This is a genomic window from Bradyrhizobium sp. URHD0069 (assembly GCF_000701345.1).
Taxonomy (GTDB): Bacteria; Pseudomonadota; Alphaproteobacteria; order Rhizobiales; family Xanthobacteraceae; genus Bradyrhizobium.
The window spans coordinates 1-57,352 of record NZ_JNIJ01000035.1 but is presented as its reverse complement, the minus strand read 5'-3'; the positions used below and the strand labels follow the sequence as shown (position 1 = coordinate 57,352).

General features: G+C 61.2%; 53 protein-coding genes and 3 pseudogenes (1 of these 56 cut by a window edge). 35 read left to right on the top strand and 21 right to left on the bottom strand.

Features of this window, described 5'->3' with window-relative positions; translation table 11 throughout:
- A protein-coding gene (locus N554_RS0121190; RefSeq protein ID WP_210165382.1) for a hypothetical protein crosses the window boundary here: on the bottom strand, positions 1-214 show its 5' portion. Its footprint begins 182 nt before the window's first position; only the first 214 of its 396 coding nucleotides appear in the window; its start codon is at positions 212-214; the stop codon falls past the left edge of the window.
- Here N554_RS0121190 and N554_RS0121185 point away from each other — a divergent pair.
- Positions 186-890 (top strand): hypothetical protein, encoded by a 705-nt coding sequence (locus N554_RS0121185; RefSeq protein WP_029585304.1) that lies wholly within the window; start codon positions 186-188, stop codon positions 888-890. The two genes, N554_RS0121190 and N554_RS0121185, sit on opposite strands and share 29 nt — an antisense overlap.
- Positions 891-934: 44 nt before the next feature.
- Positions 935-2,971, top strand: a complete 2,037-nt coding sequence (locus N554_RS0121180; RefSeq protein ID WP_029585303.1) for a DNA polymerase — start codon at positions 935-937, stop codon at positions 2,969-2,971.
- Between the two features lie 93 nt (positions 2,972-3,064).
- On the opposite strand, the pseudogene N554_RS0121175 reads toward N554_RS0121180, so the two are convergent.
- Positions 3,065-3,634, bottom strand: a pseudogene (locus tag N554_RS0121175) (magnesium chelatase domain-containing protein); the annotation flags it as partial.
- Positions 3,635-3,671: 37 nt separating this feature from the next.
- Here N554_RS0121175 and N554_RS0121170 point away from each other — a divergent pair.
- The 3 genes from N554_RS0121170 (at position 3,672) to N554_RS0121160 (ending at position 6,602) form a co-directional block, all read left to right on the top strand.
- Positions 3,672-5,285 carry a recombinase family protein gene (locus N554_RS0121170; RefSeq protein WP_051677613.1) on the top strand — a complete coding sequence of 538 codons (1,614 nt, stop codon included), beginning with the start codon at positions 3,672-3,674 and terminating at the stop codon, positions 5,283-5,285.
- A gap of 70 nt (positions 5,286-5,355) precedes the next feature.
- Positions 5,356-5,688: an HdeA/HdeB family chaperone gene (locus tag N554_RS0121165; RefSeq protein WP_029585300.1), complete on the top strand. Its 333-nt coding sequence runs from the start codon at positions 5,356-5,358 to the stop codon at positions 5,686-5,688.
- Between the two features lie 11 nt (positions 5,689-5,699).
- The gene (locus tag N554_RS0121160; protein WP_029585299.1) at positions 5,700-6,602 is read left to right on the top strand and encodes a ParB/RepB/Spo0J family partition protein; all 903 of its coding nucleotides are present in this window, start codon (positions 5,700-5,702) and stop codon (positions 6,600-6,602) included.
- A gap of 864 nt (positions 6,603-7,466) precedes the next feature.
- Here the strand turns inward: N554_RS0121160 and N554_RS0121155 are convergent.
- The 3 genes from N554_RS0121155 to N554_RS0121140 all read right to left on the bottom strand — a co-directional run bounded on the left by N554_RS0121155 (position 7,467) and on the right by N554_RS0121140 (position 9,076).
- On the bottom strand, positions 7,467-7,871 hold the full coding sequence (locus N554_RS0121155; RefSeq protein WP_029585298.1) for a response regulator: 405 nt from the start codon (positions 7,869-7,871) through the stop codon (positions 7,467-7,469).
- On the bottom strand, positions 7,868-8,260 hold the full coding sequence (locus tag N554_RS0121150; RefSeq protein WP_051677612.1) for a response regulator: 393 nt from the start codon (positions 8,258-8,260) through the stop codon (positions 7,868-7,870). Before N554_RS0121150 ends, N554_RS0121155 begins: the two co-directional genes overlap by 4 nt.
- A gap of 273 nt (positions 8,261-8,533) precedes the next feature.
- Complete coding sequence (locus N554_RS0121140; protein ID WP_029585296.1) at positions 8,534-9,076, bottom strand: recombinase family protein; 543 nt, start codon at positions 9,074-9,076, stop codon at positions 8,534-8,536.
- Between the two features lie 208 nt (positions 9,077-9,284).
- Between N554_RS0121140 and N554_RS0121135 the strand changes: the two genes are divergently transcribed.
- Both N554_RS0121135 and N554_RS0121130 read left to right on the top strand, forming a co-directional pair.
- Entirely contained in the window at positions 9,285-10,466 is a 1,182-nt protein-coding gene (locus N554_RS0121135) for a DNA-methyltransferase (protein WP_371259510.1), read from the top strand.
- Between the two features lie 4 nt (positions 10,467-10,470).
- Entirely contained in the window at positions 10,471-11,238 is a 768-nt protein-coding gene (locus N554_RS0121130) for a hypothetical protein (protein WP_029585294.1), read from the top strand.
- A gap of 135 nt (positions 11,239-11,373) precedes the next feature.
- Here the strand turns inward: N554_RS0121130 and N554_RS40170 are convergent.
- The 5 genes and pseudogenes from N554_RS40170 to rsmI form a co-directional block, all read right to left on the bottom strand.
- A pseudogene (locus N554_RS40170) lies at positions 11,374-11,478 on the bottom strand (ATP-binding protein); the annotation flags it as partial.
- 55 nt (positions 11,479-11,533) lie between these two features.
- On the bottom strand, positions 11,534-12,304 hold the full coding sequence (locus N554_RS37445) for a phosphatase PAP2 family protein (RefSeq protein WP_197033658.1): 771 nt from the start codon (positions 12,302-12,304) through the stop codon (positions 11,534-11,536).
- A gap of 382 nt (positions 12,305-12,686) precedes the next feature.
- The gene (gshB, locus tag N554_RS0121115) at positions 12,687-13,628 is read right to left on the bottom strand and encodes a glutathione synthase (RefSeq protein ID WP_029585292.1); all 942 of its coding nucleotides are present in this window, start codon (positions 13,626-13,628) and stop codon (positions 12,687-12,689) included.
- 36 nt (positions 13,629-13,664) lie between these two features.
- The gene (locus N554_RS0121110; RefSeq protein ID WP_029585291.1) at positions 13,665-14,078 is read right to left on the bottom strand and encodes a YraN family protein; all 414 of its coding nucleotides are present in this window, start codon (positions 14,076-14,078) and stop codon (positions 13,665-13,667) included.
- Positions 14,065-15,048, bottom strand: a complete 984-nt coding sequence (gene rsmI, locus N554_RS0121105) for a 16S rRNA (cytidine(1402)-2'-O)-methyltransferase (protein ID WP_051677609.1) — start codon at positions 15,046-15,048, stop codon at positions 14,065-14,067. Before rsmI ends, N554_RS0121110 begins: the two co-directional genes overlap by 14 nt.
- A 226-nt stretch (positions 15,049-15,274) precedes the next feature.
- On the opposite strand from rsmI, the gene N554_RS0121095 reads away from it, so the two are divergent.
- On the top strand, positions 15,275-16,525 hold the full coding sequence (locus N554_RS0121095) for a penicillin-binding protein activator (protein WP_029585289.1): 1,251 nt from the start codon (positions 15,275-15,277) through the stop codon (positions 16,523-16,525).
- 58 nt (positions 16,526-16,583) lie between these two features.
- Here N554_RS0121095 and hemW read toward each other — a convergent pair whose 3' ends face one another.
- The 3 genes from hemW to rph all read right to left on the bottom strand — a co-directional run bounded on the left by hemW (position 16,584) and on the right by rph (position 19,248).
- Positions 16,584-17,774, bottom strand: a complete 1,191-nt coding sequence (gene hemW, locus N554_RS0121090; RefSeq protein WP_051677608.1) for a radical SAM family heme chaperone HemW — start codon at positions 17,772-17,774, stop codon at positions 16,584-16,586.
- 87 nt (positions 17,775-17,861) lie between these two features.
- Entirely contained in the window at positions 17,862-18,497 is a 636-nt protein-coding gene (rdgB, locus tag N554_RS0121085; protein ID WP_029585287.1) for an RdgB/HAM1 family non-canonical purine NTP pyrophosphatase, read from the bottom strand.
- A gap of 37 nt (positions 18,498-18,534) precedes the next feature.
- On the bottom strand, positions 18,535-19,248 hold the full coding sequence (gene rph, locus N554_RS0121080; RefSeq protein WP_029585286.1) for a ribonuclease PH: 714 nt from the start codon (positions 19,246-19,248) through the stop codon (positions 18,535-18,537).
- 160 nt (positions 19,249-19,408) lie between these two features.
- Between rph and hrcA the strand changes: the two genes are divergently transcribed.
- Together hrcA and grpE are read left to right on the top strand one after the other, a co-directional pair.
- Entirely contained in the window at positions 19,409-20,497 is a 1,089-nt protein-coding gene (gene hrcA / locus N554_RS0121075; RefSeq protein ID WP_029585285.1) for a heat-inducible transcriptional repressor HrcA, read from the top strand.
- Positions 20,498-20,604: 107 nt separating this feature from the next.
- Positions 20,605-21,225, top strand: a complete 621-nt coding sequence (grpE, locus tag N554_RS0121070; RefSeq protein WP_029585284.1) for a nucleotide exchange factor GrpE — start codon at positions 20,605-20,607, stop codon at positions 21,223-21,225.
- A gap of 77 nt (positions 21,226-21,302) precedes the next feature.
- Here the strand turns inward: grpE and N554_RS0121065 are convergent, their stop codons facing one another.
- Positions 21,303-22,253: a hypothetical protein gene (locus N554_RS0121065; RefSeq protein ID WP_029585283.1), complete on the bottom strand. Its 951-nt coding sequence runs from the start codon at positions 22,251-22,253 to the stop codon at positions 21,303-21,305.
- Between the two features lie 451 nt (positions 22,254-22,704).
- Between N554_RS0121065 and dnaK the strand changes: the two genes are divergently transcribed.
- The 9 genes from dnaK (at position 22,705) to N554_RS0121020 (ending at position 30,479) form a co-directional block, all read left to right on the top strand.
- Positions 22,705-24,606 (top strand): molecular chaperone DnaK, encoded by a 1,902-nt coding sequence (gene dnaK, locus N554_RS0121060; protein WP_029585282.1) that lies wholly within the window; start codon positions 22,705-22,707, stop codon positions 24,604-24,606.
- A 141-nt stretch (positions 24,607-24,747) separates the two neighbouring features.
- A complete protein-coding gene (gene dnaJ, locus N554_RS0121055) occupies positions 24,748-25,878 on the top strand; it encodes a molecular chaperone DnaJ (RefSeq protein WP_029585281.1) in 1,131 nt (376 codons plus the stop codon).
- 101 nt (positions 25,879-25,979) lie between these two features.
- Entirely contained in the window at positions 25,980-26,582 is a 603-nt protein-coding gene (locus N554_RS0121050) for a class I SAM-dependent methyltransferase (RefSeq protein WP_029585280.1), read from the top strand.
- A 61-nt stretch (positions 26,583-26,643) separates the two neighbouring features.
- Positions 26,644-27,222 (top strand): NADPH-dependent FMN reductase, encoded by a 579-nt coding sequence (locus tag N554_RS0121045; protein WP_029585279.1) that lies wholly within the window; start codon positions 26,644-26,646, stop codon positions 27,220-27,222.
- Positions 27,223-27,228: 6 nt separating this feature from the next.
- Positions 27,229-27,939, top strand: coding sequence for an orotidine-5'-phosphate decarboxylase (gene pyrF / locus N554_RS0121040; protein WP_029585278.1), 711 nt, complete (start codon positions 27,229-27,231; stop codon positions 27,937-27,939).
- A 17-nt stretch (positions 27,940-27,956) separates the two neighbouring features.
- Positions 27,957-28,259, top strand: coding sequence for a DUF1330 domain-containing protein (locus tag N554_RS0121035; RefSeq protein ID WP_029585277.1), 303 nt, complete (start codon positions 27,957-27,959; stop codon positions 28,257-28,259).
- Positions 28,260-28,376: 117 nt separating this feature from the next.
- Positions 28,377-29,192, top strand: coding sequence for a 4-hydroxy-tetrahydrodipicolinate reductase (dapB, locus tag N554_RS0121030; protein WP_029585276.1), 816 nt, complete (start codon positions 28,377-28,379; stop codon positions 29,190-29,192).
- A gap of 136 nt (positions 29,193-29,328) precedes the next feature.
- A complete protein-coding gene (locus N554_RS0121025; RefSeq protein ID WP_029585275.1) occupies positions 29,329-29,952 on the top strand; it encodes a 2,3-bisphosphoglycerate-dependent phosphoglycerate mutase in 624 nt (207 codons plus the stop codon).
- Positions 29,949-30,479 carry a GNAT family N-acetyltransferase gene (locus tag N554_RS0121020; RefSeq protein WP_051677607.1) on the top strand — a complete coding sequence of 177 codons (531 nt, stop codon included), beginning with the start codon at positions 29,949-29,951 and terminating at the stop codon, positions 30,477-30,479. Before N554_RS0121025 ends, N554_RS0121020 begins: the two co-directional genes overlap by 4 nt.
- Positions 30,480-30,607: 128 nt before the next feature.
- On the opposite strand, the gene N554_RS0121015 is transcribed toward N554_RS0121020, so the two are convergent.
- Entirely contained in the window at positions 30,608-31,504 is an 897-nt protein-coding gene (locus N554_RS0121015; RefSeq protein ID WP_029585273.1) for a methylated-DNA--[protein]-cysteine S-methyltransferase, read from the bottom strand.
- Positions 31,505-31,561: 57 nt separating this feature from the next.
- A complete protein-coding gene (locus N554_RS0121010; protein WP_029585272.1) occupies positions 31,562-32,080 on the bottom strand; it encodes a DUF2244 domain-containing protein in 519 nt (172 codons plus the stop codon).
- A 22-nt stretch (positions 32,081-32,102) separates the two neighbouring features.
- On the opposite strand from N554_RS0121010, the gene nth reads away from it, so the two are divergent.
- A complete protein-coding gene (nth, locus tag N554_RS0121005; protein WP_029585271.1) occupies positions 32,103-32,912 on the top strand; it encodes an endonuclease III in 810 nt (269 codons plus the stop codon).
- Between the two features lie 54 nt (positions 32,913-32,966).
- Here the strand turns inward: nth and N554_RS0121000 are convergent, their stop codons facing one another.
- Together N554_RS0121000 and N554_RS0120995 are read right to left on the bottom strand one after the other, a co-directional pair.
- A complete protein-coding gene (locus N554_RS0121000; protein WP_029585270.1) occupies positions 32,967-33,719 on the bottom strand; it encodes a sulfate transporter family protein in 753 nt (250 codons plus the stop codon).
- A 128-nt stretch (positions 33,720-33,847) separates the two neighbouring features.
- A complete protein-coding gene (locus tag N554_RS0120995) occupies positions 33,848-36,247 on the bottom strand; it encodes a heavy metal translocating P-type ATPase (protein WP_029585269.1) in 2,400 nt (799 codons plus the stop codon).
- Positions 36,248-36,302: 55 nt separating this feature from the next.
- Between N554_RS0120995 and N554_RS0120990 the strand changes: the two genes are divergently transcribed.
- Positions 36,303-36,578: a metal-sensitive transcriptional regulator gene (locus tag N554_RS0120990; RefSeq protein WP_029585268.1), complete on the top strand. Its 276-nt coding sequence runs from the start codon at positions 36,303-36,305 to the stop codon at positions 36,576-36,578.
- On the opposite strand, the gene N554_RS0120985 is transcribed toward N554_RS0120990, so the two are convergent.
- Positions 36,556-36,807, bottom strand: a complete 252-nt coding sequence (locus N554_RS0120985) for a hypothetical protein (protein WP_156042019.1) — start codon at positions 36,805-36,807, stop codon at positions 36,556-36,558. The two genes, N554_RS0120990 and N554_RS0120985, sit on opposite strands and share 23 nt — an antisense overlap.
- Positions 36,808-37,167: 360 nt before the next feature.
- Here N554_RS0120985 and N554_RS0120975 point away from each other — a divergent pair, with 360 nt between their 5' ends.
- The 14 genes and pseudogenes from N554_RS0120975 to N554_RS0120905 all read left to right on the top strand — a co-directional run bounded on the left by N554_RS0120975 (position 37,168) and on the right by N554_RS0120905 (position 56,077).
- Entirely contained in the window at positions 37,168-38,829 is a 1,662-nt protein-coding gene (locus tag N554_RS0120975; protein WP_029585266.1) for an HlyD family efflux transporter periplasmic adaptor subunit, read from the top strand.
- An 11-nt stretch (positions 38,830-38,840) separates the two neighbouring features.
- Entirely contained in the window at positions 38,841-41,969 is a 3,129-nt protein-coding gene (locus N554_RS0120970) for an efflux RND transporter permease subunit (RefSeq protein WP_051677619.1), read from the top strand.
- A gap of 30 nt (positions 41,970-41,999) precedes the next feature.
- Positions 42,000-42,365 (top strand): hypothetical protein, encoded by a 366-nt coding sequence (locus N554_RS0120965; RefSeq protein ID WP_029585264.1) that lies wholly within the window; start codon positions 42,000-42,002, stop codon positions 42,363-42,365.
- 43 nt (positions 42,366-42,408) lie between these two features.
- The gene (locus tag N554_RS0120960; RefSeq protein ID WP_029585263.1) at positions 42,409-42,813 is read left to right on the top strand and encodes a CopM family metallochaperone; all 405 of its coding nucleotides are present in this window, start codon (positions 42,409-42,411) and stop codon (positions 42,811-42,813) included.
- A 117-nt stretch (positions 42,814-42,930) separates the two neighbouring features.
- Positions 42,931-43,002 (top strand): annotated as a pseudogene (locus tag N554_RS42155) (transcriptional regulator); the annotation flags it as partial.
- A gap of 608 nt (positions 43,003-43,610) precedes the next feature.
- On the top strand, positions 43,611-44,018 hold the full coding sequence (locus N554_RS0120950; protein WP_029585261.1) for a FixH family protein: 408 nt from the start codon (positions 43,611-43,613) through the stop codon (positions 44,016-44,018).
- Positions 44,015-45,430, top strand: a complete 1,416-nt coding sequence (locus N554_RS0120945; RefSeq protein WP_029585260.1) for an efflux RND transporter periplasmic adaptor subunit — start codon at positions 44,015-44,017, stop codon at positions 45,428-45,430. Before N554_RS0120950 ends, N554_RS0120945 begins: the two co-directional genes overlap by 4 nt.
- Positions 45,427-48,621, top strand: a complete 3,195-nt coding sequence (locus N554_RS0120940) for an efflux RND transporter permease subunit (protein ID WP_029585259.1) — start codon at positions 45,427-45,429, stop codon at positions 48,619-48,621. The genes N554_RS0120945 and N554_RS0120940 overlap by 4 nt, the downstream gene beginning before the upstream one ends.
- A gap of 145 nt (positions 48,622-48,766) precedes the next feature.
- Complete coding sequence (locus N554_RS0120935) at positions 48,767-49,324, top strand: sigma-70 family RNA polymerase sigma factor (protein WP_029585258.1); 558 nt, start codon at positions 48,767-48,769, stop codon at positions 49,322-49,324.
- Positions 49,321-49,962, top strand: coding sequence for a DUF1109 domain-containing protein (locus N554_RS0120930; RefSeq protein ID WP_029585257.1), 642 nt, complete (start codon positions 49,321-49,323; stop codon positions 49,960-49,962). Before N554_RS0120935 ends, N554_RS0120930 begins: the two co-directional genes overlap by 4 nt.
- Positions 49,963-50,432: 470 nt before the next feature.
- Positions 50,433-50,708: a hypothetical protein gene (locus tag N554_RS40160; protein ID WP_156042018.1), complete on the top strand. Its 276-nt coding sequence runs from the start codon at positions 50,433-50,435 to the stop codon at positions 50,706-50,708.
- A gap of 510 nt (positions 50,709-51,218) precedes the next feature.
- Positions 51,219-51,650: a cytochrome c family protein gene (locus N554_RS0120920; protein ID WP_245283663.1), complete on the top strand. Its 432-nt coding sequence runs from the start codon at positions 51,219-51,221 to the stop codon at positions 51,648-51,650.
- 65 nt (positions 51,651-51,715) lie between these two features.
- A complete protein-coding gene (locus N554_RS0120915; protein WP_029585255.1) occupies positions 51,716-53,785 on the top strand; it encodes a heavy metal translocating P-type ATPase in 2,070 nt (689 codons plus the stop codon).
- Between the two features lie 894 nt (positions 53,786-54,679).
- Positions 54,680-56,077, top strand: a complete 1,398-nt coding sequence (locus N554_RS0120905) for a cytochrome B6 (RefSeq protein ID WP_081851344.1) — start codon at positions 54,680-54,682, stop codon at positions 56,075-56,077.
- A gap of 64 nt (positions 56,078-56,141) precedes the next feature.
- Here N554_RS0120905 and N554_RS38550 read toward each other — a convergent pair whose 3' ends face one another.
- Positions 56,142-56,330, bottom strand: a complete 189-nt coding sequence (locus tag N554_RS38550; protein ID WP_256378749.1) for a DUF1214 domain-containing protein — start codon at positions 56,328-56,330, stop codon at positions 56,142-56,144.
- Positions 56,331-56,435: 105 nt separating this feature from the next.
- Positions 56,436-56,786 (bottom strand): hypothetical protein, encoded by a 351-nt coding sequence (locus N554_RS41075; protein ID WP_197033656.1) that lies wholly within the window; start codon positions 56,784-56,786, stop codon positions 56,436-56,438.
- Positions 56,787-57,352 lie beyond the last annotated feature (566 nt).

Sequence of the window (57,352 nt, the reverse complement as noted above, 5' to 3'; positions counted from 1 at the left end):
TGAGCAGCGATTGAGCGGCTTGAGCTGCCCCCTTTTCCCTGATCATTTTGCGTAGGTCGCTGAAGATATGTCCTGTCTTCTCTTCAGCGTCAGTCAGGCGCTTTTCCACTAGTGCAGCAAAATCATCTTCAGCAGACATATTCCACCCCGTCATCCCCAAGTGATCAAACATAGCGCATTCGGAAATGGAAGAAACAGCAGAAAATGACGTCATAGCGGACACGCCGGCAGAAGCTCCTCCGAAGGTCGAGGGAGAGGAGGAAGAGTTCGAGTTATTCCTGGTCGGAAAGCACTCCGTAGCCATGAGCGAGGAGCCGTATCAGCCACCGGGCGAATTTTCGATCATACGAGAAAGAATTGATCTTCCGCGGGACAAGAACAGGAAAGATCCGAGCGATGGCCCAATGCGGTTTCTGCTGGTCGGTTTCGACACTGAATATCAATCACTCAAGCCGCTTTACACGAATGCAGAGGTAACGAAAAAGAAAACAGCACGTTACGAGGTGCTTTCATATCAGTTCTTCGCAAAGATGGATGATTTTACAACGAGCGGCATCGTTATTCCCGAACCGAGGCGCAGGATCAGCTTCGTAGATTTTATATCATACGTCATCGCCAAGGTGACTTCAGCAGGAGCACAGATACCGCCTACGATCGTCCTCGTTGGGCATTTTAACAAGGCAGATTTTCCAGCGTTCGATGACCGAGATCAGGCTTTTAAGAAGTTGGTGATCATTAGAAACTCCCTGATCACTCTTTCTTATCCGATAAAAATCCGCATCGGGTTCAGCGATGATGCCAATGATTTCGCGGAGGTAAATGTTCACGTTCGCGACACGATCCTCCTGGCGCCAGGGGGTCAGAGGACCCTTTCCGCCATCGGGCGCTAATTGATCGACCGAAATTAAAGCTTCATGAAGACCCAAAAGAAGAGTTGAAGCTCAAGCGAAACATGAAGGTAGTCCGTGACAACGCATGGGATTTATTCCGAGCCTACGCATTGATCGATGCGGAAGTCAGCGCCTTATATTTCGAGCGGCTCACACAACTGTTTCGCGGCACGACCGGCAGCGGATTGATCCCATCCGCACTCTCTAACATCGGCGTCAAACTGTTACAGACGGAATGGATGGATCGCGATCCTCCTGGCGATCGGCTGAAGTTCATCGGAAAAGAGCGCGTAAAAGAGCAGGTCTGGAATGACGCTACGGGCAACTTCAACACGCTTACGGAGGAGCCATACATCGAAGAGGCAAGTTGGCATATAGACTTTGCAACGGAGTGTTATCACGGCGGGCGGAGTGAACAACTGTGGTTCGGGCCGAGCGAACAAGATCACTGGTCGGACTTTGATCTGGCGAGTGCCTATCCAACCGCCATGGCAATGCTCACCGTTCCAGAGTGGACGAACATCCGGCCAACACGCGATGAAAACAAGCTACGGCTTGGGTCTTTTGGGTTTGCATGTGTAGACTTCAAATTTCCGAACGAGGTTCGCTATCCGAGCCTTCCGGTGCGAACCGGTCACGGAATTCTGTTTCCGCAACAAGGCCGTAGTTATTGCTGCTCTCCAGAGATTGAGGTCGCCCTCAACTTGGGGGCAGAGATTATCATCAAGTACGCCCTCACGATCCCCACCGGCGACGAGAAGATATTCTTTCCCTTCATTCAGCAGTCGATAGAGCGCCGAGCTAAAGCAGCACCCGGATTGGAGCAGGCGTTCTGGAAAGAAGTGACTAATTCTTGCTATGGCAAGACGGCACAGGGCCTGCGCAACAAGAGGGTCTTCAATCTCAAGACAAAGAAGACGCGCGCAATCCCCGAGAGCCCAATAACGAACCCATTTTACGCCGCGTACATTACATCGGCTGTTCGGGCGGTAGTCGGAGAAATCATCAACTTGGTGCCCCAAGGCAGGTCTATATTCAGCGTCACCACCGATGGATTTCTGACCAACACTAGTGACGATGAAATGGAAGATGCGATCAAAGGACCACTTGCTCAACTGTTCAGCAATACACGCTCACGGCTCACGGGCGATCCCCAGCTCTTGACGAAGAAGCATTCGGTCAAACGATTGCTCGGTTGGCGAGTACGTGGCCAGGCCACTATCGAGCCAGACACCGAGGCGGGCGATAAGGGGGTCGTATTAGCGAAGGCTGGCATCAAGACACCCACCTACACAACGACCGACGCCGAGCAAAACGATTACATCGTCGATCAATTCTTGCAGCGTATTGCGGGTCGAAAATTTCCGACGGAAACGCCGACGTCCTGGCGGGAAATAAGTTTGTTCAATGCTGACCTCGTGATGAAGCGTGGAGAGAAGGCAATCAGCATGGAATACGACTTCAAGCGTCGGCCAGCACAAGCATGGGACGTCCAACTTGAATATACAGGGAAGGCTTACACCCATTTGGCTTTCAGCACGGCACCCTGGAGGACTGCAGAGGAATTCAAATTGGCACGCCAGATGTGGGAAGACTATTCTCGGGTGAAGATCAAATTTAAGGCGAGCGACTCTACCGGGGGGTTCAGGCTTGTGAAGCGCCAGCGCCATTGCCTAAAGACTACAAAGGACTTCCGCAGGTTCGCGGCCTTCCACGACATGAAGATCGCGGTAAAGGGCAAAGGTCGCTCATATCTGCGATCTGACCTATCACGGCTTCGTCTGGATCTCTGCACCGCATATCAGCAAGGTGCCGCAGGGCTCGAAGGTTGCCGAGAGCAATATACGGCCCAGCAGTTTGCCGACATCCTCAACCAGTGCGGCTTCGAGGAGGAGGTCACGCGCCCCCATGTAGAATACGGCGTGCGTCGCGAATTCACGGCCCATACTACGCCGCCGACCACAAAGGTCCTTCGGGCGCTGCGGCGGCTGTCGAAGGCGATTCCTTCGCTCCGCCCTCAGGAAATACTGGCATCGCTGGATGGTCTCCCCTTACTTCTGACGGCGCTGGAACCTCAGTAAATCTGGGCCCCTATATCCCATACGGAACATTTACTGAGGCTTGAAGCGGTGATTTATTGGACATCAGATGAAGATCAGGGGTCCAATTTCATTTGGACTATTTATCAGCAGATGATGTCCGCCGGCGGCGGCAATCTCGAGCGCGCGCTTGGCGCTTTCCTGGCCCTTGATGTCGCGGAGGTCGAGCAGCGTCGCACCGGGTTCGCGGACCTTCGGTTGTGGCCGCGACAGCACCTGCGTGCCCTTGAAATGATTGGCGATCTGGATCAGCGAATTCGCCGCCACGATCTGGACATCCGGGCTCGCCCAGGCCGCTTCCGCGCCGCACGCGGCAGGACAGATCAGGCCTTCGTCGCGCGAATTGGCGCCGATCGCCGCCGGCAATACGCCCGCCACCGGCGCGATCGATCCATCAAGGCCGAGTTCGCCGAGCACGGTGAAGCCATTGAGCGCATCCGGAGGAATGGCGCCGATCGCCGCCATCAGGCCGAGCGCGATCGGCAGATCGTAGTGGCTGCCTTCTTTCGGCAAATCGGCGGGGGCGAGGTTGACGGTGATTCGCCGCGCCGGCAGCGCCAGGCCAGAGGCGATCAGCGCCGAGCGAACCCGCTCGCGGGCCTCGGAAACCGCTTTGTCGGGCAATCCGACGATGGCCATCGTAGGACTTGAATGACAAATCCTATCTTGGTATTCCCGCCTCGTGAACGCCTCCGAGACCCGCCCGAAAGCCTATAGCTACCTCCGCTTCTCATCGCCTGAGCAGATGAAGGGCGACAGCTTGCGGCGCCAGTGGGAGGCCAGCAAGGCTTACGCCTCTAGGCATGGCCTCGACCTCGACCAAAACCTCACGTTCCACGACATGGGCGTGTCGGGCTTCAAGGGAGCCAACGTGCAGCGTGGCGCGCTGGGCCTGTTTCGGCGGGGCGTCGAAGACGGCTTGATTGTGCCCGGATCGTATCTGCTGGTCGAGGACTTCGACAGGTTGTCCCGCATGGACCCTTGGGAAGCCATGGGGGTATTCAGCGAAATCATCAATAGCGGCGTCACTGTCGTCACGCTCAAGGACGAGCGCGTGTGGACACGGGAGGGGCTGAAGAGCAATCCGTTCCAGATCATGGAGAGCCTGCTGGCTATGTGGAATGGCCATCAGGAGAGCGTCAAGAAGTCCATGAGGCTCGCCGCTGTCCACGAGGGGAAACGCCAGAGACTGTTAGTCGGAGGGCAGCTTGAGAAGCCCTACAAGCGCGGCCCCGCTTGGTTGCGGTGGAACGAGGCGACTAAGGCATTCGAGCTTATCGAGGAAAGGGCCGCAGTTGTTCGGCGCATCTTCGATTTGGCGGACCAAGGCAGGCAACCCGATACAATCGCTCGCGCGCTCAATGCTGAGGATATGCCTACGTGGAGCACCAGCAAACGCACGGCAGAGTTCTGGAGGGGGTCTTATGTCCGCAAGGTTCTCATCAATCCAGCCGCCGCTGGAACGCTTGTGATGCACCGTACCGGCGAGGATGAGAAGACGAGGGCACGACGGGACAAGGTGGAAGCCAGCATCAAGGCATACTACCCCGCAGCGGTCAGCGAAGAACTGTTTGAGCGGCTTGCAGAGCGGAGGAAGAGCATTGCGCCGCGCGGTCGTTATTCTGGAACCAAGACGGCCTCCATCATTGCAGGGCTTGGGAAGTGCGTGAAGTGCGGCTCAACGGTCCTGCGGGTCTCGAAGGGGGAGTACGTGTATCTTGTCTGCACGCGGGCGAGCGCGAAGGGCGATTGTGAATACAAGGCGGTTCCGTATAGCGAGGTTGAGACCGCTATGATTGAGAACTGGCGCGTCTTGGTCGAGGAAGCTCCACGAGGGGCCGACACGGACGAGATAGACACGGATATCATCAACGCGGAGGAGGCTCTGAGCACGCTCAGGGACACATACAACCTCTTCGCAGATGAGTTCGCTGAAACCCGTAGTTTCTCAAGCCGCACGAGGATGCGCGAGGCAGCGAGGGAGTTGGAGAGTGAGGAACAGGCGCTCAAGGACCTTAAGGCGAGGCGTGATCGGCTGAGTGCCCCCTACGTCCTGAAGCGCATTGAAGCCCTTGGGACCGCCCTACAGGCCCAACCTCTCGACGTACACAAAGCCAATCTTGCGTTGCGGGCTGTTGTGGACCGCATCGTCTTTGACGTTGAGAGGAGCCGCATCACGTTCCATTGGCGTGACAGCGAGCAAAGGACGTACCTGATGATCAACACCGGCAAGCATTCCCGCGTGTTTGATAGCTCGCATCTGAGCGCGCGCACATACACACACACTGCTGACTAAAGGAACCTACCATGATGATAGCAGCGCAGGGGCTTTGGAGCCTCTGTCCCTCGGATCGGCGTCCCGCCCCATGAGACTGTTGGTAAGCACGACCTTGGCTGCCTTAATGGTCGCCAGCAATCATGATGCTCAGGCACAGGCACTGCTTGGACTACCGGAAGTGAAGTGCGTGACCTTCATCGAGTTGATCGACGCCAACGATCCGTTCGCGGGCACTGTCCAGGCTTGGATGCTGGGATACGCCAGTGGCCTCAACGCAATGTGGAAGGACCTGAAGGGCACTGATCGCTTGAGCCGCGCTCAAACGGCAGCCACGCGCTACGCCGTAACCTTCTGCCGGAGCAATCCAGACAAGACCGTGTTGAGTGCGATGAACGAATACTTCTTCTCCCTGCCGCAGTAGGTCCTTCAAGAATGGCAACATCCAAACTGCGCGCCTCCAAGCCGAGCGACTTCATCCAAGCACTCAAGGAAGCCGAGAAGGTCTACGCCACCGCCGAGAAACCTTCAGAGCCGGGGCAGCGCGTCCGGCTGAAGGTGTCTGAAATCATGACGGACACAAGCATCTTCCAGCCGCGCGAGTTCTCCTACGGCTGGCGCGATGTAGATAAAGGACACGTCGCCAAGCTCGCAAAGGCGATTAGCATCAGCGGGGAGCTTGATCCTATTTCGGTGGTCAAGCTGTGGCGCGGTCAGTGGTATGTAGTGGATGGCCACCACCGCCTCGCGGCCTATAAGGACCAGAAGTGGAAGGAGCCGATTGAGTGCGTTTGGTTGTCCGGTGAGAGCCTTCAGGCCGTTACCGCTGACGCATTGCAGGTCAACAATAAGGTTCTTCTTACGCTCGACAACACGACGCGCCAGAACGCCGCATGGCGCTATACGCTGTTGGGTGGCCTTTCCCAGAAGCAAGTGGCAGTGGCCTGCAACGTGAGCAAGCGGCAGGTGGGTAACATGCGCGCTGTGCTGAAAGCCTTCAAGGAGCCGGGACCTGTCCGAGACCGGCTACGAGCGCGCTTCCCCGGAGGGCCGACAGATGCTGACTGGTTGACTGCACTTCTCACGTTCAACGGTGCCACTGAGCAGACGATTGACCTTGAGAAGAAGGCCCAACGGCTCGCAAGGTCGTTGTCCTCGCGAATGACAAACACGCTCACGAAGGACCTCAAAATCGCGGCGAGAGCGTTGGCGATCTACTCCCCAGAACTCGTGGATCATATTCGCAACAGCCCCCGCGACGCCCTGACGAGCTTAAGCAGGGACGTTCAGAGCGAGGCGCCAGACGAGGAGACTTGGAACCCTATCGAAGGGCTTTAAGTACCCATGCACCAAGGATATGCAGGCTGCATAGGTCGGCGATACTGCTTCCATCAATCTGCTGGTTGTTCAATGGGTTAGCGAAAGCCCGCCAGCACCCTGATTGTGGCGATTTGGCCGCAAAATCACCCCCGCTGAAGGGTTTGGGAGACACTTTCCTCATAGGTATCATGGGCTTAGATACCAGTTGACTATTGATAGAAACTCACCGACCGCTTGCGAGCGTGAGGTTAGAACTGTGATTACTAAGCCCCTGCAAGGGCTTAGGAGCGCTCTGGAGCGCCTGTTGAGACTGACGGGAGGCCCGGAGCACCCGCCCGCTGGGGCCATCAGCACACGCATTAAAGCGCTTTAAAGCCCCCCTCTGTGGTCGCGTGCCGCCAAGGGTCTTAGAGCGCCATAGAGCGGCCCAGGAGGACCCAGCCGGGACGTTTCGCCACCGCTTCCGGTCGAACAACAACATCGGATTTAGACCGACATTCTGAAACCGATTTCGTGATGAAGTTCTGAGTTCGCGCGCGAGGGCAGGACCCACTAACGTCCCTTGGCCCCTCATGCGCCTTGGAGCAGCGGAAGGCCGCGAGCCGGACACAAGAGGAGCGGAGAGGAGCGCTAAGAGAGACGCGAGAGGGAAATTCGCTCGTAGCGCTGGGGACATTGCCGCTTCGTAAGCCGATGCTTCAGGTGCCTAGCACCACAGCGAACAGCCCAACAAGTGAGATGACGAAGCCCGTATTGGAACCGAGAAGAACGGACAGGATTAGGGACAGCGTTGCGACCTGCACCAGCATCTTGCGACCCCCTCAGCTTTCAAGAGCGCGATAGACGGAGGCGTGGCCAATCTTGTGCGCCTCTCGGCGCGGATCAGGACTTACCGCGGTCCCTCTCGCGAGCTGCCAAAGACTGCTTGATCCTCGCTAAGACCACCTGGTGTTCGTAAGGCTTCTTGAGGGCAGTACCTTCATCGCAAAGCTCGCCTGCGCTGCGCGTCGCCTTCTCGATTGTTCCTGCGAGGACAACCTCCACGTCTGGATAGTTGGTTCTGATCCAACTTGCCAAAGCGAAACCGTTATCCGGCCCGGGTGGGTCCACATCAGCAAGTACAATGTGTATTGCAATGCTCGCGTCGATCAACAAACGCTTGGCCTCGGCAACGTCGGCAGCTTCGACTACCTTATATCCGCACTCTCTCAGATACTCAGCGAGGGGCTGACGGATCAGAATATCAGCATCTACTATGAGCACGGTTTCCTGAGCGCGTGAAGTCATGAGCTTGGCGTCAAGGTCTGGAGGATCAACAATACCACGGCATCAAACGAATACGGCTTGGGGAGGAACCGGCCCAGTCCTGCAGCCGCCGAAGCGGAGTGTGTACCCGAGGTTATAAAGATCGGAACGTCAGGTCGTCGCGCCTTCGTCCAGCGAGCTAACTCTAAACCATCAATCGCTCCGGGCATGTTTACGTCAGTAAAGACCAGATCAACCCTTCCGGTGCTGTTCAGGTAGTCCATTGCCTCGTTAGCATTGGTGGCTTCTACAACCTGCAATCCTGCCGCTCTCAATTCGTCAGCAATAGCGCTTCGGATCGAATACTCGTCTTCGATCACAAGTACGCAAAGTTGAGAGCGCGCCTCTTTATCAGCTTCAGGTAAGCTCATCGTTGATCTCCCTGGCAGCCAAAACGCGCCATTTACCCAGGGGTTCCAAGCGGATGCCGGTGAGTTCACCCAGAACGCTGGGAGGGCATGGGCAACGGTGAGGCCATCCGCCCGAGCGCCGGGCCATTTGGCTCGCGTGAGCAAATGCCTTCAGGTGCCAAGCACCACAGCGAACAGGCCGACTAATGAGATGACGAAGCCCGTATTGGAGCCGAGAAGAACGGAGAGGATGAGGGACAGCGTAACGACTTGCACCAGCATCTTGCGAACTCCTCAGCCTTCAAGAGCGCGATAGACGGAAGCGCGGCCGATCTTGAGAGCCTTAGCGATTGCAGAGGGCCCCATGCCTTCGGCCTTCATCGCCTTGACCTTTTCGGGGTCAATGGAGGCTTTGCGGCCCCGGTACACCCCTCGCGCCTTTGCGTCGGCTATCCCTTCAAGCTGGCGTTCCTTTCTCAGGTTAGTCTCGAACTCCGCGAACACCCCGAGCATGTCGAGGAAGCACTTGCCCGCCGCTGTGCTGGTATCAATCGGTTGCTCAGTTGCCTTGAGGCTTGCGCCCTTGGCCTTCACGGCCCTGACGATATCCTGAAGGTCGCCAATGCTCCGAGCGAGGCGGTCGATGCGCGTCACCATGAGCACGTCACCGCTGCGGAGGAAGTCTAGGACGGTGCGAAGCTCCTCACGTCCTGCGGTCGTAGTGCCGCTGCGTTTCTCTGAGCGGATCAGGTCGCAGCGCGCCGCGCGCAAGGCGCTCTCCTGCACTTCAAGGTTCTGGTCGGTCGTGCTCACTCGGGCATAGCCGATAACGGTCATCTCACAGGCTCCTGTCTCGCTAGGTTCTAGACCATGAGACAATACTGTCTCACAAATCTAAAGTCAACCCTATTGAGGCAGTATTTTTGTCTCACCGCCCTGTCTCGCGGAGGTACACCCTATCGAGGCAGCAGGACCGAGACGCTTCATAGTCACTGAGCAGGCTGACCAATCCAAACTGTGCAGGACACAATGTCCCTCTTGAAGAATGTTAGGAATTGGCCCTCATAATGATTCGAGATTCACTGATTTGGCCAGCGCCCTGCATCGGTCTGGCCCCAAGGAATGTGCAATGGCTCCCAGCACCGGCTCGCGGAAAGCACTTCGCGACGCCCCTTCGCGCCCTCTCGCCCGGAAGACCGTAAGTCCTGCCCATAGCCTGAAGCGCCCAAGCGGTGCGCAGCGTATCGCGGCGGTTCCTTTCATCCCGTCCACGGACAACACGTCAGAGAGCTTGGCGGCGCTTCAGAAGGCGAACGAGTACTATCGGGCAACCGTGTGGCCGTCCCCTTTCAACGCCACCAGCCACAAGTTGCACTTAGGCGATGCACGGGACCTTTCGTGGATAGAGGACCAAGCCGTGGCGTTGGTCGTTACGTCGCCGCCCTACTGGACCTTGAAGAAGTACGAGGACCGGGAAGAGCAGTTAGGCCACGTTACCGAGTACGAAGAGTTCCTTGGTGAGCTCGACAAGGTTTGGCGTCAATGCGAACGAGTTCTCGTTGAGGGCGGTCGGATTTGTTGCGTGGTAGGGGACGTGTGCATTCCCCGCAAACGCGATGGGCGGCATAGGGTCATGCCCCTTCACGCTGACATTCAGTCGAGAGCGCGGTCGATAGGGTTGGACTGCTTGACGCCCATACTGTGGCACAAAGTCACCAACGGGGTGACGGAAGCGGAGGGCAACGGCGCTGGGTTCTATGGAAAACCTTACCAGCCGGGCGCTGTGATCAAGAACGATGTCGAGTACGTTCTGTTTCTTCGGAAGCCGGGCGCATACCGCTCAGTCTCTCCGCTCAAGAAAGCCCTCTCGATGCATACGCGAGAAGAAATGCGTCAATGGTACAAATCTATGTGGACTGACATTCGCGGCGCTTCGACCCGCACCGGACACCCTGCTCCTTACCCCCTCTCGCTCGCTGACCGCCTCATCCGCATGTTTTCGTTCGCAGGAGATACCGTGCTCGATCCCTTCGCAGGCACCGGGACCACCGGACTTGCGGCCATGGCGGCTGGACGTAACTCGATATGCAACGAGATTGAGCCGAAGTACTTCGATATGGCTCAGAAGCTCATGAAGGCTGCTCAAAAGTCGCCGTCAGCGTTTGGAGCGCCCGATATCTCGTTGGAGATTGACGCCAAGCAACCTGCCCGTAAGTCAAAGAGATAGCACATTGCCAATCGAAGCCGCGCTTGCCGCCTATCTCGACGTTGATGGGTATCACCCAAGGTCGTCAAAGCACAGTGACTTTCAATCCCTGATCATTATCAGGGATCTTGTCATGCAGTGTCCAAGTCTCGGAGCCAAAGCCGCCCGTGGAGAGGTAGTGACCAAGCTAAGGCACCATCAGCAGGTTGGCCACGCCGATTGGGTCATTGATATCGCCATTGGAACTTGCGCGGGAGCACCCGTCCCGCCCGAGCAGGGAGCACCAATAAGGTTTGATACTCCCGTCATGATTCAGATCGCGATTGAGTTGAAGGGCATCTTCACCGAGCACGGCAAGGCGCGGCGGAACCGCTTACGCGACTTTCAGGCGTTCCACGGCTACGCTCATCAGTACGACAACAGAACAGTCGCAGCGGCATTCCTCGTGGTAAACGCGGCGCAATACTTCTATTCGCCTTTGCGGAGAGAGGACGACCTGACCGAACACGCGCCATCCGTGGCAGCGGCGAGAGCCTTGGCTGAGCGGTCGGTCGCACTCTTCCGCGCAATTCACCTACGCAACTCTCTTAATGACCCACCGGGCCTTGAGGCGCTTGGGGTGACGGTCGTTGAGCACGATAACATCGTTGTTCATCCGAACCCTGGCATCCTTCCGGTCCAGCGGCAGGCTACGCGCATCTCGCCGGTCCCTCCGAGCCTCGCGTTAGGCGACCCCTTGCATTACGAAACGATGATCCAGCGGATTTGTATGCAGTACTCTCAGCGCTTTTGACCGCTCGGGTCCGTATCCAGCCACGGCACTCGCCCACGAGAGAGGCCCCGGAGGCGGAGAGAAAAAGGCCCTGCAAGTCCGGTTTTACGATGCAGCCTCAGCCAAGCTGTGGGGCTGAGAGTTTTGGCATTGACACCCAACGAGGGCGAAAGCCGGCAGGCCGGGCGCGACCTGCACCTGCACGTCGACCGCGCGGGCTTCGATCCCCTCAAAGGCTACCGTCGAAACCCGCTGTACCATGCTGCCCCTCTGGCGCAATCAAAGGTAGCGGAAAGCACAGATGAGGGCAAAAACATTAAGGGAACGAGATTGGGTGGGTCCGAGGTCCGGCGGATCGTCCCGCCGATGCAGCGGATCTGATCCGCTGCCTGCTGTACCCGGTGATGAAATGGACGATGGCGACCGCGATGCGCCGGGTAGCCGGGAATGTTCCCGACAGTTCGGCGAGCGCGATAAAGAACAGACCGTAGAAATAGGCCGGATAGCGCGGCTCGAGAGCGAGGATCGGCGCCGCTATCAGCCTTCTGACGGGTTCACGGTTGACCACAAGCGAAGTGGCGATGCCGATCAGCGCGCCGACAAGGATGTCGCTGGGATAGTGGATACCGAGATAGACCCGCCCCAGCGTCGCGAACGCGGCAAAGACGCCGAAGGCCAAGCCTCCCCACCGCGATATCAGCCAGAAACTGGCGGCGATCGTAAACAGATAGGTTGCGTTGTCGCTCGGGAAACTGCTCCAGTTCTCGAGGTCCGCGTGCCATTCGAAGCTCGGCGCGTTGGCGCCGATGCTGTACATCGGCCGAGTGCGAAACGGCAGCAGCATGGAAATGACGCGATTGACGACCAGCGCCACCGCCACCGCTGGGATCATGGTGAGGAGCGTTTCCCGCCGCCGCGGCATCTCGTCGTCGGCCCAATACCATAACCCGCCAACGATCCCCATGAAGAGCGAGCCCCTGATGACCTCCAGGTGAACAACGATGCGATCGAAGGTGGGATTCCAGCCGCAAAAATCGTTCAAGGCGCGGAAGATCGACACGTCTAGTCCGGCCAGGAAATCTGTCACGGCTGAATGGTCCCGCTCTCGCTGCGCCGAGCATGGCGGTAGGGTGACAAGTCGTGGTGGTTTGCGGCTGCAATTTGGCGGTTGCGGGCTGAAACCGGCGCCTGAGCGAAATTGATCAGAAGGAGCCCGAGAGCGAAAATTGAGCGTCCGAGGGCTGACCAGCCGGCCGTACCCGGCAGGCACCAGAGACATTCACCGTTTCAGAGCGTCATCGCCATTGGCGCGGGGAGATAGCGCAAGCGTCTGGGAAAACGGATCGAGCGAATTATCGGCGCATGTCCGGCAGGCTTCGGTCTTGGAATGATCTATGAACGTCCATAGCGAGACGACAAAAACCAGATCTCACATCGCCGCATGAACATTAGGGGGACGGATGGGGGATTTAACCCCGCTTCTTCTCGATCACGTCCCAGATTTTCGCGGCGACATCGGGCCCGCCGAGCCGCGCGATGGCGCGAATGCCGGTCGGCGAGGTCACGTTGATCTCGGTGAGATTGCCGTCGATGACGTCGATGCCGACGAACAACAGTCCGCGCTCGCGGAGCGCCGGGCCTAGCGTCGCGCAGATTTCCTTCTCGCGCGGGCTGAGATCGGTGGCCTGCGCGGCGCCGCCGCGAACCATGTTGGAGCGCAAATCATCCGCCGCCGGCACGCGGTTGACGGCGCCGGCGAATTCGCCATCCACCAAGATAATGCGCTTGTCGCCGTGTTTGACCTCGGGAAGGAAGCGCTGGATCACCCAAGGTTCGCGGAACGTCACGGAGAACATGTCGAACAGCGAACCGAAGTTCATGTCCTGCGGCATGATGCGAAACACCGCGGCGCCGCCATGGCCGTGCAGCGGTTTCATCACTACGGCGCCGTGCTCGTCGCGGAACGCGTTGATCTCGTCAAGATCCCTGGAAATCAGTGTCGGCGGCATCAATTTCGGAAAATCCATCACGAAGATCTTTTCCGGCGCGTTGCGCACGCTCGCGGGATCGTTCACCACCAGCGTCTTCGGTTGCAGCCGCTCGAGCAAATGCGTCGAGGTGATGTAGGCGAGATCGAACGGCGGGTCCTGCCGCAGCAGGATGACGTCGAACGCCGCAAGCGGTTGGCGCCGCGGCTCACCCAGCGTGAAGTGATCGCCGGGCTCGTCGCGCACGGTGAGGACCTGAACCGGGGCGACCAACTCATCGCCGCGGAGGGAAAGTTTGTCTGGCGTGTAATAGGAGATTCCGTGACCGCGCTTTTGCGCTTCCAGCAGCAGCGCGAAGGTTGAATCGCCGTTGACGTTGATGCGCGCGATGGGGTCCATCTGGACGGCGACATTCAATTTCATCTGTGGGTCCGGAGTTGCTTTCTGTGGGGATGGCGTTCAGGTGCTGGCGTCGAATGCCGCTAACAGATGGCGCGGCAAACGCCGCGGCGCAATCAGCATCGCGTCAAAACGCAGCTCGAATTCGGCATGTTCGGGATGCGCCATCAGCCAGGCTTGCGCTGCAGCGATTATACGCTGCTGCTGGCGCGGCGTCACCGCATAGGCGGCCTCATCGATACTGGCGCGAGCCTTGACCTCGATGAACGCCAGCAGATTGCGCCGCCGTGCCACGATGTCGATCTCGCCATAGGGCGTACGAAACCGTTTTGCGAGGATGCGATAACCCTTCGCCATCAGATAAGCCGCAGCGCGGTTCTCGGCGGACAGGCCGGTTCGAAACGCCGCGACGCGCGCGGGCGAAGCGAGTTTGGCAAGTTTATCAGGCGGTAAGACACCGTCAGTCTTCGCCATGTTCACCTTTCGCGCCGACCTGCCTGTTGGCTTCCTTATTAGTTTCCCTGGCGAGTTCAAGTGCGCGGGCATAGATCTCGCGGCGCGGGCGGCCGGACAGTTCGACCGCTTGCGCCACCGCATCCTTCACGCTGTCGCGCTGGAGCGCGCTCCGCAGCAGATTGTCCAGTTCGTCCGCCGCCATGATCTGCGCGCCCGCTGGCGGCGGGCCGATCACCAGCACGAACTCGCCGCGCGTCTCCAGAGCGTCGGCGGCTTGCGCCAGTTCGGCAACCGGTGCGCGCCTGATGTCTTCATGCATTTTCGTCATCTCGCGGCAGATGGCGGCATCGCGCGCGCCCATGATGTCGGCGAGATCGGCAAGCGTATCCTGCACACGGTTTCCGGATTCGAACATCACAAGCGTCGCCTCGATCCGCGCCAGCTCGGCAAGCCGCGTTCGGCGCGCGGTCGCTTTGGGAGGCAGAAACCCTTCGAAGAAAAACCGATCGGTCGGCAGCGCCGCCACGGAGAGCGCAGTCAATACCGAGGAAGGTCCCGGCAATGCCATTACTTGATGGCCCGCCGCACAGACCTCGCGCACCAGCTTGAAGCCGGGATCGGATATCAGGGGCGTACCGGCATCCGAGACCAGCGCGATCGAAGCGCCCTGCGCCAGCCGTTCCAGGATCTTCGGCCGCGCCAGGGCGGCGTTGTGTTCGTGATAGGGCTTGAGCTGCGCTGATATGGCGTAGCGCTCGGTCAGCCGGCGGGTGATGCGGGTATCCTCGCAGGCGATGATGTCGACGCCCGCCAGCGTTTCCAGGGCGCGCAGGGTGATATCGCCGAGATTGCCGATCGGGGTCGCCACCAGATGCAGCCCTGGAACCGCCCTCGGCGCGGTCAGGACATGGCCGCCCACGGAAAATGTGCGCCCCGTTGGGCTCGTCAGGCCTTCAGATGTGTTTATCGAAGCAGCTTTTGCGCGCATAATGCCAATCTAGAGGGAACACGACGCTGGCGCCACGACCGTGCGTGCCTTGCATATGCCGAGCCGCACAGCGGCGAGGGCCCTGCAAACCGGCGCCGACGCCACAGCGCCATAATCCTTTTGTTTTGGTTAACTATTCGCCGACAATATGCCTGATTCCCCCCTCCTGATCATTTGGAGGTTGAAGTCCTGGCCCGGTCTCGGGCCAGTCAAGAGAAGAGATGTGATGGTGGGCCCGCGAAATCCCAAGGAGCTGTCCAACACTCCGCCCAAAAGTCCGCCCGAGCCTCGGCCGTCGTCTCGGCCGTCGGGGGCTACACGGCGGACGGCGGTCGGCCTGATTCTTGGTGCGCCCCTGCTTGGGGCTTGCTCCGGGGTGCAGCAGAGCCTCAGTTCCTTTTCCAGTCCGTTCAGCTCGCAGCCGTCGGGGCCGCCGCAGCAGCCGCTGGTGGCGGGTACGGGGCAGGTCAAGGTGGGATTGATCCTGCCGCTGTCGGCCGCAGGCAATGCCGGCGTGGCAGCGCAATCGATGAAGAACGCCGCCGAGATGGCGCTGGCGGAATTCCAGAATCCCAATATCCAGCTTTTGATCAAGGACGATGCCGGCAACCCGCAGGGGGCGCAGCAGGGCACTCAACAGGCGCTCGACGAAGGTGCGGAGATTATTCTGGGTCCGCTGTTCGCGCTGTCGGTCCCGGCGGCGGCCCAGCTGACGCGCACGCGCGGCGTGTCCGTGATCGCGTTCTCGACCGATTCAAGCGTGGCGGGCCGGGGCGTCTATCTCCTGAGCTTCCTGCCCGAGTCCGACGTCAACCGGATCATCGAATACGCCGCCAGCACCGGGAAACGATCTTTCGCGGCGCTTTTGCCCGAAAATGCCTACGGCAATGTGGTGGAGGCCGCGTTCAAGCAGGCGGTCGGCCGCAGGGGCGGACGCGTCGTCGCGTTTGAAAAATACGGTGCCGATCGGGCGACCGCGGCGCGGACGGTGGCGCAGGCGCTCGGCCAGGCCGATGCGCTGTTCATCGCCGACGATGGCGACTCGGTGGTGGCGGTGGCCGACGCGATGACCGCAGCGGGGGCCAATTTGAAAAATATCCAGCTGCTCGGCACCGGCCTGTGGGACAATCCGCGGGTGTTCGCAAGCCCCGCGTTGCAGGGCGGGCTCTATGCCGCCCCGGATCCATCCGGCTTCCGCGGTTTCTCCGGCCGCTACCGCGCCAAATTCGGCGGCGATCCGGTGCGCACCGCGACTTTGGCCTATGACGCGGTGGCGCTTGTCGCGGCGCTGGCGAGAACGCAGGGCCCGCAACGTTTTTCGCCCGAGGTGCTGACCAATCCCTCCGGCTTTGCCGGTATCGAAGGCCTGTTCCGCTTCCGCGCCGACGGCAGCAACGAGCGCGGCCTTGCGGTCATGCGGGTAGGGACTGGCGGCGGCGTGCCGGTCGCTGGTTCGCCGAAGAGTTTTGGCGCGTGATCTTCCTACGTGGTCCCGCCTTCATCGGCGCGACTCAGTAGTGCCTTACGCGAGTGCCTTACGCGGCTAAATCGGCCACCACGGCGTCAAGCACCGGAAATCCGGCCTGGGTGACACGCAGCCGACCGCAGGCGTCGACCGATATGGCACCTTCTTCGCGCAGCAGCGCGATGCGGCGGGGGTCGAGCGCGCGACCCGCCAACGCTGCATAGCGCTGCGGATCGATGCCCTCCGCGAGCCGCAACCCCATCAGCAAGAATTCATCGGCGCGCTCTTCGCTGTTCAGACGATCGTCGGTGATGACTCCATGGCCGGTCGCCTCGACGCGCATCAGCCACGCCTCGGGTCGCTTTTCGGTGGCGACCGCATGCCTGACGCCATCGATATCCAGACGGCCATGCGCGCCGGGACCGATTCCGGCATATTCCTCGCCGCGCCAATAAACCAGATTATGCTTGCACTCCGCACCCGCCCGCGCGTGATTGGAAATCTCGTAAGCCGGCAATCCATATCGGGCACAGACATCCTGCGTGACGTCATAGAGCGCACGCGCGGTCGCCTCATCGGGCGTCTTCAGCTTGCCCGCGGCGTGCAGGCCGAAGAACGGCGTCTCCGGTTCGATCGTCAGTTGATACAGCGACAGATGCTCGGCCGCTTCTGAGATCGCGAGTTTCAGTTCGTCGGCCCACATCTCCGGCGTCTGATCGGGACGGGCGTAAATCAGATCGAACGAATATCGGTCGAAGGCGGTACGCGCGATCGCGACCGCATCCAGCGCTTCGCGCGCGGTATGCAGCCGTCCCAGCGCTTTCAACGATGCGTCGTCCAGCGCCTGCACGCCAAGCGAAACCCGGTTGACGCCGGCGGCGCGATAGCCCTTGAACCGCGTCGCCTCGACGCTGCTGGGGTTGGCTTCCAGCGTGACTTCCACGTCGGGCGCGACGCGCCAGTGTTTTCCGATCGCATCCAGGATCGCGCCGACGGTTTGCGGCTTCATCAGCGAAGGCGTGCCGCCGCCGAGAAAAATCGACGATACCTCGCGCTCCGGGGTGCGCGCGGCGGTGGTTTCGATCTCGCGGGCGAACGCGCGGGCGAATCGCTCTTCGTCGATTGGGGCGTGCCGGACATGGCTGTTGAAATCGCAATACGGGCATTTCGACAGGCAAAACGGCCAGTGCACGTAAACCCCAAAGGCCTCTTTTCCCCCTCCCGCTTGCGGGGGAGGACCAAGGCTGGGGCCTTTTTGCAAACTGGTCAAAGCGCCACCTCTTGTCGCGCTCCAGCGCGCGACGGCCTCCCCCGCAAGCGGGAGAGGTGAAGAAACAAAAGTGCTGCATCAGCGCTGGTCAAGGCAAGCCTCCGCCAGCTTGACGAAGGCGCGGGCGCGATGCGACAGCCCGAGCCCCAGCGGCGGCAGGCCGTGCTTCTCGATGCTGGTCATTTCGCCGAAAGTGCGGGTGTATCCGTCCGGCATGAACACCGGATCGTAGCCAAAGCCTTCACTTCCGCGCGGCGGCCATACCAGGGCTCCGTCGGCCCGCGCCTCGACTTCCTCGAGATGATCGTCGGGCCAGGCGACGCATAATGCGGAAACGAAATACGCCTTTCGCTGCGAAGGCGCCGTTGCGCCGCGTTCCTGAAGCAGGCGTTCGATGCGCGTCATCGCGGCGGTAAAATCCTTATTGGGGCCGGCCCATCGCGCAGACAGTATCCCGGGCGCACCGTCGAGCGCTTCGACCACCAGCCCGGAATCGTCAGCGAATGCCGGGAGTTGCGATTCCTTGGCAGCGGCGACGGCTTTGATGCGCGCGTTGGCACGAAAGCTGTCGCCGGTCTCGTCAGGCTCGCCAAGGCCAAGTTCGCCGGCCGATATAGCCTCGACGCCGTGCGGCGCCAGCAGTTCCCGCATCTCGGAGAGCTTGCCAGGATTGTGGGTCGCGACCACGAGCTTGCCTGTGATTCGGCGGTGCATGTTTCCTAGTCTACGCCAGCGAGAGCGTGATCCCCAGTCATGCCACAGCCATTTTCTGCAAATCGACCAGCTGCGCTACGCCTTTGCGCGCCAGCGCCATCAGCGCCAGGAATTCGTCCTGCGAGAACGGGGTCTTTTCGGCCGTGCCTTGCACTTCGATGATGCGGCCATCGCCGGTCATGACAAAATTGGCGTCGGTGTCGGCCTCGGAATCCTCGGCGTAGTCGAGGTCGAGCACCGGCGTGCCGTTATAGATGCCGCAGGAGATCGCAGCCACATTGTCGCGCAGCACATTGCCTTTCAGCATGTTGCGGGTCTTCATCCAGCCGATGCAGTCGGCGAGCGCGACCCATGCGCCGGTGATCGAGGCGGTGCGGGTGCCGCCATCGGCCTGCAGCACATCGCAGTCCACGGTAATCTGGCGCTCGCCCAGTGCTTCGAGGTCGACGGTCGCACGCAACGAGCGACCGATCAGGCGCTGGATTTCGACCGTGCGGCCATTTTGTTTGCCGGCGGACGCCTCGCGCCGGGTGCGCTCCAGGGTGGCCCGGGGCAGCATGCCATATTCGGCCGTAACCCAGCCCCGGCCCTGGCCCTTGAGCCAGGGAGGCAGCCGCTCTTCCAACGTCGCCGTGACCAGCACATGGGTGTCGCCGAATTTCACCATGCAGGAACCCTCGGCATATTTGACGATGCCGCGTTCCAGTGACACGGCGCGCAGCTCATCCGGCGCACGGCGGCTTGGCCGCATGGGAATCCTCCAAAAATTCAGGAAAGGTGTGGCTAGCGGTGCTTGTAGGAGGGGCGGCGGGCAGCGGCAAGGCCTTTGGCCACGCATTGAGCGATCAATGCCGCTTGTAAGCAGCCCGCGAGATGGCCAAACTAAGGGGGTGTTATCAAGGGAGTACGTTGTGGCCCATCACGATCCAATTGGTCTGATCGCGCCGAATGCCGGGCTTGCCCAGCTCAACGAGCGCTCGCGGGACATATTTCGTCAAATCGTGGAGAGTTACCTGGCAACCGGCGAACCCGTCGGTTCGCGCAACATTTCGCGCCTGATTGCGGTGCCGCTGTCGCCGGCGTCGGTGCGCAACGTGATGTCGGATCTCGAACAGCTTGGCCTGATCTACGCGCCGCATACCTCGGCCGGCCGGCTGCCGACCGAATTGGGCTTACGTTTCTTTGTCGATGCCTTGATGCAGCTCGGCGACCTCACCGAATCTGAGCGGCAGTCGATCCAGAACCAGCTTACCTCCGTGGGCAAGGCGCAGTCGGTCGAAGCCGCCCTTGGCGAAGCGTTGACCCGGTTGTCCGGCCTGACCCGGGCGGCGGCGGTGGTATTGACGCCAAAATCCAATTCGCGGCTGAAGCATATCGAATTCGTGCGGCTGGAGCCGGAGCGGGCACTGGTGGTGCTGGTCAGCGAAGACGGCCAGGTCGAGAACCGCGTGCTGGCGCTGCCGCCCGGGGTTCCCTCATCGGCGCTCACGGAAGCCACCAATTTCCTCAATGCGCGGATCAGGGGACGCACGCTGGCGGAAGCGCGCCTCGAGCTCGAAACCGCCATGACGCAGAACCGCGCCGAACTCGACCAGCTGACGCAGAAGGTGATCGCCGCCGGGATAGCGAGCTGGTCCGGCGGCGAAAGTGACGACCGGCAGCTGATCGTGCGCGGCCACGCCAACCTCCTGGAAGATCTGCACGCGCTTGAAGATCTCGAGCGCGTGCGATTGCTGTTCGACGATCTCGAAGCCAAGCGCGGCGTCATCGATCTGTTGGGGCGCGCGGAACGCGCCGAAGGCGTGCGCATTTTTATCGGATCGGAAAACAAGCTGTTTTCGCTGTCCGGTTCTTCCACGATCATCGCGCCCTACAGCGATGGCGCCGGCCATATCGTCGGCGTTCTCGGGGTGATCGGCCCGACGCGGCTCAACTACGCCCGGGTGATTCCGACGGTGGATTATGCAGCCCGCATCGTCAGCCAGATGCTGGGCGGATGACCCGGCCCATAGCGGCCCGTTTGCGCTTGATTTTCTGCCCTTAAAGCACGATATCCCGCGTCAGCAACTCCCCATTCATCCCAGCTATTGTTTCGAGAAGGCAGCCTATGACTGATCCCGAGCGGCAGAAGGACGATCCGGCGAACCCGGCGCAAGGACCCGAGCCCGTGGTTTCCAAGCCCTACGTCATGCCCGACGATCCGGAACAAGGATCGGCGGAAGCGCTCGCCAAGGAAGCCGCGGAATCGCGCGACAAGATGCTGCGGACGCTGGCGGAAATGGAAAACCTGCGCAAGCGCACCTCGCGCGAGGTTGCCGATGCCCGCGTCTATGCCATCTCGGGTTTCGCGCGTGACATTCTGGAGATCGCCGACAATCTGCAGCGTGCGCTCGACGCGGTTCCGGCCGAGGCCAAGGCGTCCGCCGACCCCGGCTTCAAGGCGCTGATCGATGGCGTCGAATTGACCGAGCGATCGCTTCTCAACACGCTGGAGAAAAACGGCGTCAAGAAATTCGATCCGTTGGGCGAGAAATTCGATCCGAATTTTCAACAGGCGATGTACGAGGTTCCCGATCCATCGGTACCGGCGGGAACGGTGGTCCAGGTCGTGCAGGCCGGCTACATGATCGGCGAGCGCGTGTTGCGGCCGGCTCTGGTCGCGGTCGCCAAAGGCGGCGCAAAGACCGCAGCGCCGGCGAACAACAACGAGCCGGACAACGCGGCCTGAGCCACCGGATTCGCCGGTTCAACGGATTTGCAGATTTGGGACTTGCAGATTTAGGATTTGCAGATTTGCCAATTCGGTCAGCCGCGCGGCTGAATTCCGTCGCGCACCGCGCGGAAGCGCGGGAATGCTTTCGTCCATTGGTCGCGCGGGGCGCTTCCGATGATGCGCAATGAGGTCGAGCCGCCGAATCTCAGCCATTGCACCACGGTGACGGTGGTGTTGTCCTTGCCGCTGGTCGCATCGATGCGCGTTTCGTAGCCGGGCATGCCGTCGATGCGAAGCGGCTCGGACATCGTGATCCGCGCGTCGCGCACGCCGGGGATGGTCGTTGCGGCCTGCTGGGCGAACCGGCCGCGATCTTCCGGCTGTGTGGGCGTAGCTCCGACGATACCGATCACCATGAAGGGCGCTGCTTCAAAGCCGGTCGTCTCATCGCCGTCGGCGAGAACAATGGCGGCGCCGGGCGCCAGCGTGCGGATATTCTTGAAGTCGCTGAGTGCGCTGATCTTGAACGGCATCAGCCCAAGCTGCTCCTCGACCGGAACCTCCTTGCGAATCGCCGCAGAAGCAAACATCTGCCGCACGGCATCGTCGGTATAGATTTTGCTGGCATTCTCGGGGACCTGCACGGCGACATAGCCGGAGAACGTGCCGCCCGGCAGAATCATCGAATAGCGACGCACGTTGGTGATGCCATCCCTGGCGTTTTCAGAGGTGTAGTAGGCAACGCCGGCGGTGGTCTCGATGCTTTCAGGCTTGATTCCACCCACCCCAGCAGGATTGGCCTTGAAGGCATTCATGACTTCGCCATAAGCCTCGGCCGGAAGCTCCGTCACCAATACTTTGACGCTTTGGTCCTCGGTTTCAAATCCGACGAATGATTTTGCGCGGGAGAGGCCCACAAGTGGCGTCATCCCGACCCGAACGCCGGGCGGAAAAACCGGCTCCGCAGCGAAGGCAGGATGGAAGGCAAGGCACATAGCGGTGACGAAGAGGGCAACCGCGGACAACAGTCGAATGGGCTTCATAAAAAATCTACTGGGTTTGCATTGAGGCTGTTCAATGGTCGGCCGGTGCGGCGCTGTTTCGCAGGGCCACGTTCTCATGTCGCGCTTTTAGCGGCTTTGCTGCTCCAGCAACAGGCCAGGTCGCGATTCCGTTCCCGTAATCTTCTCATCGGGGGCCCTGCGCCGACCCCCCAGTCCCGAATCTGAACCCCCCACACCCGGTTTTCGCGGGTTATCCGACAAGGGGGATTTGCGGGTCTCGCCCAGATCGGCCATGGCGCTCAATGCGGATATTATCTTTCAAGGGCCAAGGTTTTCGAGGGCTAAGGTTGCGCCCCGGTCCTTGCAGCCCTGTGCCCTCCTCCTATATGAGGCTCATCGTCGCAATCGCGAGTATTTGATCGTTTGGGGGTTTGGATTGGTGCGCCGTCAGGGCCCAGCCAACCTGCCGCAAAAAGAAGGGTATGAGGCCATGGCAAAGGTCATTGGGATCGATCTCGGCACCACGAATTCGTGCGTCGCCGTAATGGATGGCAAGACGGCGAAAGTCATCGAAAACGCCGAGGGCATGCGGACAACTCCATCAATCGTCGCCTTCAGCGATGACGGCGAGCGCCTTGTCGGCCAGCCCGCCAAGCGCCAGGCGGTAACCAATCCCGAGCGGACTTTCTTTGCGGTCAAGCGCCTCGTCGGCCGCCGCTATGACGATCCGATGGTCGAGAAGGACAAGAAGCTCGTCCCCTACAAGATCGTCAAGGCATCCAACGGCGATGCCTGGGTCGAAGCCGACGGCAAGACCTACTCGCCCTCGCAGATTTCCGCCTTCATTCTGCAGAAGATGAAAGAGACCGCGGAAGCCCATCTCGGCCAGAAGGTCGAGCAGGCCGTCATCACCGTTCCCGCCTATTTCAACGACGCGCAACGTCAGGCCACCAAGGATGCCGGCAAGATCGCCGGCCTTGAAGTGCTGCGCATCATCAACGAGCCCACGGCGGCCGCGCTCGCTTACGGTCTGGACAAGACGAAGACCGGCACCATCGCAGTGTACGACCTTGGCGGCGGCACGTTCGACATATCGATCCTCGAAATCGGCGACGGCGTTTTCGAGGTGAAGTCGACCAACGGCGACACCTTCCTCGGCGGTGAAGACTTCGATATGCGGCTGGTCAGCTATCTGGCCGACGAATTCCAGAAGGAGCAGGGCATCAACCTGCGCAACGACAAGCTTGCCTTGCAGCGCCTGAAAGAGGCCGCCGAAAAGGCCAAGATCGAATTGTCCTCGACCACGCAGACCGAAATCAACCTGCCTTTCATCACCGCCGATGCGTCCGGCCCGAAGCATCTGACGATGAAGCTGACGCGCGCCAAGTTCGAGGCGCTGGTCGATGATCTCATTCAGAAAACCATCGAGCCCTGCCGCAAGGCGCTGAAGGATGCCGGCCTCACCGCCGGTGAAATCGGCGAAGTGGTGCTGGTCGGCGGCATGACCCGCATGCCGAAGGTCCAGGAAGTGGTGAAGCAGTTGTTCGGCAAGGAGCCGCACAAGGGCGTCAATCCCGACGAAGTCGTCGCCATCGGTGCGGCGATCCAGGCCGGCGTGCTGCAGGGCGACGTCAAGGACGTGCTGCTGCTCGACGTGACGCCGCTGTCGCTCGGCATCGAGACGCTGGGTGGAGTGTTCACGCGGATCATCGATCGCAACACGACGATCCCGACCAAGAAGAGCCAGGTGTTCTCGACTGCCGAGGACAACCAGAACGCCGTCACCATCCGCGTCTTCCAGGGCGAGCGCGAAATGGCGGCCGACAACAAGGTGCTCGGCCAGTTCGACCTGATGGGCATTCCGCCGTCGCCGCGCGGCATGCCGCAGATCGAGGTGACCTTCGACATCGACGCCAACGGCATCGTCAACGTCTCGGCCAAGGACAAGGCGACCGGCAAGGAACAGCAGATCCGGATCCAGGCATCCGGCGGTCTGTCCGAAGCCGATATCCAGAAGATGGTCAAGGACGCCGAGGCCAATGCCGCCGAGGACAAGAAGCGCCGTGCGGCCGTCGACGCCAAGAACCATGCCGACGCGCTGGTGCATTCCACCGAGAAGGCGCTGGCCGAACATGGTTCGAAGGTCGAGGAGAGCGAGCGGCGCGCCATCGAAGACGCCGTCAGCGATTTGAAGGAAGCGCTGAAGGGCGACGATGCCGAGGCGATCACGGCCAAGACCAATACGCTGGCGCAGACTTCGATGAAGCTCGGCGAAGCGATGTACAAGCAGCAGGCCGAGAGCGACGCAGCCAAGGATGCCGCAAAGGACGACGTGGTCGACGCGGAGTTCACCGAGGTCGACGACGACAAGAACAACAAGAAGTCTGCCTAGACGGGCTGATATCATGCCCCCCATTCCGAAGAGCACGCAGCGCGTCTCAAAGGATGGGGGTCATTTTTCGTTAAGCCGGAGGCTGCATCCTGAAGGGACGCATTCCTTCGGAATGAGGAAGAACTTCGGGCGGATTGACTGATGTCCACCAAGCGCTGCTACTACGAAACCCTTGAAGTCGACCGTAACGCGGACGAGTCCAAACTGAAGGCGGCCTTCCGCAAGCTTGCGATGAAATGGCACCCGGACAAGAATCCAGGTGATGCCACCAGCGAAGTCCGTTTCAAGGAAATCAACGAAGCCTACGAAGTTCTCAAAGACGGCGACAAGCGCGCAGCCTATGACCGCTTCGGTCATGCCGCGTTCGAGCAGGGCGCGGGCGGCGGCGGTCCCGGCTTCGGCGCGGGCTTCGCCTCATCATTCTCAGATATTTTCGAAGATTTGTTCGGCATGGCCGGGCCGCGCGGACGCGGCGGCCGCGAGCGCGGCCAGGACCTGCGCTACAACATGGAAATAACGCTGGAGGAGGCCTTCCGCGGCAAGACCGCCCAGATCGAGATCCCGGTTTCAGTCACCTGCGAATCCTGTTCGGGCACCGGCGCCAAAGCCGGCACCAAGCCGAAGACCTGCTCGATGTGCGGGGGCGCCGGCCGTGTCCGGCAAGCGCAGGGATTTTTCACGCTGGAGCGAACCTGCCCTGGCTGTCAGGGCCGCGGTCAGATGATCGAAGACCCGTGCCCGTCATGTGCGGGCTCGGGGCGGGTGACGCGCGAGCGGACATTGGCAGTCAATATCCCGCAGGGCGTCGAAGACGGCACACGCATCCGGCTGGCCGGCGAAGGCGAGGCCGGCATCCGCGGCGGGCCGCCGGGCGACCTCTACATTTTCCTCTCGCTGGCCATGCATGAGTTCTTTCAGCGCGATGGCGCCGATCTGCATTGTCGCGTGCCGATCTCGATGGTGACGGCAGCGCTGGGCGGCGAATTCGAGGTGCCCACCATCGACAAGGGCAAGACCAAGGTGAAAGTCCCCTCCGGAACCCAGTCCGGCCGCCGCTTTCGCATCGCCTCAAAGGGCATGCCGGTGCTGCGCTCGCGTCAGACCGGAGACATGTATGTCCAGGTCGTGGTCGAAACGCCGCAGAATTTGACCAAGAAGCAACAGGAATTGCTGGTCGAGTTCGAAAAACTATCGTCCGGTGCGACGCAGCCCGAGGCGGCGGGTTTCTTCACTAAGGTCAAGGACTTCTTCGGTAACCGCGCCGCCTCGTAGCAACGGTTCGGCTTGACCATGTCGGCCGCTACCTATACGTCTTTATGACTATTTTCTGACACTCCCGCCCGCCGAAGACGGCGGTCCCGCCTGGTAGCGACATGCCCTTGCAATCGTCCGTGCGTGCGTTGAAGAAACCTCCTCGTCTCGATGATGAGGTTCGTTTTCTTCGCTCATGGATTGAGAAACCGCTTCACATGGGCGCGGTGATGCCTTCGGGCCGGGTGCTGGCGCGCACCATGGCGCAGTACGTCAACGTCGACTCCAAGGAGCCGGTCGTCGAACTTGGGCCGGGCACCGGTGCGATCACCAACGCGTTGATCGAGCATGGCGTCGATCAGAAGCGTCTCGTGCTGGTCGAATACAATCCCGGTTTCTGCGCGCTGCTGCGCGACCGCTATCCGCACGCCACAATCGTGCAGGGCGACGCCTATACATTGCGCGACTCGCTCTGGAATGTGTTGAACGCTCCCGCGTCCGCTGTGGTGTCCGGTCTGCCGCTCGTCACCAAGCCGATGCTGACCCGCCTCAAACTGGTCCGCGATGCCTTCGGCGCGCTGGCGCCGGGTGCGCCGTTCGTGCAATTCACCTATTCAGTTGCGCCGCCAATTCCGAGGTCGCTGCCGGGCGTGTCCACAGAAGCCTCCGAGCGCATCTGGATGAACCTTCCACCGGCTCGTGTCTGGGTGTACCGCAAGCGCTGAACCGATTGGCTTCGCTTACGCGAAGGTTCGCCCGCTGGTTCGCCCTCACTGCGATTAGTTCATGGCCGCGCTGAAAATCCTCGTGATCCCCGGCTCGCTCCGCACCGGCTCGCTCAATGCGAGGCTGGCGGCGGCCGCAGCCTATGAGTTCGTGCAAGCCGGCGCGGAGGTCACGCGCATTTCGCTCGGCGATTTCCCGTTGCCGATTTATGACGGCGATCTGCAGGCGAAATCGGGCGTGCCGAAGAATGCGGTCAATCTCAAGCGCATGATTGGCGCGCACCACGGCGTCCTGATCGTGACGCCGGAATATAATTCGGCGGTGCCCGCCCTGGTCAAGAACACCATCGACTGGGTGACGCGGGTGCAGGACCTGCACGAAACCCGCGGCCAGGTGTTTCGCGAACGCGCGTTTGCGATTGCGGCCGCCTCGGAAGGCCGCCTCGGCGGCACGCGATCTCTGGCGGCGCTGCGGCTGATTCTGACCGCCTGCCATGCCACCGTTATTCCAAACCAGCTCGCGCTGTCGTTCGCAAGCGAGGCTTATGATGATATGGACCGGTTGAAGCATCCTGCCGATATCGAAGCGCTCAACGCGCTGGTGCGGCAGCTGATCGACGTTTCCCAGCGCATGATGTGAGGTGACATGCAGCCATCTGATATCGCTCCCCGCGACCGGTTGATTGTGGCGCTCGATCTGCCCGGCGTCGCCGCGGCGGAAGCGATGATCGCCCGGCTCGGCGACAGCGTGACATTCTACAAGATCGGCTATCAGCTCGCTTATGCCGGCGGCTTGCCGCTGGTCCGTCAACTCACGGGCGCGGGCAAGAAGGTCTTCGTCGATCTCAAGCTGCACGACATCGGCAATACGGTGGCGCGCGGCGTCGAGAGCGTCGCCGCACTCGGCGCGACATTCCTGACCGTGCACGCCTATCCGCAGACCATGAAGGCGGCCGTCGAGGCCGGCGCGGGCTCCGGCTTGAAAATTCTCGCGGTCACCGTGCTGACCTCGTATGACGACGGCGATCTCCACGCCGCCGGTTATCGTCTCGGCGTATCCGATCTTGTCGAAGCCCGCGCCCAACAGGCGCAGGCGCTCGGCGTCGATGGGCTGGTATGTTCGCCCGAAGAGGCGGCGTCCTTACGCAAGATGGTGGGCCATCAGATGGTTCTGGTGACCCCGGGCATTCGGCCCGCGGGGGCCACCGCCGGTGACCAGAAGCGCATCATGACGCCGGCGCGGGCCATTTCAGCCGGCGCGGATTATCTGGTGATCGGACGTCCGGTGATGTCCGCCGCCGACCCCAAGGCGGCGGCGGACGCCATCCAGGCGGAGATCGCACAGGCGCTGGCTTGAACAAGGGAAAGACGCAGATGGCAAAAGGCTACTGGATCGCGCGCATCGATGTTCACAACATGGACGGATACAAGGAATACATCGCGCAGAACGGCGCCGTATTCAAAAAATACGGCGCCAAGTTTCTGGTGCGCGGCGGCAAGTTCGATCCCAAGGAAGGCTCGTCGCGGTCGCGCAATGTGATGCTTGAATTCAAGGATTATGAAACGGCACTCGCCTGCTACAATTCGCCGGAATACACGCGGCTGGTCGCGATCCGCAGCCCGCATTCCGAGGGCGACCTCGTGATCGTCGAGGGTTACGACGGCCCGCAGCCGTAAAGGGCCGGAAGTCAGCAAGCTTTTCCGTCATGGTCGGGACACGCCATGACGCGTGCCAGCCCGGATTGGTTGCCGGAACAGCCTGCCCCGGCTATACGGCAAGGGCGAGGTTCAAGAATGTCCGAGATGCGTTTGATCGTTGCAGGGGCCGGCGGCCGGATGGGCCGCGCGCTGACGCGTGCCATCTCGGAAACGTCAGGCGCCGTCCTCACCGGCGCGCTGGAAGCGCCGGGGTCTGAACTCTTGGGGACGGATGCCGGGACGCTGGCGGGCATGTCTCCCAACGGGGTCCTGCTCTCAGCCGACCTGTGGTCGTTGTCGGCAAACGCGGACGGCATTCTCGACTTTACGGTGCCGGGTGCGACCATTGCCAATGTCGCGATCGCCGCCCAGCGCGGCCTCGTTCACGTCATTGGCACGACAGGTCTCTCGGCGTCCGATGACGCCGTGATCAAGAGCGTCACCTCGCGTGCCATCGTGGTCAAGTCAGGCAATATGAGCCTTGGCGTCAACCTGCTGGCGGCGCTGGTGAAGCGGGTCGCACAGTCACTCGACGAAAGCTTCGACATTGAGATTCTGGAGATGCATCACAAGGCCAAGGTCGACGCGCCCTCGGGCACTGCGCTTCTGCTCGGCAAAGCCGCCGCTGAGGGCCGCGGCGTCGCGCTCGACGACCATTCAGCGCGGGGCCGCGACGGCCTTACCGGCGCGCGCCGCTCCGGCGATATCGGCTTTGCGTCATTGCGCGGCGGCACCGTCACCGGCGATCATCGGGTGATGTTCGTCGGTCCGTACGAGCGCATCGAACTATCGCACCTGGCCGAGGATCGGATGATCTTCGCGCACGGCGCGCTGAAGGCAGCGATGTGGGCCCACGGCAAGAAGCCCGGGTTGTATTCAATGGCCGACGTGCTCGGGCTCAGAGACTTCTAGAGCATGATCCGGGAAAGTGGGAACCGGTTTTCCGAAAGCTCATGCGCAAACAAGACATGAGATCGTGATCCGAATTTGATCGGATCATGATCGAGGATTTGACGACTTCTTCAAAAATCGAAACGGAATCACAGGAATGAGCGATCGTCTTCTCGTGCTCGTGCGTCACGGCCAGAGCGAATGGAACTTGAAAAATCTGTTCACCGGCTGGAAGGATCCCGGCCTCACCGAGAAGGGGATTGCCGAGGCCAACGAAGCCGGCCGTCAGTTGAAGGCGCAGGGGCTCTCGTTCGACATCGCCTTTACCTCGGTGCTGAAGCGGGCGCAGCACACGCTCGATATCGTGCTTAACGAGATCGGCCAGACCGACCTTCCCGTCAGGCAGCATCTGGCGCTCAACGAGCGCGACTACGGCGATCTGTCGGGCCTCAACAAGGACGATGCCCGCAAGAAATGGGGCGAGGAGCAGGTGCATGTCTGGCGGCGGTCCTACGACGTGCCGCCGCCCGGCGGTGAAAGCCTGAAGGATACCCTGGCGCGCACGCTGCCCTATTACGTCCAGGAGATTCTGCCGTGCGTGCTGCGCGGTGAGCGGTCGCTGGTCGTCGCCCACGGCAATTCGCTGCGCGCGCTGATCATGGTCTTGGAAAAGCTTTCGCCCGAGGGGATTTTGGCGCGCGAACTCGCAACCGGCGTCCCGGTGATCTACCGGCTGAATGCCGACGCCACGGTGGCGTCGAAGCTCGATCTGGCGGCGTGAGCGCGGCAGTCGAAATCATTTCTCTCGATGCGCCGGTTGCGGATGCCGCACTGGATCAGTTGGCTGATGTCCTGGTCGACTGTGTCGAAGGCGGCGCCAGCGTCAGCTTCATGTCGCCGTTCTCGAATGAAGACGCTCTTGCCTTCTTTCGCAAAGTCGCAGGCTCGGTCGCAACAGGGAACACTGTGCTGCTGGCGGCGCGGCTCGACGGCAAAATTGTCGGCACGGTCCAGCTTGGATTGGACACGCCGCCCAACCAGCCGCACCGCGCCGATATCAAGAAGTTGTTGGTGCATCGATCCGCGCGCGGCCACGGCGTTGGCGCGATCCTGATGGCGCAAGTCGAGGAGGAAGCCCGGCGGCGTGGCCGCTGGCTGCTCGTGCTCGATACCGTGCCGGACGAGAACGGCCACCGCCTCTACCTCCGTGCGGGTTGGAAGCAGACCGGCCTGGTCCCGGACTACGCGCTGTTTCCGGACGGCCGGCTTTGCGACACCGCCATCATGTGGAAGCGGCTGGCCAGGTGATCGGAAGCCCGTCATTGCGAGCAAACCAGAGCGCCACCGAAAAAGACTGGATTGCTTTGTCGCTTCGCTCCTCGCAATGACGGAGAGGATTCGAGCGTGCCGTTTCGATCCAAATCATCAGGCTAGATCTAGTGCAGTCCCACCTGTCCCGCTTCCCAACCCAGCATTGCCTGCTTGCGCGTGATGCCCCAGTGATAGCCGGTCAGCGCGCCGCCTTTGCCGAGCGCGCGATGGCATGGCACCACGAACGATATCGGGTTCTTTCCGACCGCGGCGCCGACCGCGCGTGATGCTTTCGGGTTACTGAGCCTGGCCGCGATATCGGAATAACAGACCGCGCGGCCCATCGGGATTTTCAACAACGTCTCCCACACCCGGACCTCGAAGTCGGTGCCGATCAACACCACGCGCAGCGGCTGATCTGGGCGCCACAGTCTCGTGTCGAAGATACGCTGCGCCAGTGCGGCCGTGCCGTCGTGATCTTCCACGTAGGTTGCCCGCGGCCAGCGCCGCTGCATGTCGGCGAACGCGGCCTGCTCCTCGCCGGGATCGGCGAAGGCAAGGCCGGCGAGGCCGCGGCCGCTGGCGATCACGATCCCGGTCCCGAAGGGCGAGGCATGAAATCCGTAGCGCAACGTCATGCCGGCGCCGCCGCTCTTCCATTCGCCAGGCGACATCGCTTCATGGGTGACGAACAGATCGTGCAGCCGTCCCGGACCCGAAAGCCCGGAGTCGAGCGCGGCATCGAGCACGCTGGCAGAATCGCGCAGCAAGCCCTTGGCATGATCGAGCGTCAGCGCCTGCATGAAGGCTTTGGGCGTCAGCCCGGCCCAGCGGCGAAACAGATGGTGCAGCTCATCGGGCGTCACGCCCGCCGCATCCGCCATCGACTCGATGGTCGGCTGCGCGCGCCAGCGCTCCGAGATGAAAGCGATGGCGCGCCGCACCGAATCATAGTCGCGGAGCGCGGCGTTCTGGGAGCCCGGTTTGGCCAGGCGATGGTCATTGATTGCAAGGTTCATCATGCCATTAGATGTAGGCCGGCTGCGTCGTGCAAACCACCCGATTCCTGACAGCTTTCATCACAGCGGGTTATAGGTCGGGCCACGTCGCGCGGCTTGCAGCGCGGCTGTTAAGGCTTTGGCAAAGCTCGCCTTTTCATCCGGCCCGAGGAAGCTCGCGATAGAGAGGCGGCGGCCTTTCGAGAGCAGATAAAGTTTCTCGATGCCAAATTCCGCATCGGTCTTTTGATCGAGCTGTACCCACAGCGGATTGAGCACAAATTCGACTACGTGGCCGCGGTGGCTGACCCGGCGCACGCGCAGCTCAGATGGCGTCACCCGGATTTCCTCGGTGGCCTTGGCGTCTCGGAAATTGACCCGGAATGCCCAATAGATCGCAATCACATCGAGAGCGAAAATGCCGAACACCGGCCACGCGCCCATCAGCAGAAAACCGATCCCGGCCGCAAAACTGAGCACGCTGACAAACACCATCAGCACCAGAAAACCGGTGCGGTCCAGCGAGCGGTGCGGCGTCAGCAGCGCCGAAAACAATTCCGGCTGCTCAAGCTCCAGATCAAAGTCGTTGCCTGGGGTCATCGCGTATCAGTATACCCCGATCATGGCGAAAATCATCCGCAGGCCCCTGCCTAAATCGAAGCCGACCACCCCTAAACGCGCCAAACAGTCTCGCCTTCGTCCTGTGACAAGTCAGGGACGAGAAAAGACCGCGAAGAAGGCTGCCGCCAAATCAGGGCAGGTGCCGCCGGCGAAAAAAACGCTCAAGGCAAGCAAACCCTGGACACCCGCCGAGGTCCGCGAGGCTTTCAGCCGCTTCCGCAAAGCCAATCCCGAGCCGAAGGGGGAACTTGAACATCTCAACCCCTACACGCTTTTGATCGCGGTCGTTCTGTCGGCGCAAGCGACCGACGCCGGCGTCAACAAGGCGACGCGGGCGTTGTTTGCAGTCGCCGACTCGCCGCAGAAGATGCTCGCGCTCGGCGAGGAAAAGCTGCGCGATTACATCAAGACGGTCGGGCTCTACCGCACCAAGGCGAGGAACGTGATCGCGCTGTCGGAAAAACTGATTGCCGAATTCGGCGGCGAGGTGCCGCGCACCCGTGCCGAGATTGAATCGCTGCCGGGTGCCGGCCGCAAGACCGCCAACGTCGTGCTCAACATGGCGTTCGGCGAACACACCATGGCGGTCGACACGCATGTGTTTCGTGTCGGCAATCGCACAGGATTGGCGCCGGGCAAGACGCCGCTCGAGGTCGAGCTTGGTCTTGAGCGCGTGATTCCGGCCGAGTTCATGCTGCACGCGCATCATTGGCTGATCCTGCACGGCCGCTACACGTGTCTGGCGCGCAAGCCGCGCTGCGAGGTGTGCCTGATCAACGACCTCTGCCGCTGGCCGGAGAAGACGGTTTGAGGCTCTTACCCTTACCTCTCCCCGTCTGCACCGCGCTCTTCACCATCAGGGGACTCACACCACCGGCACGCCCGGCTTGCGACCGGGTTCAATCAGCTCCGGCCTTGGTCCACTCAAGCGCTTGTGCATGTGAACCATGAACGCCATCCCGAACAGCGGCGTCGCCAGGTTGACAATCGGGATCGACACGAACGCCGCGATCACAAGCCCCGCGGTGAACACGATTGCCGCATTCTGCTTGCGCATGGCCTTGGCTTCCGCGGGCGGACGAAACCGCATCGCCGCGAGTTGGAAATATTCCCGGCCGAGCAGCCATGCGGTCGCGACAAAGAACGCGATGAAGCCGGCGCCCGCGATGAACACGAACGGCAGGGCGATCAGATAGACCAGGATCGTGAGCAGCGCTGTCTTGATGCCTTCCGTCATGGCGAGGCCAAGCGGCAGCGCCGTGCCCGGGCGTTCCGCCGGATAGTGTTCGCGCTCGACATGCTCGGCGACGTCGTCGACGAATACGCTTGCCACCAGCGCGGTGATCGCGGGCATCAAAAACACCGCGCCGAGCACGATGCCAAGACCGGCCGCGATCGACACGATCCACGCGAGGACCTCAATCGGCGTGTGGAAGCCCGATCCCAGCATCGCCTCGGCCCAGCCTTGGCCCGATGTCGCAAACCAGCTGAGCAGTCGCTGCAGGCCAATCGCCAGCACCGTGATCAGCACCAGCGCCAGTCCGATCGATCGCCACAGGATGGAGCGCATCGGCGGCGACAGGATTTGCGAAAGCGCCTTCACGGCGGCATCTAACATGGCGATGTTATCCCAAAATCCAGGACGAGGTCGAGGCGAAAAACCCTCGCGAGAGGTAGACATACGCAACCGCTTCGGCAAGAGCGGGGTGGATGCCGGCTGCTTGCCCGGTCTTGGATACGCCTGAACTATAGACGCGTCATGCGTAGCCGCAATGCGTTGCCTACAACGCTCACCGATGACAGCGCCATGGCGGCGGCGGCAATGATCGGCGAGAGCAGAATCCCGAAATGGGGATAGAGGATGCCTGCGGCGATCGGGATGCCGGCGGCGTTATAGATGAACGCGAAGAACAGGTTCTGCCGGATATTGCGCATAGTTGCCTGCGACAGCCGGCGTGCGCGAACGATGCCGCCGAGATCGCCTTTCAACAGCGTGATGCCGGCACTCTCCATCGCAACATCCGTTCCGGTCCCCATGGCGATTCCGACATCGGCTGCGGCGAGCGCCGGAGCGTCATTGACGCCGTCGCCGGCCATGGCGACGATCCGCCCGGCCTTCTGCAGCTTGGTGACTACGGCACTTTTCTGATCGGGAAGCACTTCCGCCTCGACATCGGTGATGCCGAGCTTCCGCGCCACGGCATTAGCTGTGGTCCGGTTGTCCCCGGTCAGCATGATGACCTTGATGCCTTCCGCTGCCAGCGCTTTTAAAGCATCCGGCGTTGATGGCTTCACGGGATCGGCGATCGCAAACAGTCCGGCCAACTTCCCGTCGATCGCGATGTGGATGACGGTGGCGCCGTCTCCGCGTAGACGTTCGGCTTGTTCACTCAGCGACTGGGCTTCGATACCGACAGATTTCAGGAAGTTCGAATTGCCCAGAAGAACAGTTTTGCCATCGACCTTGCCGGTGGCGCCCTTGCCGGTCGGCGAGTCGAACGCTTCCACCTTGCTTAAATCGAGATTGCGCTGCTTCGCCGCGCGTACGATCGCGTCCGCAAGAGGGTGTTCGCTGGCGCGTTCGACGCTGGCGGCAAGCCCCAGGATTTCGTGTTCCTCAAAACCAGCCGCAGCGACGATGGCGACAACCTTCGGCTTGCCTTCGGTCAACGTCCCCGTCTTGTCGACCACCAGCGTATTGACCTTTTCCATGCGCTCCAGTGCTTCGGCGTTCTTGATCAAGACACCCGCCTGCGCGCCGCGCCCGACGCCGACCATGATCGACATCGGCGTGGCCAGCCCGAGCGCGCAGGGACAGGCGATGATCAGCACGCTCACCGCTGCGACCAGGCCGAACGCCATCCGCGGTTCCGGTCCAAACCAGGCCCAGGCGCCGAAAGCGACCAGTGCCGTGGCAATCACGATCGGCACGAACCAGCCGGAAACCTGATCGGCCAGCCGCTGGATCGGCGCCCGCGAGCGCTGCGCATCCGCGACCATCTTGACGATCTGGGAAAGCAGCGTGTCGCGGCCGACCTTGTCGGCGCGCATGACGAATCCACCGGACTGATTGAGCGTGCCTGCGATCACCCTGCCGCCGACTTCCTTGGTGACGGGCATGGATTCGCCGGTCACCAGCGACTCGTCGAGGGAGGAGCGGCCCTCGAGAATGATACCGTCGACCGGCACCTTCTCTCCCGGCCGGACGCGCAATTTGTCGCCGACCACCAGGCTATCGATCTGCACTTCGTGGTCGGCGCCGTCATCGCCGATGCGGCGGGCGGTTTTCGGCGCCAGTTCGAGCAGCGCCTTGATAGCCCCGGAGGTTGCCTCGCGCGCGCGCAGTTCGAGCACCTGACCAAGCAGGACGAGGACCGTGATGACCGCGGCGGCTTCGAAGTAAACCGCAACCGCGCCACCATGCCCGCGGAAGGTTGCGGGGAAAATCCCGGGCGCGACGGTGCCGATGAGGCTGTAGACGTAAGCGACGCCCGTGCCCATCGCGATCAAGGTGAACATGTTGAGATTGCGCGTCAGCAGCGATTGCCAGCCGCGCACGAAGAACGGCCAGCCCGCCCAGATGACGACGGGTGTGGCAAACACCAGCTGAATCCAGTTCGACAAGGTCTGGTCGACCCAGCCGTGACCGCCGACCAGGTGACCGCCCATCTCGAGCACAACGGGCGGAATGGACAACGCCGCGCCGACCCAGAAGCGCCGCGTCATATCCGCCAGTTCGGGATTGGGCGGTGCATCGAGGGATGCCACCTCGGGCTCCAGCGCCATGCCGCAGATCGGGCAGCTTCCCGGACCGACCTGACGGATCTGCGGATGCATCGGGCAGGTGTAGATCGTGCCCTCGGGGGCGGCGGCTTTCGGCTTGCTGTTGTCGAGATATGCATTTGGATCGGCGGCGAACTTGGCTTTGCAGCCGGCCGAGCAGAAATGAAAGGTTTCGCCGCGGTGGTCGAACCGGTGCCGGCTCGTCGCCGGATCGACGGTCATTCCGCAGACGGGATCGCGCATGCTCGTCTTGGCGTCGGTGTGATGCTGATGGTGTGCATGACCGGAGTGATCGCGGCCGCCGCCGCAGCAGCTGGAAGGCTTTGCAGTGCCGCCCGCATTTGCGTTTTCGACGTTCGTCATCGCGTTCTCCATCACACCACTTGAAACCTATACCCTGTAGGGGTATATAAGCGGCATGAGAAAAGACATCAAGGCATCCTGTCAAAAACGTCTGAGCCGGATCGAGGGCCAGGTGCGCGGCCTGTCCAAGATGGTCGATGAGGACCGCTATTGCATCGATATCGTCACCCAGATCTCGGCCGTCCGGGCCGCGCTGCGGCGGGTCGAGGAAGAAGTCCTCAGAGATCACGTGTCGCATTGCGTCGAACACGCGATTGCAAGCGGCGACAAATCAGACCAGAGGAAGAAGATCGCCGAATTGATGGCCGTCATAGGCCGGGCTGAAAGATGAACTGCCACGGTTGTTCCACCTTGGCTGCTCTGGTGTTGCCGGGTATCATCGTTTGCGCGGGCCGGGTGTGATAGAAAGAGCCATAATGGTTAAACAGCAGATTATGCGAATCTTGGGAGCGGCGATCGTCTTGATCGTGCTTTCGTTCGCGCCGTCTGTTGTCCAGGCCCATACCGGCCATCAGCATCATGCTGCCGCGCCAGCGGTGGTTCATGGCGGCCACGGCCAAGCCGCGTCTCATGAACCCGAACAGACGGTGGCCCCCGCAACGTTGCAGCAGGCTCAGTTGGGGCAGGCTGAGATGCCCGCGCCTTCGGACCGGAACTGCGTCGGCGGCTGTTGTTCATCCGCCTGCGCCTCCTGCTGCGCTGCCGGCTTGCCGAGCTCCGTGGACTTTGTCCCGTTACCCCGGACCGTCATGCGCGTTGCGTGCCCCACGTCTCAGGCACGCGCCAGCCGCGCGCCTGATTCCCTCAAGCGTCCTCCGAAACACTTCACCTGAATCCAGACGATCCGTGAGTTTGCGCAGCTGCCGCTCGCAGCGCGCTGGGTTCGCGATTGGCGACAATTCAGAGTGAAGGACTTTCATATGCTTTCCCATTCCGGGCGCGCCCTGCGTGCCCTCGCGGTGACCGCAATTCTGTGCGGCACAATCGCACCCGTTTACGCCCATGAGGGCCATGACCACGACGAGCAGCAGCAAGTCGTCTCACCGGGTGCCTTGCCGCGCGGAGATTCCGTTTCCAACGAGTTTGAGATCGTTGCGGTCGCCCGCGGCGAAACTCTTGAGATCTACCTCGACCGGTTCGCGACGAACGAGCCGGTGACCGGCGCAAGCCTTGAGGTCGAATCGCCAAGCGGTCCCGCGAAGGCAACCCCGGACACGGACGGCAAGTACCGGTTGGCCGCGCCGTGGCTCGCGAAGAGTGGGCGCACTGATCTCATTTTCACGGTCACGGCGGGAGCGATCACCGACATACTTCCCCTTACAATCGAGGTTCCGGCCGCGCAGGCGCAACACATGGCGCGAGAAAACGCAGCGGGCGGCCCGATCAATAAGAATGCGATCCTTCTGGTCATGGGCGGAGTTCTTGCCGGCGCGATCGTCTCAGCGATCGCGCTGCGCGGCGGACGACGTGCGGCTGCACTTGTTGTCATCTTCGTTCTGCTCACGGGCTCGCGCGGCGCGAGAGCGCATGAAGGCCACGGCCATGAGGAAGAGAAGTCGCAGATCGCAATCAGTACCGCCTCAGGCGAGCGCGCGCAGCGCCTTCCGGACGGGACGGTGTTTGCGCCCAAGACGGTGCAGCGGATATTTGCGCTGAGGACGCTGGTCACCGAGAAGGCGGAGCACAAGAAGGTCACCGAACTTCCGGGGAGGATCATTCCCGACCCCAATGCCAGCGGGTACGTGCAATCGGCCGTGGGCGGCAGGCTTTCAGCGCCGCCGGGCGGCTTTCCCAGGCTCGGCACGCGGGTGAAGCAAGGCGACATCCTGGGTTACGTGACGCCGCCTATCCAGGCGATCGATGTTTCCGACATGCGGCAGCGCCAGGGCGAGCTGGATCAGCAAATCTCGATCGTCGAACGCAGGTTCGCACGCTACGAGCAGCTCACACCGTCGGGCGCCATATCCCGCACGCAGCTCGACGACACACGGCTTGAACTGGAAGGCCTGCGCGAGCGGCGCGCGTCGATTGAAAAATCGCGTCGCGAGCCCGAAGCGCTGATCGCGCCGGTTGCGGGCGTGATCGCGGAAGGCAGCGCCGTAGCCGGCCAGATCGTTCAGCCGAGCTCGCTTGTCTTCAACATCATCGACCCCGCGCGGCTGTGGGTCGAGGCGCTTAGTTTCGAGAGCATCGAACCGGCCCAGGGCGCGCGCGCATCAACATATACCGGCAAGAACTACGATCTCATCTATCAGGGCGCGGGTTTTGCCGATCGCAGCCAATCCGTGCCGGTGCATTTTGCCGTGACTGGCGACACGGCCGGATTGCGGGCCGGTCAGTTCCTGACGGTGCTCGTCGCGACCGACGCGGCGAAGGAAGGCCTTGCGGTGCCGCGCACCAGTATCGTGCGCGGGTCGAACGGCCAGGATTTTGTGTACGAGCATGTCGCGCCCGAGCGGTTCATGGCCAGGAGCGTGCGCACCGAGCCGCTTGACGGTGACCGCGTACTGATCATGTCCGGTATCGATTCCGGCAAGCGGATCGTATCGCAAGGCGCGGACCTCCTCGATCACGTGCGTTGAGCGAGGCATCCATGTTCACATTCCTAGTCAACGCCTCGCTCCGCAATCGCTTTCTCATCCTCGCGATGGCGGGCATCCTCGTTCTTCTTGGCGCTTATACCGCGCGCCAGCTTCCCGTCGATGTCTTCCCCGATCTCAATCGTCCGACGGTGACGATCATGACGGAGTCGGAAGGTTACGCGCCGCCCGAAGTCGAGCAGCTCGTCACGTTCCCGATCGAAACCCAGATGAACGGCGTCCCGGGAGTCAGCCGCGTCCGTTCGGTCTCGGGCGTCGGGCTTTCGATTGTGTACGTAGAGTTCAATTGGGGGACAGACATCTACCGCAACCGGCAGCTAGTCGCGGAACGGCTCGCTCAGGTGCAAGGCCAGCTGCCCTTGAACGTCACGCCGCAGATCGGCCCCGTCAGTTCGATCATGGGCCAAATCCTCCTGATCGCGGTGACTTCCAAGACGGAGTCGCCGATGGAGGTGCGCGAGATCGCGGATTTTACGATCAGGCCCCGGCTGCTCGCGATCCCGGGTGTTGCGCAGGTGATACCGATCGGTGGTGAGGTTCGGCAGTACCGGATCGCGCCGCTTCCCTCCGCGCTACGAGCGCTCGGAGTGAGCTATGAGCAGGTAGAACAGGCGCTCGCGAAGTTCGGCACCAATACCGGCGGCGGGTTCACGGACCAAAACGCCCGGGAATATCTCATCCGCAATATCGGGCGCACCACAAGTCTGGAAGACCTGCGGAACATCGTCGTTACCACCATCGAGGGACGCCCTGTTCTGTTGCGACAGGTAGCGGGCGTTGACTTCGCGCCCAAGGTCAAGCGTGGCGATGCGGGTTATATGGGAAAGCCCGCCGTGATCGTTTCGGTCGAGAAGCAGCCGAATGTAGATACGGTTCGGCTGACCAACCAAATCACGCAAGCGCTCACGGAGCTTCAGCCAAGCCTGCCGTCCGGCGTGACGGCCGACGAGATCGTATTCCGGCAGGCGGACTTTATTGAAAACTCGATTTACAATGTGGAACGGGTGCTCCTCGAAGCAGCGCTCGTCGTGGCCGTCATCCTGTTCGCCTTTCTTCTCAACTGGCGCACGACGGCGATTTCGCTCACCGCGATACCCGTCTCGATCCTGACCACGGCGATCATCTTCAAGCTGCTAGGGCTTTCGATCAACACAATGACCCTGGGCGGGCTTGCGATCGCCATCGGCGAACTGGTCGATGACGCCGTCGTCGATGTCGAGAACATCTTCCGGCGGCTGCGCGAGAACAGAGAGCAAGGCAGCCCGCGTTCCGTCTTCGACATCGTCGTTACGGCGTCCAATGAAGTGCGGTCGGGCATCGTCTATGCCACAATGATCATCGTTCTCGTCTTCGTGCCGCTATTCGCGCTTTCCGGCATCGAGGGCCGGCTATTCGCCCCGCTTGGCCATGCCTACATCATCTCGATCCTCGCGAGTCTACTGGTCTCGATTACGCTCACGCCGGTGATGGCCTATTACCTGCTGCCGGGCATGAAACGGCTCGCAGATCGGGAAAGCTGGCTCGTCCGCAAGCTGAAATCCGTCAACCGCGCGGCGCTCGGCCTCGCCTTCGCTCACAAAACATTGCTGCTCGGCGTGACAGTGTTGGCGGTGCTGGCCGCGGGCGTGGGCGTACTCACCTTGAAGCGAGCGTTTCTCCCGCCTTTCAACGAAGGCACATTCACGATCAATCTTGCCTTCAATCCCGGCGTTTCGCTTTCCGAATCCACCCGGGTGGGGTCGATCGCGGAACGGCTCCTGCTTGATGTGCCGGAAGTGATCAGCGTCGGGCGGCGTACCGGTCGCGCCGAACTCGACGAGCATGCGGAAGGCGTCCATTCGTCCGAAATCGACGTTGCTCTCAAACCTTCGCAGCGGCCAAAAGCCGAGATCGTCGCGGACATACGCTCGCGGCTTTCGGTACTGCCGCTTTCGATCAATGTCGGGCAGCCGATATCGCATAGGCTCGATCATCTACTTTCTGGCGTGCGCGCCGAGATCGCCTTGAAGCTCTTCGGCGACGATCTCGACGCGCTGCGCAACAGCGCGGAAGACCTGCGCCAAAGCCTTTCGAGGATCGACGGCATCCAGGACCTGCAGGTCGAGAAGCAGGTGCGCATCCCCCAACTTGAAATCCGCGTCGATTACAAACGCGCGGCTCTGTATGGCGTGCAGCCTGGCGCGGTGACCGAGCAGTTATCGCGCCTGTCGAGCGGGCGGGTCATCTCGCGTGTGGTCGATGGCTATACGCGCTTTGACGTCGTGATGAGACTGCCCGACCGGCTGCGCACCACCGAAAAGCTCGGTGACCTTCTGATCAAGAGCCCGTCCGGCTGGATACCGGCGCGGCAGATAGCGGATGTGAAGGAGACCGACGGCCCCAACCAGATTTTAAGAGAGAACGGCCGCAGGCGCATCGTCGTGCTCGCGAACTCCGACGGCAAGACCGACATGGCGGAGATCGTGCGCCGCATCCGCGCGGAGCTGCAGAAGACGAAGCTTCCGCAGGGCGTCACCGCAAGCCTTGAGGGCACGTTCCAGGCCCAGGAGGAAGCGAGCCGCACCATCGGCATACTCTCGGCCGTCTCTCTCGCGCTGATATTCGTAATTCTCTACAGCCGCTACCGCTCGGCAACGCTGGCACTGATCATCATGGGCGGGGTGCCGCTCGCGCTGATCGGATCGGTCGCGGCGCTCGCGCTGACCGATCAGCCGCTGTCCGTCGCCAGCATGGTCGGATTCATCACCCTCACGGGCATAGCGACCCGCAACGGCATCCTCAAGATAAGCCACTACATCAACCTCGCCTTGCAGGAGGGGATGGAGTTCGGGCCGGCTCTCGTCATCCGCGGAAGCCTTGAGCGCATGACACCCGTGCTGATGACCGCGCTGTCGGCGGGGCTTGCGCTTCTGCCGCTGCTTATCGCGGCAGACGAGCCGGGCAAGGAGATATTGCATCCGGTCGCAGTGACGATCTTCGGCGGGCTTGTCAGCGCGACGCTGCTCGACGCGCTGATCACGCCCGTGCTGTTTCTCATGTTCGGCGAGAGGCCGCTCATGCGGCTGATGCAACGGCAGTCCGAGGAGCACGGCAAGGATCCGGCTATTTCACATTCGTACTAATCGTTCACATCTTGGAAAAGGAGACCGCACTTGAAACTCAAATACCTAGCTCTCGCCGTTTCCCTGCTGGCAGCGCTGCCGGCGCACGCTCACGAAGCGAAAGGCCCCCATGGCGGGCGGCTAGCCGATGCCACGCCCTATCACGCGGAACTGGTAGCGAAGGATAAGGTGATTGAAATCTTTCTCACGGGTGAGAGCGGCAAACCTGTCGATCCGAAGGGCTTCAAGGGCATCGCCATTTTCGGTCTGGGCGGAAAGGCCGAACGCATAACGCTCGTCCCTTCGGAGAGGGGCGCCCTGAGCGGAGCGGCGGCCACTGCTCTTCCGCCGAGTCTCAAAGGCGCGGTTCAGCTCACAGCACCTGACGGCAAAACAGCAACCGCGCGATTTGACTGACTCTCGCGCTAGCCCATCGAAACCACATCTACAGGAGACCGCTATGAAAAATGTAAAGAGCTTTCTGACCATCGCTGCCGTCATCGCCGCCATGGGAACGGCGGCGTTCGCTCAGCAGCATATGCATCAGTCCAAGATGGACACGCAGGCGATGCAACAGACGATGGAAGACATGACGCCCAAGGACAGCGATTCCGCCTCCACCAAGGCCTTCAAAGAGGCGCACGTGAAGATGATGCACGACATGCATCAGGCCTTCACGAGCAATGCCGATGTCGATTTCATGAACGGGATGATCCCGCATCACCAAGGCGCGATCGATATGGCCAAGGTTCAACTGAAGTACGGCAAGGACGCTGAAACCCGCAAGCTGGCCGGGCAAATCATTGCCGATCAGGAGAAGGAAATCGCCCAGATGAAGGCCTGGCTTCGCAAGAACGCGAAATGATCCATCGGCGGGAGCGGGAGGCCTGCGGGTTCGGGTCCATAGCCTTTCGCGACCGCCTCTCCTAGTTCATCGCTTTGAGGAGGTCGTTGCCGATTTAGTGCGGGCAGTCGCTGCCCAAGCGGCGACAAGGCCGATCAGCGCCAGAAAATAGCGGAACTGATGGACGTCATTGGCCGGGCTGACAGGTAATCTCACTGAAATGTGAGTTGGTGAGTTGGGGAGTTGGTTATGATGAATGCTGGCCAGCCAGACTGGCTATCGAGTGCTACCGCGTGGGCTTTCCATCGCTGCCAGTTTGTGAGAGCCTAAGCACGTGACATATGACTTCACCATACGTCGGCTGCTCGCGATCCTGGTGATCGCGGGCCTTGCGTTGGCTCCGCTTTCCCAGCCGGTTATGGCCGGGATGTCTTCCGACATGTCGATGCAGGCGATGGCGGATGAGATGTCGCCATCGGCCACGACCGACGAGATGACACATGATATGCCATGCTGTCCGTCGAAGGCGCCTGCGCCGGTTGATTGCGACAAGTGCGTGCTCATGGCGGCCTGCATGTCCAAATGCTTTACGGGCATATTGGCGAGCGTCCTTCATCCATTTCTTATCGCTTCGGACCATCTTGCTGCCGGGTATAACGACCCTCGGCCTGATGGCCTCGGCCACCCACCTCCCGAGCATCCACCTCGAACTCTGGTCTGAACGGCGTCACGGCGCCGTTTGTTGCCGCGCGACTTGATCGCGCGGGATCGACGCATGCCGCCCTGCGGCAAGACCATCGTTATCGAGGACTCTCAAAATGAAAACGTTCAACTTCTCGCGCGCGCTTTCGGCCGCGCTTGTCGGCATTGCCGTGATCGGTTCAGCCGGCACCGCTCAAGCTGATATCAAAGACTATGAATTCAACCTGGTCGAACCGACCACCGCCGTGGGCAAGGACAAGGTCATCACGGTAAGGCTCGTCAACAAGACGACGGGAAAGCCGGTGCCTGACGCGGTGATTTTCGCCACCCGTCTCGACATGGCGCCCGACGGCATGCCGGAGATGGCCACCAAGATCGCCCGGGAACCCGGTGGAGAGCCCGGCAGCTACCGCTTCAAGGCGACCTTCGGGATGGAAGGAAGGTGGCTGCTCTCGCTCGGCGCCAAGGTGCAGGGCGAGACCGGTACGGTCGAAAGCAAGCTCCTCATCACGGCGCAGAAATGAAACGCGCGATCATCGCCAGTGTCACCGTCGCCGCTGTGATAGCGGCGGCGGGTGGCGGATTCATTGTCCTCCGCGGACACCTGCATACCACGGACGCAGCGAATGTTGCGCTCGTTGCGCCGGCGGCAGCGCAGACCAGCGACGAGCCTGTCTATTATCAGGATCCGGACGGGCGGCCGTTCTACTCGCTGAGCCCCAAAAAGACACCGGATGGACGCGACTACCGGGCCGTGCCAGCCCGTGCGGACTTAAGCTTCGAAGATGAACCCGCCGCTGCTCCGGCACCGACTGTGGCGACGGATCGCAAGATCAAATTCTATCGCAACCCGATGGGACTCCCCGACACCTCGCCAATTCCGAAAAAGGATTCGATGGGGATGGATTACATCCCGGTCTACGAAGGCGAAGATGTCGACGATGGCTCCGTCAAGCTTTCGCCGGGAAAGATCCAGCGCACCGGCGTCAAGTCGGAGCCCGTGGCGCGGCGGATCATCCGCACGGCCATTCGGGCGCCCGGCACCATTCAACTCGACGAGCGTCGCATCTCGGTCATCTCGATGAGATCGGAAAGCTGGGTTCAGAAGATTGCAAACATCACGACGGGCTCCAGGGTCAACAAGGGCCAGCCGCTGATGGAGATCTATAGCCCTTCGATTTCGTCGGCCGCCGCGGAGTACGTCGCCACGATCAATTCCAAGACCACGGCCGGCGTTGGAACTTACGGCCGTGGCTCACGGCAGCGTCTGATGAACCTCGACGTTCCCGACGCGGCGATCGTCGCGATGGAAAAGAACGGCTCCGTTCCGATCGCTATCGAATGGACGGCACCGCGAGACGGCATCGTTCTTGAGCGCAATGCCATCGAGGGAATGCGCGCGCAACCGGGCGACGTGCTGTTTCGGGTCGCGGATATCAACGTCATCTGGGCCGTAATCGATATTGCGGAACGCGACGTTGGTGCCGTCTCGGTCGGTCAGCCCGTCATCGTCCGGGCCCGAAGTTACCCCGGCCGCGAATTCGTCGGCAAAGTCAGCGTGATCTATCCGCAAATCAACCGCGACACGCGGACCACGCGCACCCGGATCGAACTGCCCAATCCGGATTCCGTCCTGCTTCCGGACATGTATGTGGATGCGGAGATCGACACCGGCAGCCCGCAGCCGGTGCTCGCCGTTCCCGAGAGTGCGGTTTTGGATACCGGCAGCCGTCAGGCGGTCTTCGTCGAGAAAGGGCAGGGACGTTTCGAACCGCGTGATGTGAAACTAGGCCATCGCGGCGGCGGCTATGTCGAAATCCGCGAGGGCGTTATCGAAGGCGAGCCGGTCGTGGTGTCGGCGAATTTCCTGATCGACGCCGAGAGCAATTTAAAGGCCGCACTCAAAGGCTTCTCGGACGCGGGCGCCCAGCCATGATCGCCCGTCTCATCGCCTGGTCGGCGCGCAACCTGCTGCTGGTATTCTTCGGCGCCGGCTTTGCGGCCGCGGCCGGGATCTACGCGCTGGCTCACCTGCCGCTCGACGCCATCCCGGATCTCTCCGACACCCAGGTCATCGTCTATACGGAATATCCGGGTCAGGCGCCGCAGGTCATCGAGGATCAGGTCACCTATCCGCTGACCACCGCGATGCTCACGGTGCCGCGATCAAAGGTGGTGCGGGGATTTTCCTTCTTCGGCGTCTCGTTCGTCTACGTCATTTTCGAGGATGGCACCGATATTTATTGGGCCCGCTCGCGGGTGCTGGAATTCCTCAATGGTGCCGCCTCCCGGCTGCCAGCCGGCGTAACCCCGACCATGGGGCCGGACGCCACCGGAGTCGGCTGGGTCTATCAGTATGCCGTGATATCAAAGGAATTGAACCTTTCGGACACGCGCGCCATTCAGGACTGGAACCTGAAATTCGCACTCGCCAAGGCCGAAGGCGTGGCCGAGGTCGCAAGCGTCGGCGGCTTCGTCCGACAGTATAACGTCATCCTCGATCCGCAGCGGATGCGCGATCTCGGCATTACCATGCAGAAGATGCGCGACGCGATCCGCGCCAGCAACGCCGATGTCGGCGGCCGCACCGTCGAACTCTCGGAGTTCGAATATGTCATCCGCGGCAAGGGTTATCTGAAGGGCATCAACGATCTCGGAAATATCGTGCTGAAAGCGAGCAGCGGCACGCCGGTGCTGCTGCGCGACGTCGCGCGCGTCGAACTCGGCCCGGACGAACGGCGCGGGATTACCGAACTGAACGGGGAAGGCGAGGTCGCCAGCGGCATCGTGCTGCAACGTTTCGGCGTCAATGCGCTCGACGTGATCGAGAACGTGAAGAAGCGTTTTAAGGAAATCGCCAGCAGTCTTCCGAAATCGGTGGAGATCGTGCCGGTCTACGACCGCTCGAACCTCATCAATGCCGCTATCGCTACACTCAAGCATACGCTGTTTGAGGAGAGCGTTGTCGTGGCGTTGGTCTGCATCGCCTTCCTGCTGCACCTCCGCAGCGCGCTGGTGGCGATCATCATGCTGCCGGTCGGCGTGCTGATGGCATTCGGCGCCATGAAGATGCTCGGGCTCGGCTCCAACATCATGAGCCTTGGCGGCATCGCCATCGCCATCGGCGCCATGGTCGATGCCGCCATCGTCATGATCGAAAACGCCCACAAACATCTTGAACGGGCAGAGCCCGACCAGCCACGCGTCAAAATCCTGATCGATGCCGCATCCGAGGTCGGGCCGGCATTGTTCTTCAGCCTGCTGATCATCACCGTCTCGTTCATGCCGATCTTCACGCTGGAATCGCAGGAGGGGCGGCTATTCAGCCCGCTCGCGTTCACCAAGACTTTCGCCATGGCGGCCGCGGCACTCCTCTCCGTCACGCTGGTCCCGGCGCTGATGGTGATCTTCGTTCGCGGCCGGATCGTCCCCGAGCATCGCAATCCGATCAACCGTTTCCTGATCTGGGTCTATCGGCCGGTGATCAAGGGCGTGATGCGCGCCAAGAAGCTCGTGATCGTGCTTTCGCTGGCCGTTCTCGCGGTCACGATCTGGCCCGCGCGACAGTTGGGTACCGAGTTCATGCCGAGCCTGAACGAGGGCACGCTGCTCTATATGCCGACGACGTTGCCCGGCATATCCGTCACCAAGGCCGGTGAACTGTTGCAGACACAAGACAAGATCATCCGGTTGTTCCCGGAGGTGGCCTCAGTCTACGGCAAGGCCGGACGCGCGGCGACCGCAACCGATCCGGCGCCGTCGGAGATGTTCGAAACCATCATCAATCTGAAGCCGAAGCAGCAATGGCGTCCCGGTGTGACGGTCGACAGCTTGATTGCGGAGATGGACAAGGCGCTGCAGTTTCCCGGCGTATCCAACGCCTGGACCATGCCGATCAAGGCGCGCATCGACATGCTGTCGACCGGAATCCGGACGCCGCTCGGCGTCAAGGTGATCGGCACTGATCTGGTCGAGATCGACAAGCTCGCCAAGCAGATTGAGCAGGTCCTGAAAACCGTTCCGGGCACGTCGTCGGCCTACGCCGAGCGTGGGATCGGCGGATACTATCTCGACGTGACGCCCGACCGCGCGGCGCTGGCGCGCTATGGCATTATGGTTCAGGACGTCCAGGACGTCATCGCGACCGCGCTTGGCGGCCAGACTGTCACCACCACCGTCGAAGGCCGCCAGCGCTTCAGCGTCAACATGCGCTACCCGCGCGATCTGCGAGAAAGTCCACAGGCCATCGCTAGCGACGTGCTGGTCCCCATGCCGGCCGGCGGCGCCGTGCCGCTGGGAGAGGTCGCCAAGATTGCCTTGGCGCGAGGGCCCACGTCGATCCGAACCGAGAACGGGCAGCTGGCCACCTACATCTACGTCGATATCCGTGAGCGTGATCTCGGCGGCTACGTCACCGATGCGCAACAGGCGGTTCAGGCCAGCATTCAGTTCCCGCCCGGCTACTACGTGATGTGGAGCGGCCAGTACGAATATCTCGAGCGTGCGGCGGCGCGCCTCAAGATCGTCGTGCCGGTGACGTTGCTGATCATCTTCCTGCTGCTGTACCTCAACTTCCGCTCCATCGCCGAAACCTTGATCGTCATGCTGTCGCTGCCGTTCGCCCTGGTCGGCGGGCTCTGGCTGATGTGGTGGCTCGGCTTCAACCTGTCGGTGGCGGTCGCGGTCGGTTTCATCGCGCTCGCCGGCGTCGCCGCCGAGACCGGCGTGGTGATGCTGATCTACCTCAACCACGCGCTGGCGGAGATCAAGGCCAGACGCGACGCCGAGGGCCGTGCGCTGACGCGCAGCGATCTTTACGACGCCATCATGGAAGGCGCGGTCGAGCGGGTGCGACCGAAAATGATGACGGTCGTCGCCATCATGGCGGGGCTGCTGCCGATCATGTGGAGCACCGGCACCGGCTCGGAGATCATGCAGCGCATCGCGGTGCCAATGATCGGCGGCATGCTCTCCTCGACGCTGCTGACGCTGATCGTCATCCCGGCGATCTTCGGCCTGGTCAAAGGCCTGCGGTTACCGCGCGACGATGGTTTCAAGAGCGAACCTCCGCCGCACGTAAACGAGGCTATCAAGCGGCCTCGAACCGTTCCGGAGCCTGTGAAATGAGGTGAAGTATGACCGCAGCGGAGTGAACGCAGCAGTACGCGACTAGAGGGGGAACCAGCTTCGCGAGTTCCGTAATATTTTCGACCCTTGGCACTGTGAGCTGTAACCAAATCGGCCGGACCAGCGAACTAATAGAGATGCAAGCATGACCGCCCACGAAGCCGAACTGAAGGGACTGATGCTTGCCAGCCTGGACGGCGACGCGGCTTCGCACCGCGCTTTGCTCGACCGATTGAGCCGCCATCTCCGTGCCTATTACAAGAGCAAACTCGCAAGAATTGGGAGGGGCGCAGCAGAGGCGGAGGATCTGGTTCAGGAGGCGGTCTTGGCGATCCACCTCAAGCGACATACCTATGATCCCGTCGAGCCCCTGACGCCATGGGTACATGCAATCGCGCGCTACAAGCTGATCGATTTCCTGCGCCGGACTCGCAGATCATCGGCTGATGTACCGATTGACGAGGCCGATACGATCATGGCGCATGACGACAATGTCAGTGCCGAGAGTACATATGACGTCAGGCGGCTCATGGAGCGGTTGCCGAAAAACATGCGATGCGCCATCGAGGCTGTAAAACTCGAAGGACAGAGCATAGCTGAAGCAGCGCAGAGGTGCGGCATCTCCGAGTCGGGAGTAAAAATGAACATTCACCGTGGGCTCAAAGCACTGGCCGCCTTGATTGCCCAGGAGACCAGAACATGAAGACGGACGAACTGGTAGCCGCTCTCAGTGCGCACATCGAACCGGTCAACCGCAGACTTGTCAGTCGGACGGTTTACATTGCCCTCGCGGCCGGAACAGTCGTGGCGCTCGGCATCATGCTTGCCGGACTCGGTGTCCGCGCCGATCTGATGACCGCTCGCGCCTTGATTTTTCTACTGCTGAAGCTCGCATTTACAGTTGGAATCGTTGGCGTGGCATCGGTCTATCTGATGCGGCTGGCGTGCCCAGGAGGGGAGCGGAGAACCTCGTCAATTTCGGCCGTGATGCCGTTCGTGGCGATCGTGCTGCTTGCCGCAATCAGCCTCGGACTCGCGCCCAGATCGCACTGGGACAAGATGGTTATGGGAGACGAATGGCTCGAATGCCTTCTTTCCATCCCCATCATCGCGATCGTGCCTTTCGCCGCCATCATCGCGGCGGTACGAAGAGCGGCCCCGACCAATCTCGTCCGGACCGGCGCTTTCGCCGGGCTCATTTCGGGCGGTGTGAGCGCGATGGCTTATGCGCTGCATTGCACAGACGATTCACTGCCCTTTGTTGCGGTTTGGTACGGCGGCACGATTGTGCTGTGCACCTTAGCAGGTGCAATACTTGGACCGCGATTGTTGCGGTGGTGATGAGGTTGTTCGCCGCCTTCACGTCGGCGTGAAGCTTGTGACCGGCCGACGATTAGTCCCGAACTCATAGTTAGACGCGCACAGGACGCGCTTCCAACTATGATGGAGCCGGACCATGTTCACGAAACACCTTCTCAAGATTTCACTCTTGCTGCCGCTGGTGGCGATATCTGCAACGGCCCACGCGGGCTCGACAATCAAGGGCAAGAGCTATTGGCCGAGCGAGGCCAGGCAGAGCGCACAAAACAGGACCGGTAGTTCGCAAAGCGATTTGAATTTTGCGTTCGCGTACGACCGAGCCGCGTCACCTCTGCAACCCATGACGAATACGAATGACAGGTCAGTATGGCGCTATCACGGCGGTCCGAAATCTCCTTGGTGAATCGCATTTGGAGCGCAGAGGGATGCGGATAAGCATCGACCTCCGCAACCCTTTCACGTTTGTGTCCACCAAAACGGAGTGAGTATTCATGGTCTTAAGTCATCACGACCCAACCACCAACAGCGATGGGCGTCCACCGCGCGGCACTTTGAGAGGTTATTTCGTTCTGTACCGCTTAGCGCTGTATCTTTTTTCGGGAGCAGTTGTTGCTTCAGGTGTCGTTCTGAACTGGAATTGGCTAAGGGCTGCAGGGTTACTTCCCATCGTGGCATTTCTGCCGTGCATGTTGATGATGTTCATGTGCATGGGACACGGAACAGATGATAAAACTGCGTTGCCGAACAAATCAGATCCGCAGCAATAGATATTGCCGCGTCTTGATGTCGGCACCAGCGTGCTACCCGTCACAACCTTTCAAACCGCTCAAGATGTCGAGACTTATCCCAAAGCCGGTCAAGCGAGGTGATGGACGGAATGATGCCTGGGATGATGTTGGCGATGGGGCTCCTCTGGTTGCTGGTCGTCATTGTCTTGATCCTGGCGGCCGCAGCCCTCGTCAAATATCTCCGCTCCGGAGACAAAGCGGGCGGACAATGAGCGGGTTCGTGATAGCCGCGTTTGCGATGAGCGTTTCCTTGTCCCTGCGGCCGCCCAGCATGGCGATGCAACCCGGGGGCAACGGGACTTCCGGGTCTGTTCGCCGTGCCACTCGCTGGAACCCGATCGAAACATGACGGGTCCAAGCCTGGCCAACCTTTGGGGACGGAAGGCCGGCGAACTATCGAGCTTCGATCGTTACTCCGATGCTCTCAAATCGTCGGGAATTATCTGGGACGACCGCGCGCTGGACGGATGGTTGACCAATCCGCAGCGCATGGTGCCGGACAACGACATGCTTTTTGAAGGCATCAAGGATGGCGGCGCGCGAGCGGACCTGCTGGCGTTTCTCAAAGACGCCACCAAACCCGGAGCGCCGCAACAAATGGCGCAACAGGGCGGCATGAAAGGCATGGGTGGCATGGGAGGAATGATGGGAGGAGGCCCGGACCCAAATCTTAAAAAACTCGAACCGGGAATTCAGGTCAAAGCTATCTCCTACTGCCGCGACACCTATCGCGTCACGACTGCCGACGGCAAGACACGAGCCTTTTGGGAGCGCAATCTGCGCTTCAAAACCGACTCCAGCAAGGATGGACCGGAAAAAGGTGCGCCGGCAATCATGCCGGCCGGAATGATGGGCGACAGAGCTTCGGTGATTTTCGCGGCGCCGGAGGAGATCACCAAAATGATCGAACCGCGATGCTGATGCGATCCGACCTCACCGCCGTAGTCCATCGATAAGATAGTCAGACTGGATAAGACGAGGACAACATGGATCACGCCCACGCCCATGAGCATCCGCATCAACAGCCACACCAGGCGCACTATCATTCCGCTGCCGGGATGGCGGGCGCGATGGATGCACATGCCGGACATGGCGATCATGCAGCGATGGTGGCGGATTTTCGTCGCAGGTTTTGGCTATGCCTTGCACTGACGCCGCTTGTCCTATTGCTGTCGCCGATGATCCAGCATGGGCTGGGGCTCGGCGACGCGCTGAGGTTTCGCGGCGATGGTCTCGCGCTTTTCATGCTCTCATCGGTCATCTACGTTTATGGAGGCTGGCCGTTCCTGACCGGCTTTCTTGCTGAGTCCAGGAACCGCGAGCCGGGCATGATGACGCTCGTCGCGGTGGCGATATCGGTCGCCTATTTCTATTCAGCGGCGGTGACTTTCGGCCTTCAGGGCGTGTCTTTTTATTGGGAGCTGGTGACGCTCATCGACGTCATGCTGCTCGGCCATTGGCTCGAGATGCGTTCGGTCATGGGAGCGTCGCGGGCCTTGGAAGAGCTGGTCCGGCTGCTGCCGGACACCGCCCTGAAGCTCGATGCGCAAGGCAATATGCAGGAGGTTCCGGTCAGCTCCTTGCAGCCGGGTGACCGGGTGCTTATCCGGCCAGGCGCCAAGATTCCAGTCGATGGCGTGATCATGGAAGGCGAATCCTCTTTCAACGAGGCCATGCTGACGGGGGAATCCCTTCCCGTCTCGAAGAAGCCCGGAGATGTCGTCATCGGCGGCGCCATAAACGGGGCCGGCGCCGTGACGATCGAAGTCAAGGCCACCGGCGAGAAGACCTACCTTGCGCAGGTCATCGAGATGGTCAAGCAGGCCCAGGCGAACCGTTCGCGCACGCAGGACCTCGCCAATCGCGCGGCGGGCTGGCTGACATACATCGCCCTGATCGCCGGATTCGGTTCGTTGGGCTTTTGGCTGCTCGCCGGCCAAACCTACGAATTCGCCGTCGAGCGCATGGTGACCGTGATGGTGATCGCCTGTCCGCATGCGCTCGGGCTTGCCGTGCCGCTGGTCGTCGCCGTCAGCACCACGCTCAGCGCCCGAAACGGCCTGCTGATCCGCGACCGGGCTGCGTTTGAGAGGGCGCGGAACCTGACCGCGGCGGTGTTCGACAAAACCGGGACCTTGACGGAAGGCCGGTTCGGCGTGAGTGATATCGCCGTGCTGGCGGATGGAGACGAGGCAGAAGAGTTGCGCTTCGCCGCGTCAGCCGAAAGCCAGTCCGAACATCCGATTGCACAAGGCATCGTGGCCGCTGCAAAGCAACGGGGCATCGCTGTTCCTCGTCCAGCCTGCGTCCGCAACATCGCGGGCGAAGGCATCGTCGCCGTCGTGGAGGGCCAGGAGGTCCGCGTCGTCAGCCCCGGATATCTCACAAGGCTGGGCCAGGCCATCAGCGATCCGCGCCTGCGTGCGCTCGAGGCGCAAGGCAAGAGCGTTGTGGTCCTGGTCCGCGCCGGCGAACCGCGGGCACTGTTCGCGCTGGCCGACATCGTGCGGCCGGAATCCAGGGAAGCAATGGCCCGACTCAAGAAGCTTGGAATAAGTCCGATCATGCTGACCGGGGACGCGGAGGGGGTAGCAAAGACTGTTTCCGCCGAACTCGGCATCGGCGAATATATTGCGGAGGTATTGCCCGATCAGAAGGCCGCGAAGATCAAGCAACTGCGTGACCGCGGCTTGCGCGTCGCCATGATCGGCGATGGCGTCAACGACGCGCCCGCACTTGTCGAAGCCGATCTGGGAGTCGCGATCGGCGCAGGCACGGATGTGGCGGTGGAATCCGCCGATGTGGTGCTGGTCCGCAATGATCCGCGAGACGTGGCCGCGATCCTCGGCCTGTCTCGCGCGACTTACGGGAAGATCGTGCAAAACCTGATCTGGGCGACGGCTTACAATGCGGTTGCTATCCCGATGGCGGCCGGTATCACCTTCGGTACCGGCTTCATGATGACGCCAGCCGTTGGCGCAGGCGTCATGTCGGCGAGCACGATTATCGTGGCCCTCAACGCACAGCTGCTTCGGTTCTACCGGAAGAAAGACTGAGCCCGCTCCGAAGATCCGCCTCCGCCGCGCATGGCACTCAGAAGTCAGCCGCAGCGCGTCCCGGAGCCTGCCAGATGAGGTGAGGAGCCCGTAAGGGGCCGGCGGCGAGGGCAGCAAACCCCACGCGCATGAAGGGAATGAAGATTGTAGTGCGCTTCCGCAGCCAATCACGGACCAATCGCAACCGGAGAATTCAATGAAGCAGAGTCCGGGGATGCGCGGAAAAGACGGTCTCACAGCAGCTCAGGTCAGCCTCGCGGACTCATAGCCTATGCACCCGACCTAGGCGAATTTTCTTACATGGAACGCTTGGACAAGGCATCCGTCACGCGCATCGGCGAGATCCACAACAAACTTGGACTCAAGCCGCGTTCGTATATCGGCGACTACAAGCCCTGCTTTCCGATCTGGTGAACGAAATCGCGACCCGCATGCCGGCGCGGCTGCTCGACAGAGACCACTAACACGTCAAGGCTCAGCGGCTTCTTCCGATTTCCGATATGGAGTCAAACTGAGAAGAACTCAGTGCGAGCAAATGTCTTCCGAATTACCCCTGAAAGCAGACATCGCTCAATACAGTTGGCATGTCTCAAAAGTGCCAATGGCTGCCAATCGAACCTAGCGACGGACAGTCATTGCCGCGTTGCCCTCGTTCCTGGGAAAGGTAAGTGTGACTCACGTAAGGTCGAAATCAAACTTGCGAGACACATTACAATTTCGATTTGTCGCGCTTTGGCTATCCGCATAAACTCACCAATCGACATTCTTTTATCGCCGGTGCGAGAAGCGCTGACAATTTGCACACCCGAGCGTCGCTTGGGCGGGCGTTGTGCTGTTTGATCTAGGTGGAGGTACCTAAGGGGGCAAACATCAAAAAACATCAAGGAGAGCACCATGACCGTCGCGAAAATCCGAAAATGTCTGGCCGGACTGGCGGCTGCCACCATTGCGTTCGGCTTCGCCTACGCGCAGCAAGGGCCACGCGGTAAGTCGAGCTATATGCCGGTCGACATCACCGAGCCGTTCTCGGCGATCTTCGCCAGGCTGTCCGCTCAGAAGCCCGAGGTCACGCGCGAGCACATGGCGCTCCTCAACGAGCGGTACGACCTGAGCGATCGGCCAGCGGCCGGCGTCACGATGGATCGCACCAGGCCGGTGCAGGAAGGAGTTCGCGTCAAGCTCCCGGCGGGACAGACGTGGGAGGCTCTCGCAAATATGAGCCCGGAGCAGATTCGCGATCGGAACCTGTTTCCCAAAGGATTCTATCCGCTGCCGCACCCCAAGCATCAGGAAGGCGGCTTCGTGTTTCCGCGCTTCCTTATCGACGAGATCAAACGGCAGGAAGCACGCGACCTCACGCGCTTCGACGTCGAGTACGACATCCCGGATCATTTCCTGCCGGAATTCCCGCCGGCGATGTATCTCAATCAGCGCACCGACCTCGGCGACGTCTCGCAAGGCAAGCTGGTCACCATCAACAATTACTACGAGCTGTTTAACGGCATTATCCCTCCCAAGCAGCTGGAAGGGTTGCGCCTGCTCCTCACTGCGTTCCCGCAGCAACAATTCAATCTGACCGAGGACCGCCGTTCTGAGCTGCCGAGCCGCGGCGCAACGTGTTTCGACTGCCACTCGAACGGCCATACCAACAAGGCCACGCACCTTGCTCCCGACGCCCGTCCCCAGGAATCCCGCCATCGCATCGTTACCCCGACGCTGCGCGGCGTGCAAATCCAGCGGCTGTTCGGCTCGCAGCGCGCGCTCAAGACCATCGAGGATTTCACCCAGTTCGAGCAGGCCGGAGCATATTTCGACGGCGACCACGTGATCGCCGCCAAGAAGGGCATGAACCCGCTCGATCGGCTCACCCAGGTCGACCTGATGGCGGAATTCCAGGAGGAGCTGGGCTTCCCGCCGGCACCGAAACTCGACGTGTTCGGCAGGCTCGATCCGAGCAAGGCCACGCCCGCCGAGCTGCGCGGCCAGGAGATCTTCTTCGGCAAGGGCCGGTGCGACGCCTGCCACACCGCGCCCTATTACACCGACAATCTGATGCACGATCTCAAGACCGAGCGCTTCTTCAAGCCGGAGATGATCAACGGCTTGAATGAAGTCGGCGACGGAGCCATCAAGACCTTCCCGTTGCGCGGTATCAAGAATTCGCCCCCCTACATGCACGACGGGCGCCTGCTGACGCTCGATGATACGGTTGAGTTCTTCAATTTGGTGCTTGGCACGAAACTGACCGGCGAGGAGAAGCACGATCTGGTCGCGTTCCTACGCACCCTCTGACCGTCGCGGCGCTTCAACATGGCGAGCGCGGCTGCCACCAGCGCCGGCGTGAGGCGTTGGATGGTTATACATTCAAGAGCACACAGACGGGAGGAGCGCGTCCCAATGTCCGCTTGTGGTAGGCGCGAATGTAAAGCGAGAACGGCTCACTCGCGGGTAGCCAGTTGCTCTCCCTGTCTACGCCCGGCGATTTGGCGCCGGCGTACAGCGTCAGCGAACCGTCCTGACATTGAACATTCCCTTCGCAGGGAATGTTGGCAGCATCTTGCTGCTTTCTTCGCGCGGGTCGGTGTAGAGGTCGAAGAAGGCAGCGCCGGACAGACCGGGCTTTTCACCCACCCATACGCGCTTTTTAGTGTTACCTGGCGCCTGAGCGCCAGGTTGCCGGTTCGCAGGGAGGATTATTCCACGGACCTCCGGCAAACTGGCCAACGTCTGGAGCCCGGATGCAGTGAACGACGCGGGAGGGATGGATGGCTGCGCCGTTTTTGTCGTACCACGCCGCCCTGGTGCCTGAGCCCCGGGTTGCCGGTTCGCAGGGAGGAATATTCCACGGACCTCCGGCAAACTGGCCAACGTCTGGAGCCCGGATGCAGTGAACGACGCGGGAGGGATGGATGACTGCGCCGTTTTTGTCGTACCACGCCGCCATGGCCGGATTAGCGAACATGGCCGCGGCGATCACTCCTACCGAAACAAGCTTACTCATTTGCTCGTCTCCATATGATATCAGTGGCGAAGAGACTGCGAGCATACAGTATCGACGATGCACATCATTAAGTGTTGATCTATATCAACCTCGTTCCCGAATACGGCGGCTGATGACCGCTCTGGGTCATCAACGGTCCTCGGGCGGCATCCGAGCTAGGTCCGCTCATCCCCGGACAACGGACATGCAGCGACGAGTTCGGCATGTCGGTTTCGTGCCATGTGTGGACGGCTCCGGGTTGGCAAGAGAAATCTTCACGTCGCAGGCTTGGTCGGTGCTGCCATGTGTTCGGCCTGTAGATGCGGTTCACATGACCGCTGGCCATAATGCCCTCCGCGGATCAGGTCCCGGTCAACAACACGCATTCGACGATGCGATGGCACAAGTGGGTTGTCCTGATCGCCGGATCGACCGGCTCTGCATTACGTGCTGTTCGCCCTCCCAACCTTCACCTCACGCCGATTGACCGGCGCGATCTCGTTTACGCCGCCAGCGCGACGGGTTGCTTGTAGCGCTCGCCCTTGGCCATCATGGCCCAGGCCATTCGCGCAATCTTGTTGGCAAGT

Coding starts and splice junctions, on each gene's coding strand:
- N554_RS0121185 (WP_029585304.1), top strand. CDS start 186: ATGGAAGAAACAGCAGAAAATGACGTCATAGCGGACACGCCGGCAGAA.
- N554_RS0121165 (WP_029585300.1), top strand. CDS start 5,356: ATGAGACTGTTGGTAAGCACGACCTTGGCTGCCTTAATGGTCGCCAGC.
- N554_RS0121160 (WP_029585299.1), top strand. CDS start 5,700: ATGGCAACATCCAAACTGCGCGCCTCCAAGCCGAGCGACTTCATCCAA.
- N554_RS0121155 (WP_029585298.1), bottom strand. CDS start 7,871: ATGACTTCACGCGCTCAGGAAACCGTGCTCATAGTAGATGCTGATATT.
- N554_RS0121150 (WP_051677612.1), bottom strand. CDS start 8,260: ATGAGCTTACCTGAAGCTGATAAAGAGGCGCGCTCTCAACTTTGCGTA.
- N554_RS0121140 (WP_029585296.1), bottom strand. CDS start 9,076: ATGACCGTTATCGGCTATGCCCGAGTGAGCACGACCGACCAGAACCTT.
- N554_RS0121135 (WP_371259510.1), top strand. CDS start 9,285: ATGTTAGGAATTGGCCCTCATAATGATTCGAGATTCACTGATTTGGCC.
- gshB (WP_029585292.1), bottom strand. CDS start 13,628: ATGAAATTGAATGTCGCCGTCCAGATGGACCCCATCGCGCGCATCAAC.
- N554_RS0121110 (WP_029585291.1), bottom strand. CDS start 14,078: ATGGCGAAGACTGACGGTGTCTTACCGCCTGATAAACTTGCCAAACTC.
- rsmI (WP_051677609.1), bottom strand. CDS start 15,048: ATGCGCGCAAAAGCTGCTTCGATAAACACATCTGAAGGCCTGACGAGC.
- N554_RS0121095 (WP_029585289.1), top strand. CDS start 15,275: ATGGTGGGCCCGCGAAATCCCAAGGAGCTGTCCAACACTCCGCCCAAA.
- rdgB (WP_029585287.1), bottom strand. CDS start 18,497: ATGCACCGCCGAATCACAGGCAAGCTCGTGGTCGCGACCCACAATCCT.
- rph (WP_029585286.1), bottom strand. CDS start 19,248: ATGCGGCCAAGCCGCCGTGCGCCGGATGAGCTGCGCGCCGTGTCACTG.
- grpE (WP_029585284.1), top strand. CDS start 20,605: ATGACTGATCCCGAGCGGCAGAAGGACGATCCGGCGAACCCGGCGCAA.
- N554_RS0121065 (WP_029585283.1), bottom strand. CDS start 22,253: ATGAAGCCCATTCGACTGTTGTCCGCGGTTGCCCTCTTCGTCACCGCT.
- dnaK (WP_029585282.1), top strand. CDS start 22,705: ATGGCAAAGGTCATTGGGATCGATCTCGGCACCACGAATTCGTGCGTC.
- dnaJ (WP_029585281.1), top strand. CDS start 24,748: ATGTCCACCAAGCGCTGCTACTACGAAACCCTTGAAGTCGACCGTAAC.
- N554_RS0121050 (WP_029585280.1), top strand. CDS start 25,980: ATGCCCTTGCAATCGTCCGTGCGTGCGTTGAAGAAACCTCCTCGTCTC.
- N554_RS0121045 (WP_029585279.1), top strand. CDS start 26,644: ATGGCCGCGCTGAAAATCCTCGTGATCCCCGGCTCGCTCCGCACCGGC.
- pyrF (WP_029585278.1), top strand. CDS start 27,229: ATGCAGCCATCTGATATCGCTCCCCGCGACCGGTTGATTGTGGCGCTC.
- N554_RS0121035 (WP_029585277.1), top strand. CDS start 27,957: ATGGCAAAAGGCTACTGGATCGCGCGCATCGATGTTCACAACATGGAC.
- dapB (WP_029585276.1), top strand. CDS start 28,377: ATGTCCGAGATGCGTTTGATCGTTGCAGGGGCCGGCGGCCGGATGGGC.
- N554_RS0121025 (WP_029585275.1), top strand. CDS start 29,329: ATGAGCGATCGTCTTCTCGTGCTCGTGCGTCACGGCCAGAGCGAATGG.
- N554_RS0121015 (WP_029585273.1), bottom strand. CDS start 31,504: ATGATGAACCTTGCAATCAATGACCATCGCCTGGCCAAACCGGGCTCC.
- N554_RS0121010 (WP_029585272.1), bottom strand. CDS start 32,080: ATGACCCCAGGCAACGACTTTGATCTGGAGCTTGAGCAGCCGGAATTG.
- nth (WP_029585271.1), top strand. CDS start 32,103: ATGGCGAAAATCATCCGCAGGCCCCTGCCTAAATCGAAGCCGACCACC.
- N554_RS0121000 (WP_029585270.1), bottom strand. CDS start 33,719: ATGTTAGATGCCGCCGTGAAGGCGCTTTCGCAAATCCTGTCGCCGCCG.
- N554_RS0120995 (WP_029585269.1), bottom strand. CDS start 36,247: ATGACGAACGTCGAAAACGCAAATGCGGGCGGCACTGCAAAGCCTTCC.
- N554_RS0120990 (WP_029585268.1), top strand. CDS start 36,303: ATGAGAAAAGACATCAAGGCATCCTGTCAAAAACGTCTGAGCCGGATC.
- N554_RS0120975 (WP_029585266.1), top strand. CDS start 37,168: ATGCTTTCCCATTCCGGGCGCGCCCTGCGTGCCCTCGCGGTGACCGCA.
- N554_RS0120970 (WP_051677619.1), top strand. CDS start 38,841: ATGTTCACATTCCTAGTCAACGCCTCGCTCCGCAATCGCTTTCTCATC.
- N554_RS0120960 (WP_029585263.1), top strand. CDS start 42,409: ATGAAAAATGTAAAGAGCTTTCTGACCATCGCTGCCGTCATCGCCGCC.
- N554_RS0120950 (WP_029585261.1), top strand. CDS start 43,611: ATGAAAACGTTCAACTTCTCGCGCGCGCTTTCGGCCGCGCTTGTCGGC.
- N554_RS0120945 (WP_029585260.1), top strand. CDS start 44,015: ATGAAACGCGCGATCATCGCCAGTGTCACCGTCGCCGCTGTGATAGCG.
- N554_RS0120940 (WP_029585259.1), top strand. CDS start 45,427: ATGATCGCCCGTCTCATCGCCTGGTCGGCGCGCAACCTGCTGCTGGTA.
- N554_RS0120935 (WP_029585258.1), top strand. CDS start 48,767: ATGACCGCCCACGAAGCCGAACTGAAGGGACTGATGCTTGCCAGCCTG.
- N554_RS0120930 (WP_029585257.1), top strand. CDS start 49,321: ATGAAGACGGACGAACTGGTAGCCGCTCTCAGTGCGCACATCGAACCG.
- N554_RS40160 (WP_156042018.1), top strand. CDS start 50,433: ATGGTCTTAAGTCATCACGACCCAACCACCAACAGCGATGGGCGTCCA.
- N554_RS0120920 (WP_245283663.1), top strand. CDS start 51,219: ATGGTGCCGGACAACGACATGCTTTTTGAAGGCATCAAGGATGGCGGC.
- N554_RS0120915 (WP_029585255.1), top strand. CDS start 51,716: ATGGATCACGCCCACGCCCATGAGCATCCGCATCAACAGCCACACCAG.
- N554_RS0120905 (WP_081851344.1), top strand. CDS start 54,680: ATGACCGTCGCGAAAATCCGAAAATGTCTGGCCGGACTGGCGGCTGCC.
- N554_RS41075 (WP_197033656.1), bottom strand. CDS start 56,786: ATGAGTAAGCTTGTTTCGGTAGGAGTGATCGCCGCGGCCATGTTCGCT.